48 protein-coding genes (1 of these 48 running past the window's edge) are annotated in these 57,671 nt (G+C 54.7%); 36 read left to right on the top strand and 12 right to left on the bottom strand.

What is annotated here, in order from left to right:
- The 21 genes from CA54_RS06900 to CA54_RS06800 form a co-directional block, all read left to right on the top strand.
- Positions 1-111 carry the 3' portion of an O-antigen ligase family protein gene (locus CA54_RS06900; RefSeq protein ID WP_146370074.1) on the top strand. 1,275 nt of this gene lie to the left of the window's left edge, so only the last 111 of its 1,386 coding nucleotides appear in the window; its start codon lies beyond the left edge, outside the window; its stop codon occupies positions 109-111.
- Between the two features lie 70 nt (positions 112-181).
- A complete protein-coding gene (locus CA54_RS06895; protein WP_197532259.1) occupies positions 182-2,320 on the top strand; it encodes an alginate lyase family protein in 2,139 nt (712 codons plus the stop codon).
- Positions 2,321-2,394: 74 nt separating this feature from the next.
- Positions 2,395-3,654, top strand: coding sequence for a glycosyltransferase (locus CA54_RS06890; RefSeq protein WP_197532258.1), 1,260 nt, complete (start codon positions 2,395-2,397; stop codon positions 3,652-3,654).
- Between the two features lie 55 nt (positions 3,655-3,709).
- Positions 3,710-5,602 (top strand): asparagine synthase (glutamine-hydrolyzing), encoded by a 1,893-nt coding sequence (asnB, locus tag CA54_RS06885; RefSeq protein ID WP_146370071.1) that lies wholly within the window; start codon positions 3,710-3,712, stop codon positions 5,600-5,602.
- Positions 5,602-6,783 (top strand): glycosyltransferase family 2 protein, encoded by a 1,182-nt coding sequence (locus CA54_RS06880; protein ID WP_197532257.1) that lies wholly within the window; start codon positions 5,602-5,604, stop codon positions 6,781-6,783. Before asnB ends, CA54_RS06880 begins: the two co-directional genes overlap by 1 nt.
- A gap of 31 nt (positions 6,784-6,814) precedes the next feature.
- Positions 6,815-8,029 (top strand): glycosyltransferase family 2 protein, encoded by a 1,215-nt coding sequence (locus tag CA54_RS06875; RefSeq protein ID WP_146370070.1) that lies wholly within the window; start codon positions 6,815-6,817, stop codon positions 8,027-8,029.
- Between the two features lie 171 nt (positions 8,030-8,200).
- Positions 8,201-9,256, top strand: coding sequence for a FemAB family XrtA/PEP-CTERM system-associated protein (locus CA54_RS06870; RefSeq protein WP_197532256.1), 1,056 nt, complete (start codon positions 8,201-8,203; stop codon positions 9,254-9,256).
- 48 nt (positions 9,257-9,304) lie between these two features.
- The gene (locus CA54_RS06865) at positions 9,305-10,306 is read left to right on the top strand and encodes a polysaccharide deacetylase family protein (RefSeq protein WP_146370068.1); all 1,002 of its coding nucleotides are present in this window, start codon (positions 9,305-9,307) and stop codon (positions 10,304-10,306) included.
- A 63-nt stretch (positions 10,307-10,369) separates the two neighbouring features.
- Positions 10,370-11,407 (top strand): glycosyltransferase family 2 protein, encoded by a 1,038-nt coding sequence (locus tag CA54_RS06860; RefSeq protein ID WP_146370067.1) that lies wholly within the window; start codon positions 10,370-10,372, stop codon positions 11,405-11,407.
- 42 nt (positions 11,408-11,449) lie between these two features.
- A complete protein-coding gene (locus CA54_RS06855; protein ID WP_197532255.1) occupies positions 11,450-12,445 on the top strand; it encodes a carbohydrate deacetylase in 996 nt (331 codons plus the stop codon).
- A gap of 205 nt (positions 12,446-12,650) precedes the next feature.
- On the top strand, positions 12,651-14,240 hold the full coding sequence (locus CA54_RS06850) for a hypothetical protein (RefSeq protein ID WP_146370065.1): 1,590 nt from the start codon (positions 12,651-12,653) through the stop codon (positions 14,238-14,240).
- 265 nt (positions 14,241-14,505) lie between these two features.
- Positions 14,506-15,552 carry a hypothetical protein gene (locus tag CA54_RS06845; RefSeq protein WP_146370064.1) on the top strand — a complete coding sequence of 349 codons (1,047 nt, stop codon included), beginning with the start codon at positions 14,506-14,508 and terminating at the stop codon, positions 15,550-15,552.
- A gap of 395 nt (positions 15,553-15,947) precedes the next feature.
- The gene (locus CA54_RS06840; RefSeq protein ID WP_146370063.1) at positions 15,948-16,184 is read left to right on the top strand and encodes an acyl carrier protein; all 237 of its coding nucleotides are present in this window, start codon (positions 15,948-15,950) and stop codon (positions 16,182-16,184) included.
- Positions 16,185-16,231: 47 nt separating this feature from the next.
- Complete coding sequence (locus tag CA54_RS06835) at positions 16,232-17,488, top strand: lactate racemase domain-containing protein (protein WP_197532254.1); 1,257 nt, start codon at positions 16,232-16,234, stop codon at positions 17,486-17,488.
- Entirely contained in the window at positions 17,485-19,035 is a 1,551-nt protein-coding gene (locus tag CA54_RS06830) for a class I adenylate-forming enzyme family protein (RefSeq protein WP_146370061.1), read from the top strand. The genes CA54_RS06835 and CA54_RS06830 overlap by 4 nt, the downstream gene beginning before the upstream one ends.
- Before the next feature lie 341 nt (positions 19,036-19,376).
- A complete protein-coding gene (locus CA54_RS06825) occupies positions 19,377-20,942 on the top strand; it encodes an NAD-dependent epimerase/dehydratase family protein (RefSeq protein ID WP_197532253.1) in 1,566 nt (521 codons plus the stop codon).
- A gap of 302 nt (positions 20,943-21,244) precedes the next feature.
- Positions 21,245-22,423 (top strand): DegT/DnrJ/EryC1/StrS family aminotransferase, encoded by a 1,179-nt coding sequence (locus CA54_RS06820; RefSeq protein ID WP_231962992.1) that lies wholly within the window; start codon positions 21,245-21,247, stop codon positions 22,421-22,423.
- Complete coding sequence (locus CA54_RS06815; protein WP_146370060.1) at positions 22,420-23,010, top strand: sugar transferase; 591 nt, start codon at positions 22,420-22,422, stop codon at positions 23,008-23,010. Before CA54_RS06820 ends, CA54_RS06815 begins: the two co-directional genes overlap by 4 nt.
- Before the next feature lie 188 nt (positions 23,011-23,198).
- Positions 23,199-25,046, top strand: a complete 1,848-nt coding sequence (locus CA54_RS06810; protein WP_146370059.1) for a hypothetical protein — start codon at positions 23,199-23,201, stop codon at positions 25,044-25,046.
- A 41-nt stretch (positions 25,047-25,087) separates the two neighbouring features.
- A complete protein-coding gene (locus CA54_RS06805) occupies positions 25,088-26,311 on the top strand; it encodes a glycosyltransferase family 4 protein (protein WP_146370058.1) in 1,224 nt (407 codons plus the stop codon).
- Positions 26,311-26,805 (top strand): VanZ family protein, encoded by a 495-nt coding sequence (locus CA54_RS06800; protein WP_146370057.1) that lies wholly within the window; start codon positions 26,311-26,313, stop codon positions 26,803-26,805. The genes CA54_RS06805 and CA54_RS06800 overlap by 1 nt, the downstream gene beginning before the upstream one ends.
- 123 nt (positions 26,806-26,928) lie before the next feature.
- On the opposite strand, the gene CA54_RS06795 is transcribed toward CA54_RS06800, so the two are convergent.
- From CA54_RS06795 to CA54_RS06780, 4 genes are all read right to left on the bottom strand, one after another.
- The gene (locus tag CA54_RS06795) at positions 26,929-27,951 is read right to left on the bottom strand and encodes a PIN/TRAM domain-containing protein (RefSeq protein ID WP_146370056.1); all 1,023 of its coding nucleotides are present in this window, start codon (positions 27,949-27,951) and stop codon (positions 26,929-26,931) included.
- A 731-nt stretch (positions 27,952-28,682) separates the two neighbouring features.
- Positions 28,683-29,186 (bottom strand): HIT family protein, encoded by a 504-nt coding sequence (locus CA54_RS06790; protein WP_146370055.1) that lies wholly within the window; start codon positions 29,184-29,186, stop codon positions 28,683-28,685.
- Positions 29,187-29,246: 60 nt separating this feature from the next.
- Complete coding sequence (locus CA54_RS06785; RefSeq protein ID WP_146370054.1) at positions 29,247-29,636, bottom strand: LysM peptidoglycan-binding domain-containing protein; 390 nt, start codon at positions 29,634-29,636, stop codon at positions 29,247-29,249.
- 178 nt (positions 29,637-29,814) lie between these two features.
- Complete coding sequence (locus CA54_RS06780) at positions 29,815-30,990, bottom strand: hypothetical protein (protein ID WP_146370053.1); 1,176 nt, start codon at positions 30,988-30,990, stop codon at positions 29,815-29,817.
- Between the two features lie 307 nt (positions 30,991-31,297).
- Here CA54_RS06780 and CA54_RS06775 point away from each other — a divergent pair, with 307 nt between their 5' ends.
- Complete coding sequence (locus tag CA54_RS06775) at positions 31,298-32,155, top strand: hypothetical protein (protein WP_146370052.1); 858 nt, start codon at positions 31,298-31,300, stop codon at positions 32,153-32,155.
- A 252-nt stretch (positions 32,156-32,407) separates the two neighbouring features.
- Complete coding sequence (locus tag CA54_RS06770) at positions 32,408-33,400, top strand: DMT family transporter (RefSeq protein WP_146370051.1); 993 nt, start codon at positions 32,408-32,410, stop codon at positions 33,398-33,400.
- A 17-nt stretch (positions 33,401-33,417) separates the two neighbouring features.
- Here CA54_RS06770 and CA54_RS06765 read toward each other — a convergent pair whose 3' ends face one another.
- Complete coding sequence (locus CA54_RS06765) at positions 33,418-34,056, bottom strand: hypothetical protein (RefSeq protein WP_146370050.1); 639 nt, start codon at positions 34,054-34,056, stop codon at positions 33,418-33,420.
- Positions 34,057-34,160: 104 nt separating this feature from the next.
- Between CA54_RS06765 and CA54_RS06760 the strand changes: the two genes are divergently transcribed.
- From CA54_RS06760 to CA54_RS06735, 6 genes are all read left to right on the top strand, one after another.
- A complete protein-coding gene (locus CA54_RS06760) occupies positions 34,161-34,646 on the top strand; it encodes a metallophosphoesterase family protein (protein WP_146370049.1) in 486 nt (161 codons plus the stop codon).
- A 312-nt stretch (positions 34,647-34,958) separates the two neighbouring features.
- On the top strand, positions 34,959-36,338 hold the full coding sequence (locus CA54_RS06755) for a hypothetical protein (protein WP_146370048.1): 1,380 nt from the start codon (positions 34,959-34,961) through the stop codon (positions 36,336-36,338).
- Between the two features lie 396 nt (positions 36,339-36,734).
- On the top strand, positions 36,735-37,652 hold the full coding sequence (locus tag CA54_RS06750) for an NAD-dependent epimerase/dehydratase family protein (protein WP_145373977.1): 918 nt from the start codon (positions 36,735-36,737) through the stop codon (positions 37,650-37,652).
- 197 nt (positions 37,653-37,849) lie between these two features.
- Positions 37,850-38,257: a hypothetical protein gene (locus CA54_RS06745; protein ID WP_146370047.1), complete on the top strand. Its 408-nt coding sequence runs from the start codon at positions 37,850-37,852 to the stop codon at positions 38,255-38,257.
- Positions 38,250-38,810 (top strand): methyltransferase domain-containing protein, encoded by a 561-nt coding sequence (locus tag CA54_RS06740; RefSeq protein ID WP_197532252.1) that lies wholly within the window; start codon positions 38,250-38,252, stop codon positions 38,808-38,810. Before CA54_RS06745 ends, CA54_RS06740 begins: the two co-directional genes overlap by 8 nt.
- Positions 38,807-39,979: a DegT/DnrJ/EryC1/StrS family aminotransferase gene (locus CA54_RS06735; RefSeq protein ID WP_146370045.1), complete on the top strand. Its 1,173-nt coding sequence runs from the start codon at positions 38,807-38,809 to the stop codon at positions 39,977-39,979. Before CA54_RS06740 ends, CA54_RS06735 begins: the two co-directional genes overlap by 4 nt.
- Here the strand turns inward: CA54_RS06735 and CA54_RS06730 are convergent.
- From CA54_RS06730 to dxr, 3 genes are read right to left on the bottom strand one after another with little or no spacing between them, the layout of a single operon-like run.
- Complete coding sequence (locus CA54_RS06730; RefSeq protein ID WP_146370044.1) at positions 39,958-40,368, bottom strand: hypothetical protein; 411 nt, start codon at positions 40,366-40,368, stop codon at positions 39,958-39,960. The two genes, CA54_RS06735 and CA54_RS06730, sit on opposite strands and share 22 nt — an antisense overlap.
- A 52-nt stretch (positions 40,369-40,420) precedes the next feature.
- Positions 40,421-42,481 (bottom strand): site-2 protease family protein, encoded by a 2,061-nt coding sequence (locus tag CA54_RS06725; protein WP_197532251.1) that lies wholly within the window; start codon positions 42,479-42,481, stop codon positions 40,421-40,423.
- Positions 42,469-43,635, bottom strand: a complete 1,167-nt coding sequence (gene dxr, locus CA54_RS06720) for a 1-deoxy-D-xylulose-5-phosphate reductoisomerase (RefSeq protein WP_146370042.1) — start codon at positions 43,633-43,635, stop codon at positions 42,469-42,471. The genes CA54_RS06725 and dxr overlap by 13 nt, the downstream gene beginning before the upstream one ends.
- 542 nt (positions 43,636-44,177) lie before the next feature.
- Here dxr and CA54_RS06715 point away from each other — a divergent pair.
- Positions 44,178-45,827, top strand: a complete 1,650-nt coding sequence (locus CA54_RS06715) for a pyridoxal phosphate-dependent decarboxylase family protein (protein ID WP_231962991.1) — start codon at positions 44,178-44,180, stop codon at positions 45,825-45,827.
- 280 nt (positions 45,828-46,107) lie between these two features.
- Here CA54_RS06715 and CA54_RS06710 read toward each other — a convergent pair whose 3' ends face one another.
- Positions 46,108-46,887, bottom strand: a complete 780-nt coding sequence (locus tag CA54_RS06710; RefSeq protein ID WP_146370040.1) for a hypothetical protein — start codon at positions 46,885-46,887, stop codon at positions 46,108-46,110.
- A 396-nt stretch (positions 46,888-47,283) separates the two neighbouring features.
- Between CA54_RS06710 and CA54_RS06705 the strand changes: the two genes are divergently transcribed.
- Both CA54_RS06705 and CA54_RS06700 read left to right on the top strand, forming a co-directional pair.
- Entirely contained in the window at positions 47,284-47,697 is a 414-nt protein-coding gene (locus tag CA54_RS06705; protein ID WP_146370039.1) for a hypothetical protein, read from the top strand.
- Between the two features lie 127 nt (positions 47,698-47,824).
- Entirely contained in the window at positions 47,825-49,486 is a 1,662-nt protein-coding gene (locus CA54_RS06700) for an arylsulfatase (RefSeq protein ID WP_231962990.1), read from the top strand.
- Between the two features lie 100 nt (positions 49,487-49,586).
- Here CA54_RS06700 and CA54_RS06695 read toward each other — a convergent pair whose 3' ends face one another.
- Entirely contained in the window at positions 49,587-50,420 is an 834-nt protein-coding gene (locus tag CA54_RS06695; RefSeq protein ID WP_146370038.1) for a sugar phosphate isomerase/epimerase family protein, read from the bottom strand.
- A gap of 103 nt (positions 50,421-50,523) precedes the next feature.
- A complete protein-coding gene (locus CA54_RS06690) occupies positions 50,524-52,875 on the bottom strand; it encodes an FG-GAP repeat domain-containing protein (protein WP_146370037.1) in 2,352 nt (783 codons plus the stop codon).
- Positions 52,876-53,091: 216 nt separating this feature from the next.
- Between CA54_RS06690 and CA54_RS06685 the strand changes: the two genes are divergently transcribed.
- From CA54_RS06685 to CA54_RS30170, 4 genes are all read left to right on the top strand, one after another.
- Positions 53,092-53,961 carry a formyltetrahydrofolate deformylase gene (locus CA54_RS06685; RefSeq protein WP_146370036.1) on the top strand — a complete coding sequence of 290 codons (870 nt, stop codon included), beginning with the start codon at positions 53,092-53,094 and terminating at the stop codon, positions 53,959-53,961.
- 135 nt (positions 53,962-54,096) lie between these two features.
- Positions 54,097-55,875 carry a tetratricopeptide repeat protein gene (locus CA54_RS06680; protein WP_146370035.1) on the top strand — a complete coding sequence of 593 codons (1,779 nt, stop codon included), beginning with the start codon at positions 54,097-54,099 and terminating at the stop codon, positions 55,873-55,875.
- A 72-nt stretch (positions 55,876-55,947) separates the two neighbouring features.
- Positions 55,948-56,265, top strand: a complete 318-nt coding sequence (locus tag CA54_RS06675) for a hypothetical protein (protein WP_146370034.1) — start codon at positions 55,948-55,950, stop codon at positions 56,263-56,265.
- A 161-nt stretch (positions 56,266-56,426) separates the two neighbouring features.
- Positions 56,427-56,780 carry a contact-dependent growth inhibition system immunity protein gene (locus tag CA54_RS30170; RefSeq protein ID WP_197532250.1) on the top strand — a complete coding sequence of 118 codons (354 nt, stop codon included), beginning with the start codon at positions 56,427-56,429 and terminating at the stop codon, positions 56,778-56,780.
- Here CA54_RS30170 and CA54_RS06670 read toward each other — a convergent pair.
- Positions 56,777-57,292, bottom strand: coding sequence for an REP-associated tyrosine transposase (locus CA54_RS06670; protein ID WP_146370033.1), 516 nt, complete (start codon positions 57,290-57,292; stop codon positions 56,777-56,779). The two genes, CA54_RS30170 and CA54_RS06670, sit on opposite strands and share 4 nt — an antisense overlap.
- Positions 57,293-57,671 lie beyond the last annotated feature (379 nt).

Raw genomic sequence — 57,671 nt, 5'->3', positions numbered from 1 at the left:
CCTGGATTTCAGCAGTTTGGTCGATCGCAACAGCTGCAGCAAATTCCACAAAATCAGAATGTACCGGCAATGCCCGGATTGCAGCAGCCGGTCGCATCGCCTCAGTATTAATCCCTCGATCCTGATTCCTGAATCTATAAGCACCATGAGTCGATTCCGCTGGTTCCATAAACTCCGGAAAATGCCGCCTCGCGAAATTCGTACGCGACTGGCGGAGAAGGTGCGCGTGCGGAGAGAGCGGAAATGGTATGGCCATCCCCCCGTTGTCGGCACGCAGAGCGCCGCTGATCTCATTGGCAATTGCCTCAAACTGGTCCCCGGCGCGAAACCTGACCAACTGCAACGACTCAAAACGGAGCGTCCCGAAGAGCACGCGCAACTGGTAACCGCCGCAACAATACGTGCCGAAGCGGTGCTGGCGGGCGAGTGGGAAATTTTGGGCTTCCCGGTCGATGTAAATAACACTGTCGATTGGATGGCCGACCCGCGTACCGACTTTGTGTTTCCACGGCAGTTCTACGCGGATATGTCGTTATACGAAATTGGTAACGGCGTCGATGTAAAGTATGTCTGGGAATTGGGCCGGCATCAGTTTCTGGTCGAACTGGCCCGTGGGTGGCGGTTTGGTGGACAACAACAGTGTGCGGCGCGGGCTCGTGAATTGTTGCTGGACTGGATCGACAACAATCGTCAGTACGAAGGGGTGCATTGGACCAGCGCACTGGAGTTGGCCATGCGGGGCATCTCTTGGATCTGGACGATCGCCACGCTGGCCGATTGGGACGGCTGGCAACCGGGCGACTTCGAATTGATCACGCGCAGCCTGCGCGAACAAGCGGAATATATCGAACACCATTTGTCGTATTATTCCAGCCCGTACAACCATTTGGTGGGCGAAGCGGCCGGGTTGTATTTAATCGGCTGCGCGTTGTCCGGCACACCGGGCGCGGAACGCTGGCAGCAATTAGGGCACCGCGTTTTGAACGAACAGGGGCCGCGGCAATTCTACGACGACGGATTTTGCGTCGAACAGGCGACCGGTTACCACTATTACACGCTGGGGTTCATGTCCCTAGCACTCGTCGCTGCTCGCGATCAGGGTCAGCCAATCAAGAGTTTGGAACCGGTCGTGCAGAATGCCTTTCGGGCGGGGTTGGCCTTTCGGCAACCGGGGGGGCGTTGGCCGGCTATCGGCGACGTCGATTCCGCGCGAGCGATTCCGGTGCACCATGATGATTTCTGGGAATTTGATTCCCTCTGCGTACTGGGTGCCGTCCTCTTCGAGGACCCGAAATTATTGCTGTCGGAAAACACGTTTTCTGAAGAAGCGTATTGGTTATTCGGTTGTGACGCGCAAAAGTTCACGGCGGCAGACGCAAATGAATTGCCGTTCACCGCGACTGTCTTACCCGAGTCGGGTTATACAATCGCCGCCGCGGAGCAAGACTGGATTTGTTTCGATGCCGGACCGTTGGGCGACGGTTTGCATGCCGATGCGACACCCTCGACCGCGCATGGACATGCTGATGCTTTGCAGATACTGTTCCGCCATCAAGGGCGCGATATTCTCGTTGATCCCGGCATGCCGTTTTATTTTGGTGACGACGCTTGGGTCGGGCATTTTCGCTCAGCGGGGGCTCACAATACGATTGACGTCGATGGCATTGAAATGGCCAAACGTGCCGGACGTTTGGCGTGGTCGCACGTAGCGCCGCGACCTCACCTGGATGCACGACTCGCTGACGATGTGTGGCTAATGCGCGGACGCGCTGAATGGGGGGCGGGAACGACTGTCGAACGCAACATCCTGGCAATTCCTGGGCAGGGAATGTGGGTGGCGGATCGCATCACGACCGATCAACCGCGCAGCATCACCTGGAATTGGCAAATGGGCGAAGAGCGATCATTGCCACAGGTGTGGACCAACGGACTGGATATGACAACGTCCGAACAACCGGCCGTCGAGGAGTCACCCGTGGGCTGGTTCGCACCGGGATATGGAGTTCATCAACAAGGGCGGCGGATCCAATGTCAATCACCCGCGACCGACAAGTCCCTAGTCGTCACGTTTTACGGGGACAATCCTTTACCGTTGGATGTTCGAGTCGGCGACCTCACCGTCTCCTGTCCGCTCGACGGCACAGAGGCAACCGGTTTCGCCGTGGATGAGAATGGCGACGAGGTCATTTGGCGAGTGGAAATTGACGGACAGCAGGTGACCTATACAGCGGGTGAATCGAACGCAGGTCAGACAGCCCTTGAGGGCGTCGGCGCTTGGTGCGTGACAAAAACGGTCGAGCAATTGAGTTCCGTCTCCTAGATCGGGCTGGTTAAGGCGTGCGGAGAGTGACTTCCGCCGTAATTTCAACAGTGACTATGCAAACCTCAGTGCCCATGACTGAAACCATGCAAGCAACCGCCGTCGATGCACAACCGCCATCGAAGCAGCAGCGGCGCATTCTTGTGGTGAGTGCGTCATTTCCTTCCTCGGTGATGCCCACCTTTGGCGTCTTCGTGAAGGAACGCGTGCGTGCGATTGCCAAGCTGCCTGGGTATTCCGTTCGGGTGATTGCTCCGATTCCCTATTTTCCGCCGATCAAAAAACTCTCCCGTTGGTACGATTGGTCACAAGTTCCCTTACGTGAAACGATCGACGGTTTGGAGATCGTACGGCCGCGTTACCCGATGCTGCCTAAAGTGGGGGGATATATTCAGGCGAACCTCATGTACCCCGGTGTCTTGCAGGCGGCTAAGCGGATTCGTCGTGAATTCGATTTCGACATCATTGATGCTCACTTCGCCTATCCGGCCGGTGTGGTGGGAACGAAATTGGGAAAACGATTTGGAAAGCCGGTCGTCATCACCGGACGCGGCGAGGACATTCACCGTTTTCCCGAAAGCCCCGTGGTGGGGGATCGCATTCGTTGGGCGATGCGCAATGCCGACCAATTTGTGGGAGTCAGCGAAGAGATTGCGACCAAGATGATTTCGCTGGGAGCCGATCCTGCCCAGACTCGCGTGATCGGCAATGGTGTCGATTGCCAAAAATTTCAACCGCTGCCTCGCGACGAGGCGCGCCGCAAGTTGGATTTGCCCGCCGATGCGCAAATCGTGATCAGTGTCGGCGATTGTTTCGAGAACAAAGGCTTTCACTTACTGGTCGACGCGTTAGGTCGCCTCAAGACCTCGCACCCACAACTGCACGCGGTGATTGTCGGTGGCTCGCCGCGTTACGGGAATGATTACACGAGCGTGATCAATGAGAAAATCGCCGAGCATGGTTTAGAGGACCGCGTGCATTTGCCGGGGCGGCGGCCCCATGAAGAATTGTCGACGTGGTACAGCGCAGCCGATTTGTATGCCATTCTTTCCGCTCGCGAGGGGTCGCCCAACGTGCTGATGGAAGCCCTCGCCTGTGGCCTACCGGCCATCGGCACACCGGTGGGCGGCATTCCCGAAATCCTGAATGACGACCGGTTGGGATCTGTCCTCCCAGAGCGGTCCGCAACTGCTGCGGCCGACGGATTGACCGCTGCTTTTGCACGGGATTGGGACCGGACTGAGATTCGGAAAATATTAGAGACCCACGATTGGAGTTCCACGGCACTGCAAGTCGCGGATGTTTTTGATCAGGCTACCGGCATCGTCGATTGAGCTATCGCGCGGCGGTCCCTTTGACCAACGCGGACAACTAAAGATAAGGCAACCTATGTGCGGCATTACGGGCATTTACTATCGAGACAAGGACCGTCCCGCGGAAGAAGGGGTTGTTCGCGCGATGTGCGACGCGATCGTGCATCGTGGGCCGGACGATCAAGGCCAATTTGTCGATGCTAATGTCGGCATCGGCATGCGGCGGCTGTCGATCATCGATCTGGCCGGTGGGCATCAACCGATGTTCAACGACGATCAGTCCATCGCCATTGTTTTCAACGGTGAAATCTTTAACTGTGTCGAGCTGCGTAAAGAACTGGAATCGCACGGACACCGATTTCGCTCGCATAGTGATACCGAAGTCCTGGTCCGCGGTTATGAGCAATGGGGGGACGATCTCCCCAAACGCCTCAACGGCATGTTCGCGTTTAGTATTTTGGATCGCCGGCGTCATCGGGTCCTGATTGCCCGTGACCATATTGGAATCAAGCCGTTGTATCTCTACGAAGATGGCGGGCAAATCGCCTGGGCTTCGGAGATCAAAGCGCTGCTCAAGGTGCCCGGCATCACCGCCGAGCTGGACCGGGCGGCGATGTTCGATTTTCTGCAATTCGGCTATGTCCCCGCTCCTCGGACGATGTTCGCGGGAATCAGCAAACTGGAACCGGCCACTTGTTTGGTCATTGAAAACGGCCAAACCAAGAGTTGGAAATATTGGGAGTTGGATTACACGACCGAGCAACACAGCCTCGGCGATTGGTGCGAGCAATTGCGGGAATTGCTGGAAGACGCGGTCCGATTGCAGTTGATGAGCGACGTGCCGTTGGGTGCGTTTCTGTCGGGCGGACTCGATTCCTCGTCGATCGTGGCGATGATGCACGAACTCGGTGTGGGCAATATTTCTACCTATGCGATTGGCTTTGGCGGCGAAGACGCGTTTCATAACGAGTTGAGCAAAGCGGCCATCGTGGCCAAGAAATTCGAAACGGACCATCACGAAATCGTTGTCGAGCCGAATGTGACGGAGCTGATGTATCCGTTAATTGAACATCTGGACGAACCGATCACCGACACGTCGTTTCTGGTGACGTACTTGGTGAGCAAGATGGCGCGGGAATCGGTGACGGTGATTCTGTCCGGCGTCGGTGGTGATGAAATTTTCGGCGGCTATCGCAGGTACTTGGGTCCGCGACTGCAAAACATGTATCAAATGGTACCGGGGGCAGTCCGCCGGGGGATGGTGATGCCGCTGCTCAACCGCGTGCCGGTTGATCGCGGATCAGCGGTCAAATCGATGTTGCGTTACGCTCGTGGTTTCGCCTCACAGGCGGAATTGCCGCCGCCGGATCGTTATCAAGGTTATGTCAGCGTTTATAACAACGGACAACGTCATGGGATTTTGTCTCCCGAGTTGGCGGAGATGGAGACGCATCACCGCTCACGGCAGGTCGCCGATTATTACGCGGCTGCCGGCAGCCACGACCCGCTGAATCAAATGATGTATGCGGACCTCAAGACAAGCTTGGTAGATAGTCTATTGGCTTTTACCGACAAGATGAGCATGGCGGTCTCGCTGGAAGCGCGTGTGCCGCTGTTGGATTATCGTCTCGTCGAAATGGCGGCGCGGATTCCCTCGTCGATGAAGCTGCGCGGAATGCGGGGGATGAAACACATTTTCAAGGAGTCGATGCGCGGCCGATTGCCAGACAATATCATTACCCAAAAGAAGCAAGGCTTCGGTACGCCGATCAGCCGCTGGTTCCGTTCCAGTCTGCAGCCGCTGCTGCAGGATGTCTTGTCGCGTGAGCGGATACAAAGTCGCGGTTATTTTGATGCCGACGCGGTCACGGCACTCATGGACGACCATATGCAACAGCGCGCCGATCATTCGGAGCACATCTTGGCATTGTTAACCTTTGAGATTTGGCATCAAGTGTATTTGGATTGATGATGATGACTCTTAGCTTAGAAATCCTGTTTTGGGTCAGCTTTGGCACCATCTTTCTGACCTACTTCGCCTACCCGGTGACGTTGTTGTTGCTAGCACCGTTGCGCAAATCGCATGCGATCGACGATGCGACGCCAACGGTGACGCTGATCGTCAGCGCCTACAACGAAGCTGCCGTGATTCGCGAAAAAATTGAGAACTCACTCGCTTTGGATTACCCGCGTGAATCGCTGGAAATTATGGTGATTTCCGACGAGTCGGACGATGGGACCGATGAGATCGTCGAGGAATATGCGGATCAAGGGGTGGTGCTGTATCGGCAGGTGCCGCGACGCGGCAAATCCTTCGGTCTTACGCAGTTTCTCGAGCGGGCAACCGGCGAATTGGTGGTGTTCAGCGATGCCAATTCGATTTATGAACCATCGGCGGTGCGAAAACTCGTACGGCACTTCGCCGAGGAACGGGTCGGGTTTGTCGTCGGGCATCAACGCTATATCGAAGAGGATTCAGCTGCGAGCGTTTCGGAGTCGCTGTATTGGCGGTATGAAACGTGGTTGAAAATCCAAGAAAGCAAAATCGGCTCGGTCGTGTGCGGCGATGGTGCGATTTACGCCATTCGCACGCATTTATTCGAGCCGCTTCGCGAGGATGACATCAATGACTTCACGATTCCTCTAAAGATTGTCCGTCGCGGGTATCGCGGACTGTTTGACACCGATGCGGTCTGCTATGAACGGACGGCGGCCGATTTTGGAGGCGAATTTCGTCGCAAGGCACGCATCGTGAATCGAAGCTTTCGCGCGGTGCTCAGAAATCCCGGCGTTCTCAATCCGTTCCGCGTAGGATTATTCTCCTATCAATTGGTGGTTCATAAATTGATCCGCTGGTTCGTCCCGCTGTTCATGGTCACGATGTTCGTCGCGAACGTGGCGTTGGCAGTGCAGGGGAGTCTGTTTTATTCGGTGGTCTTGGGATTGCATGTCGGTTTCTATCTGCTTGCGTTATTGCGGCTGGTGCCAGCCTTGCGGGATGTGAAGCCGATTTATATTGCGAATTATTTTTGTGTGGTCAACGCGGCTGCGGGACTGGGACTGTTGAACGTGTTGTTCGGCAAAAGCGTCTCGACCTGGAATCCGGAACGTGAGGAACCGCAAGCAACGGTCGCTACCTCCGCAAAGTAAATACTTGGATTGTCGCTCACTTCGATTTTGAATGAGTTGGATTTTGATGGATCTGTTCTGGCACATCCTGTTTTGGTTGTCCTTGGGACTGCTGGTTTATACCCAGCTGGGCTACCTGGCTATTTCGGCGATAATCGCAGCGCTCTATAAGCGTCGAGTTGCGCCCGCGATGAGTGAATGGCCCGATGTGACGTTGGTCATTCCGGCATACAACGAAGAAAGCGTATTGCAATCCAAGTTGGAAAATGCATTAGCGATGGATTATCCCGACGACCGTTTGGAAATCATCGTCGCCAGCGATGGCAGTTCGGATAGTACGGAGGAAATCGCCCGCAGCTTCGCGGATCGTGGCGTGAGGCTATTGGATTTTAGCGATCGCCGGGGCAAGGCTTCGTTGTTAAATGATGCTGCTGCGGCGGCTGAAGGGGAGCTGTTGTGCCTGTGCGACGCCAATGTCATGTTTCAAGCGGACGCGCTCAAGAGAATGGTATCGCGACTGCAGGACACGTCGGTGGGGGCGGTCAGTGGTGATGTCCGCTTGAAGAGTCGCGATTCGAATTTCGGTGAAGGTGAGGCGTTTTATTATCGCATCGAGCGGGCATTACAAACGTCGGAATCGCGAATTGGGTCGATGATGGGTGTGGATGGCGGGATGTATGTGATCCGCCGCGAATTGTTTGAGCCGCTGGCGGCTGACACGATTCTGGACGATTTTACCACCACGATGAACGTTATTCGTCAACGTCGCAGCGTGGCCTATGAACCGCAGGCTGTGGCACACGAAAACGGCACGCCCACTGCCCGTATGGAATTCAAACGCCGCGCCCGCGTGACGAGCGGCGCCATGCAAATCCTCAAACGGGGGCAATGGCCGCCGCTGGCTCGACCGGTGGAGTTATGGCAATTCGTCTCGCACAAACTTCTCCGATGGATTGAACCGGTTTTGTTGATTGCGATACTCGTATCAAGTGCGGTCTTATGGAACAGTGGAATCTTCTATCGAATCGCACTGATTGGGCAAATCATATTTTACCTGCTTGGACTAACTGGTACTCTTGCGGTAACTTTTCGCGAGACGCACCTGGGCGGAATTGTGTTTTATTTCGTGATGAGCCATGTCGCCATGACGGTTGGCATTGTCAAAGGATTATTCAACCGGCAACCAGTGACTTGGGCGCGTACGGAACGCACGCCGACAACTGAAAAGCCGGAGTCAACCAGTACAGCGGTGTCGCAACATCGCTGAATGGCAAGTGCGGTTGTTGTTGGACCCAATGGCCTAACCTAGCCGATATTGAGTGTAGAGTTTTTAGGCAAGACGCATAGCAAACCGGAGTTTGCCGGGGAACACCGACGGACCACCATCGTGTGTCTTCTGAAAACGATTCTGATTAGGGCAACATTGAGGGCAGTGGCAGTGCAAACGGTCTCAGACCACATCACGGCAGTCGAAGTCAAGGCGATCGGCTCCAGCGAGACGTCAGCTTGGGACGATTATGTTGCCCGCCACGTTTCCGATGCGCTGTTTTTTCGCGCCGATTGGGACAAGCCGTTTCAAACGTACCGCTTAACAGTGGAGCGGCTCGCTGCCTTTCGCAACGGCTCCATTGTCGGCGTCTTGCCTATGGTCCATCAACGCAGCCTGCTGTTCGGCAAGCACATGGTTTCGCTACCGTGGTTTGATACGTGCGGACTCCTGGCAGACGATGCCGAAGGCCGCGACGCATTGATGGCTGAAGCGGTCAATCGCGCCACGCAGCGAGGTGTTGACGAAGTGCAATTGCGGCAGCGCGAACCGGCGGAAATTTCGGAGTATGTGCGGACCGATAAGGTGCTCATGCAGTTGGAACTCCCAGCCACGGGTGAGGAACTGTGGGATGGGTTCTCGCCGAAGGTTCGTAATCAAATCCGCAAAGGGCAAAAGGCGGGGATGACGGTCGAAAGCGGTGGCCGCGAATTGTTGGACGATTTTTTCAATGTCTATTCCGTGAACATGCGCGATTTGGGCAGTCCGGCGCACAGCCGCCGATTTTTCCAAGCAGTGCTCGATGCCTTTCCCGAAGAAGCAACCGTGCATATCGCCCGCTTGGAAGGCGCAGCCATTGGCGGTGGATTCACCATGTCCAACGGCGCCGCGTGGGAAATTCCCTGGGCTTCGAGTTTGAGAACATACAACAAACTGTGCGTTAACCATGTGATGTATTGGCACATGTTGGAACAAGCCTGCGCTGCTGGCGCGACATCATTTCGCTTCGGACGCAGTACCCCCGACTCGGGCACCTACAAATTCAAAAAGCAATGGGGAGCTCAGCCGGTCAACCTGTATTGGTATCTGTTACCGGCCAAACCGGGGCTGGTTCCCGATATGTCACCCCCTAAAGACTCATACGGCAAGGCGGCCCAAATTTGGCAAAAACTGCCGGTCTGGCTCACACGCACCATTGGCCCACAGATCATTCGCAAAGTGGCCTAAGCCTGAGCGATTTGCCGCGTACGTAATTCTAAAACCTCGACGATCACTATGACTGCAAACCTGTTAATCACCATCGATACGGAAGAAGAGGGCCTGTGGGGCGGTCAGTACCGCACGCACGGGAACACCGTGGAAAATGTGTGCGCTGGTGTCGGTCGATTTCAAGAATTGTGCGACCGGTATCAGATTCCCCCAACTTACGTGATCGATGCGCCTGTCGTGACCAATGCCGACTGTGTGGATCTGTTGCGAAAGATCCAAGACGACGGACGCGGCGAGATTGGTACACACGTGCACCCCTGGTGCAATCCGCCACAGGATTCCTATTGGGACAAGCAGACTTCGTTTCTCTGTAACCTGCCCGAAAAATTACAACGCGAGAAAATCGTCTGGCTGACTGCCGAAATCGAGAAACAGTTCGGCCGCCGTCCCACCTCGTTCCGTGCGGGACGGTACGGACTCGATATCGTGGGAGCGCGAATTTTACGCGAACTCGGCTACACGGTCGATTCCAGCGTGATTCCCTTCAGTAACTGGTCATCCGAAGGCGGACCGAATTTCGAATACGCGCCGCACACGCCCTATTTCGTCGGCGATCGAGGCCTGTGCGAACGGTGTGAAACCGGTTCCTTGCTGGAGGTTCCCGTATCCGTCGGATTCAATCGTCCCGACTTCCAACGGGCACAAGCGATTCGGAATTTTGCCATGACGCCCTGGTTGCGGCGGATGCGCAGTGTCGGAATTCTCGATCGGTTGGGGATCGTACGCCGCATCAAATTCAGCCCCGAACAGGCGAGGGCACAGGACATGAAACAACTCATCGACGCCTATCTAGCAGGCGGGGCACCGGTGATGGTGATGTTGTTTCACAGCACTTCACTGGTGGCAGGGCAATCGCCCTATGTAAAAACGGCAGAGCGTTTGGAAGAGTTTTTCGCCGATTTGGCGGAAGTGTTCGAGTATTGTTTAGAGCAACGCGGAATGGTGCCCGCCACGTTGAGCGGGTTTGCCGAGCGGTATATACAATCGCCCAGTGTGGCGGCGACATAGTCAATATAGCTGGTTCGTTCCGAATCGGATCGAAGCAGTGACACCTGTAGAGAGGGTGATATCGTGGAGGAAGCGGAACTCATTTCCATCGTGGTTCCTATGTACAACGAGGAGGGCAACGTCCGCCCGTTGTACGAGGCGATCGTCAAAGAATTCGACGAACTGTGGTGCACGTTCGAGTTGATCTTTGTCGACGACGGCAGTCGGGACGAGTCGGTGGCAACTGTCAAAACATTGCACGACGCGGACTCGCGGGTCAAACTGGTGCGCCTTTCGCGGAACTTTGGCTGCCAGATGGCCATTTTTGCTGGCTTGGAACATGCTACAGGACACGCCGTAATCGTGATGGACGCCGATCTCCAGCACCCACCAGAAATCATCGGCCGGATGATCGAACTTTGGAAGGAAGGGTTTGAGGTCGTCTATACGATTCGCGAAGAGACTGAAGGAATCGGTTTTTTCAAACGGCTGACATCCTCGGCGTTTTCCAGATTACAACGCCGTTTGGGAGCCACGACGTTGGAGCCAAATGTCTCGGATTACCGCCTCATGGATCAACGGGTTGTCAAACTGATCGTCGCTATGCGCGAACGCAAACGGTTTTTCCGCAGCATGGTCGAATGGGTTGGTTTTCGACAAACGGGAATCCCGTTTGTGGCAGCAGAACGATTCAGCGGCAATACGAAGTACAGCTACACCAAGTTGATCGGTTTGGCTCTCGATGCGGTGACGTCGTTTTCGACGCTGCCGCTAAGATTGTGCACGTATGTCGGATTTATCGCCGCGGTCAGCGTCGTGCCGTATGCCCTGTGGGCTATTTATGTCCGTCTTTTTACTGAAGACAGCGTCCACGGGTGGTCGTCGATTATTGTTGCCGTGCTGTTTTTAGGAGGGGTGCAACTCATCTCACTGGGGATTCTCGGAGAGTATGTGGGGCGCATTTATGAAGAAGTCAAAGGCCGCCCACTGTACATCACAAGTGAAACGTGTGGTCTTTGCGATTCTACGAACAGTCCTCCGGACAATCGCAAGGCCACCACGGCAACTACACAAGAAGTCTCTAAACAGAATACAGCAAGCGAAACGCTCGCTCGAAATTGAGCGAGCCGCTTCCAGAATAATCATGACTTTGGCAGTATTATCGTGAAACAACTCATCATCAATGCCGACGATCTGGGGATCTGTGAATCAGCGAACCACGCGATTCAACGCAGTTTCACCGATGGAGTGCTGACCAGCGCGAGCTTGATGGCCATCGGACCTGCGTTTGACCATGCCGTGGCAACAGTTGTGAATCCTTTCCCGGACCTCGGCATCGGGTTGCACGTCTGTTTAACAAGCGGTCGTTGTCTCACACCGCCAAACAAGATCGGCCAATTGGCCGATGAAAACGGTCGACTACGCGTTGGGTTTGCTGGATTGTGCCGATTGGCAATGACCAACGACGGACGGATACAAATCGAACGGGAGTTGGACGCGCAATTCCAGCATATTGTAGATGCCGGATTGGTGATCGATCACGTCAACAGCCACCGTCACGTTCATATGATTCCGGGGATATTTTCAATCCTTGCCCGCCTTGCCACAAAATATGGCTGTCCGGCGATTCGAGTGTCCGATGAAAGAATTAGGCGTCGTGCAAACCTCTTTAGCCCCAGTCGGATGATCACCACCCTGAGCAATGCTCCCAAGCAAATGATCCTGGGAATGTTTGCGACGCGGGCACGGAAACATGGGCATTCCCTGCTGACTTGTGACCGGACATTTGGAATCCTGGGCAGCGGTAAAATGAATCTTGCAGCCATGTCCGCAGTAGTTACAGCGACAACGGTAGGCACCTATGAAGTCATCACCCACCCCGGAGAATTGGTCAATGCATTGAACGATGAATTATCACAGGGGGATCGCCGGTTTTGGAATTCTTCATTCCGAAATCAGGAATTACAAGCACTACTCGATCCTAGATTCAAGGCCTGGATGGAGATCAATCACGTCCAACCGGCAAGGTACGCGGACATCGCCTGCCTCGCAAGCAATCGCAAGGTTTGTCCTCTTAGCGAGCAGCAAGGCAGCGATGAGAATGCGCCGCAGGTTGACTGCGGGGCTTCCGCAAAAACCGGCAACCACAAACACAACTAGACATCGGCATTTCCCAGCATCGCACTTCACCGTCGCTTTCGACGCAGCAGATCTCTAAATACCCTTCGCCATTTGAGCAGGAATTGCACCACAAACTCGCCAGCGCGGCCAAAGTGTGACCGCATCTTAGAAATTTCATTTACCGGACGAATCACCACACACCGAGCTGACTTTTTGAATTATTGCATCACAGGAAGCTTCCTCCATGACTGAGACTTCATCTTCTTTGCAGCCCAAGGAAAAAACGTCATTCTTCCCAGGCTGGGGCCACGTTTGTCTTTTTCTGCTTGTCACCTTGACCAGCCTCGTGCCGATTTGGATCACGACGCACTTTCCGTCCCAAAACGGACCATGGTATTTGTTGATCGTGCACATGTTCAAGGAGTTTCAAAACCCCGCCTACGATTATTCGGAGTATTACCAGATCAATTGGCACCCGGTCCCCCATATGTTGCACAATCTCGTCGTGTACTGCCTCAGCAATCTATTGCCCCTGCTGACGGCAGAGAAAGTGGCGTTGAGCATCTATGTGGTGGGGTTTCCGCTGAGCATCTTCTATTTCCTATCAGCCGCGTCGCCACGGAACGTGATCCTGGGATATTACGGATTTTTGATGGTACATACGTATTCCTTCTTCCGCGGATACCATAACTTTTCGTTGGCACTTGTTCTGTTTTTCACGGCGTTCGGTTATTGGTTGCACCACCACCGCAAGTTAACTAAGAAGAATTTTGCTGTACTAGCCGTCCTGTCTGCGTTGCTGTATCTGTCACATCTATTTGTGTTTGGGTTGCTCGCCTGTTGCATCGGGTTTTATGTGCTCATCGAAACTCATAGCTTTAAAAAAGGGACTATCGCAGCCGTGTGTGCCACTTGGCCTGGTTGGCTGTTATTCGTCGACTATTTCATTCTGACGAAAACAAAATCCGAATGGATTGATCACGAAGACACAGTGTTCCTTTTGCCTCATGTATTGCTAGAATATTTCGTACGAAAATATTTTTACACAATTTCGCTTCCCGTCTACATCCTGATGGCCCTGCCGTGGATGTTGGTGCTTGGATTGGTGGTCCGCAAGATCATTCACATGTACCGCGAAAAAAATAATTCCGTGCGCGGCGTATTGAGTGACCCTCTTATAGCACTACTTGCCGTACTGCTCGTCAGCTTTTTTATAGTCCCCTACAAATTCTTGGCATGGCATTACGTTAACCTACGAATGATCCCGGTGATTTGTGGTGTTATGTTGGCCTGCGCCGGAGCATCCATCGAAATCAACCGCCGGTTGTTGGGCGGAATGGTGATGGTCGTGTGCGGTGCAGCGATCTGCGCCAACGTGCTACTCGCCAAGGAAGTGGTGAAGATGGACCAGGAATTGGCCGTCTATATGTCAGGAATCGAGCACTATGACGGCAACACGCCACTACTGCCGATTCATATTGAAAACCCTCCCCATGGCCAAGTCCGCCCACTCACCCGAGCGTATGAATATTACAATATCGCCAAAGGGGGCGCGAACGGACGCGGCGTGGCTAATGTGAATACGCTAGTTTCCATGTGGTATCACGAATATCCCGTCTCTAATATGTTTCCCAAAATCGATAAGAACAATCCGGAAAAGTCGATGCGCCGCATTCGCCAAACTTACGGCTATGTTCTCGTCTATGGCGAAGACCTGGATCTGGTCAAAAATTTAGAAGCCAATCAATTTGAATTGGTTCACCACAATCAAAAACTGCGGTTATTCAAGAATCGCGGAAGCGATCTTGAGGCCCCGAACTTCAGGAAAGACTAATGCTTTGTCAATTTTGGATTGTGGGATTACCTATCTTCGACAAGTACTTCCGTGGGCGTGCGAATCAGCGATAGCGACCTCGGATTCAAAGTCGGTCAACGCACTACTGGCGTAACCTTCTCGATTTGTCGTGCGACAATTTCCCAATCCCGGCCGAAACTCTACTAAATTCATGCTTGCCGAGAATTGTTTGCGATAACAATTTGGCAAGGTGATGTCGTCGGAATTGTCATTGCTACAGAAACTTCCCCACCAGAAACGCACGATGCCATTTGAAATCGTAGAGGAATCGTTAGACGTCGCCCGCGATGACGCCATCGCCGTATTGGACGCCACTCGGCAACATGCGGTCGATCGGTCGCGGTTTCAATGGCTGTATTGTGACAATCCCGACGGCCCCGCCGTGCTCTGGGCCATTCGCAAGACAGAAACGGGCGAAATGGCTGGGTTTACCGTCGCCCTTCCGCGGCGGATGCTTGTCGATGGCCAGTTGCATCGCGCCTGGAACGGAGCCGATTTTTCGATTTTACCTCGATTTCGCACTTTGGGACTGGCTCTCAAGCTGCGCCGCGCAGCCAAGAACGGGGTCGATGACCAGCGCGTCGATTTTCTGTATGCCCATCCCAACGAAAAAATGGCCGTCATCCACGCTAAAGTCGGACATTCTCCGATCGGCGAGATGGTCCGCTATGCCAAGGTGCTCAGAACCGCACCGTACATCCAGCGCAAAGTGGGAAACAGCGCACTGGCAGCTGTGGGGGGAGCCATGCTCGATCCACTGTTGCGAATTGCCGGAGCGGAGACCCGCCACCGTGCAAAATGCAACACTTCGCTGATGGACATCGCAAACATTGATGAGCGCTTTGACGAACTATTTAACAATGCCGCACCGCAACGCGGCGTGATCGGGGTCCGCGATTCAAGTTATTTGCGTTGGCGCTATGCCGAAAACCCGCTGGAAACAGCACAAGTCATCATCGCCGAGCAAAATGGACAACTTTGCGGTTATCTCGTGATGACCACCCAAGAGGATATGGGCGTCATCAAGGATCTGTTTCCGATGGATCGACCCGAAGTGGCGCGCGACTTGCTCGTTACAGCTATCCAACAGGGCCGCAAACAGGGACTGAACAGCCTGTCGTTTACCATGTTGTGTTCAAATCCCTTAGTTTCTTCGCTGGTGGAGTTCGGGTTTCGTCAAAGAAGCGGATTGTCACAAATGTACGGATATGCACCGGAATCCAGCGAGCTCCGAGCGACTGTGTTGGACGCCAAGGCTTGGTGGTTGACGGTCGGAGATCGCGATGTTTAACCGGTGTATCCGTCAAATCATTCTCGCGCATTGACTTCCGGCAGAGGAACAGCCCCCGTAAATTGGCCAGATTGCGGTCCATGTGTCAGTATGGAGTGATTATGCGGTGAACGTAGAAACGAGATATTTTCGCCCCGAAACTACAAAGCACTGAGTGGACTGATGTGCAGGTTAGAGGGTATTGTGCTATTCTTTTTCCGCGTTTGCCATATTCGACGGGTTGATACGCCTGATTCTAGCCGATCACGTACTTTCCCTAAGAGAAAATGACCCTAAGCGTTTTGTACAATCCACGCGAGCTAACGCGGAGTTTTCTTGTTGATGGGTTGAGGCAAATATTAGAGCGATTGATGTGTCGGTCTTTTTTATTTCTTCTCCGTGTTGATTAGCAATAGATGAAAAACGAAATTCGAACGTACTTGACGAATAATCGCGCCTCATCCGAGGCAGGCCAATTCGACGATCAGGAGTCACTGCTCGAGGCAGGAGTCATTGACTCAATGGCTATGGTCGACTTGATTGCCCACTTGGAAAAAACGTATTCGATCACGATCGACGAAGACGACATGGTGCCCGAAAACTTCGATTCGGTCGAAGCAATCGTGGCGTATGTTACCAGTAAACAAGGTTAGCAGCACTGCTTCAGTGATTTGTAGTTAATCAACCGTACGGAATGACAATGTCTGAGATTCACGTCGAACTTCCTTGGGGGGCTTGGTACCGCGACGAATTACATCGTCTGCAGTTGCCCGGTCATTGGGAAGTTGACGTCTTGGCACCTGCCGGAGGACCGGCATGCACGCCGCAGGACATTCAAGCAGCAATCACCGCACCGATTGATAGCCCACCGCTGACGGAGTTGGCCGCTGGAAAAACGTCGGCTTGCATCGTGATCGATGACATGTCCCGACCCACTCGTACAGCCATGATTCTGCCGCCGTTGCTGGAACAATTGCGGCAGGCCGGCATTGCCGATTCAGCAGTCTCCATCGTGATGGCCACTGGTTCGCATGGAAATGTTCCGGCGGAGGACATCGCCAAAAAAGTCGGTCCGGAAATCGCAGCGACCTATCGCGTCGAATGCCACGATTGCCGCGGCGACTTGGCTTCGACCGGCATTGCCTACGGCGACCGCGAACTACGCGTGAACCGCACATTTTACGAAGCGGAATTGAAGCTGGGCATCAGCTCGATCCTGCCGCACTCCTTCGCTGGTTTCAGCGGCGGCGCAAAACTCGTTCTGCCTGGATTGACCGACGTCGAGGCGACCGCCCGCAGTCACAAATTTGTGCAACTCGGTTTGCGAGGCGGAGCAGATCCCGACCGCAACAAATTCCGCAGCGAAGCCGAACAACTCGCGCGGACTCTCGGGATGGAATTCATTGTCTGTGTCGTGAGCAATCAACAACGCGATCCAAGTCATGTATTCGCCGGCAACATCGTGGCCGCGCATCGCGCCGCCTGTCATGCCGCCTCGGGGGTTTTCTCAACGGAATTGCGACGCGACTACGATTGCCTGATTCTCAATGCCTACCCGAAAGACAACGACCTGATCCAAGCTGAAAACGTTTTCATCGCCTTGAAGACCGCGAAGTCACCCACCGTTGGCGACGACGGTGTGATTGTGATAACGACTGCTGCGTCGGAAGGAGTCGGACAGCATGGTCTGTTCGAGCCGGGAGGCCTGAGCTATCGTGCTCCGCAGCCCAAGCGTTTTTTGAAAAACCGTGAGCTGTGGCTGTATGCCCCCACGGTCACCACACAAAACGCACGAGCTCTCTATTGGGAGGGCTATCCTGTCTTCCAACGGCCGGAGGAACTGACGGCCGCCTTGGATCAGCGGTTCCCGCAGCCAACGCGCTGCGGTGTCTTCCCGTGTGCTCCCATGCAACAGGTCAGCGACGCGCGCGGCGCGGTGATGGGGGTGGCGGTATGAAAACACTCTTCGCACAATTTGCAGAACGCGTGGCGGCAACACCGAACCGCGTAGCGGTCCATCACCGCAATTGCGACACGACCTATGCGGACTTAGCCCGCAGCGCCGCAGCAGTCGCCGCATGGTTACAAGCACAAGGCCTGCAACATGGCGATCGCGTTGCGGTGCTGATCCCCAATAGTGCAGCCTTCGTTGCCGCCTATTTGGGAATCCAAGCCGCCGGGGGCGTGGTTGTTGCTCTCAATCCAGATACGACTCCGCACGAACTCACCAACACGCTGGGCGATTGTGCACCGTTTGGCATTGTCACCGGCGCAGCGGCGGAAGTGCCTTTGTCGCAGATTGCTGAAAAATTGCCGAGCGTTCGCGTCGTGGTTCGTGTGGATGACAAACCGGCACCCGTTTTTCCAAAGTCCTGGCAAATCGCCGCCTGGGCCGATGCCGAGCAACACCCCGTCACACAAACACCAGCGCTGCCGCAGCTGGATGACATCGCGCAAATCATTTACACATCCGGCACGACCGGTAAGCCCAAGGGTGTCACGCTCAGCCACGGGAACGTCGCTGCCAATTGCGCTTCGATCGTCGAATATCTGAGCCTCTCGGCCGACGATAGCGTGTTGGTCAGTTTGCCATTCTTCTATTCCTACGGAAACTCGTTGCTATTCACACATTTGGCCGTCGGGGGTCGATTGGTGTTAGCATCCGACACGGTGTTTTGGAACCGCGTGTTGGATTTGATGCAACGCGAAAGGACCACCGGATTTTCCGGAGTCCCTTCGACCTATGCGATGTTGCTGCACAAATCCGATTTTCGCACACGGGAGTTTCCTGAGCTAAGATATCTCACATGTGCCGGTGGAGGACTTGCGCCGGCCGTCGTCGATCGGTTGCGAGACGTTGTGCCGAACGTCGAATTGTTCTTAATGTACGGACAAACCGAAGCAACCGCCCGGCTTTCGACTTTGATGCCAAATGAAGTCGACACAAAGCTGGGATCGATTGGCCGGGGGATTCCCGGAGTCGACCTGTCAGTGCTCGACGAGACGAATTCCCCAGTTCAACCGGGCGAAGTGGGAGAGATTATCGCGCGCGGCGAAAACCTCATGCAGGGTTACTGGAACGATCGCACGGGAACCGCGCGCGTCATTCGCGAAGAAGGTTTGCGGACGGGCGATCTCGCCAGAGTGGATGAGGACGGATATCTTTTCATCGTAGGCCGCAAGTCGGATATTATCAAAAGCGGCGCCTATCGAATCAATCCCAAGGAATTGGAAGAAGTCATATTAAAATTGCCGGGCGTCGCCGAAGTGGCCGTCGTGGGTCTGCCGGACGAAATCCAAGGCGAATCCATCGTGGCCTTTGTCGTGCATTCGGCCAATGAAGTAGAAACGACAGCGGAGGTGATTTTTGAACATTGTCGAAAACATCTGCCGCGTTACAAAATGATCCGCGACGTGCGATTTGTGGACAGCCTCCCCAAGACACCAAGCGGAAAGATCAGAAAAAATGACCTACGAAATGTAGACAACTCGGTGCCTGCTTAAGTGAGTAGAACCTGTTTCAGAATCTGGTGGCCGCATGTTCCGAAAACGTGCAAAACAGCGTCAACGGGACGCGTCAAAAGGTTTTTAAACGACGGAATGAGAAAATTGCCGTGAAATTCACAGAATTACCACAATGACATTTACATAGGTATCACAACCTAAGAAATTAGAGGCTTATCGCCGCTCGGGCAGCTAAGCCGCAAAATCGGGCCATGTAACGGAAAACAAGTTTTTTTGGGCAGTCCTAGACATGGTGCCGTTGGTTAAGAATCGCCATCGGGACGATAAAAGACCGCGCACCATCGATAGACAACCGTGGAGATCCACCAGGAGCCGGCCCCATGTTCAACATGAAAAAAATGAAAATCACAAAAGCACAAACCGTCCGTTTAGCAGCCGACGCTGCTCTGATCAATGTCGCTTTTATCGCTGCATTGGCGTTGCGATTCTTCCTGTTTGTCGCCATGCGACATCAAACTCAGGTCGACTACGAAAACGAGTTCTGGTCGCTGGTCACCGCCTATTGGCAAAACGCGATTCCACTGACGTTAGTCTCGCTGGTGGTCTATTCGCTCAGCGGATTTTATACCTACAGCCGCGTCTACCAGGGGCGTTATAAAGCTCTCGTCGTGGCACAAGCCGTCGCCCACAGCTATTTGATTTATGGCGTCGCAGTCTATTTTCTGGCCGACCGGCTCGACATGGTCGAAATTCCGCGGATTGCGTTCGTCATGGCCTGGCTGATGAACACCGGCCTCACACTGGCCTCGCGAACATGGACATCGGTTTGGGAAAAAGTCGTACGCCCTGAACGGGACGCCAAGTTGCGGGATGTCGATTCTAAAGTCCGCAGTGTCCTCGTCATCGGTGGAGCCGGTTACATCGGTTCAGCCTTGTTGCCGAAGCTGCTGGATAAAGGCTACCGCGTTCGCGTGTTGGACATGTTTCTGTTCGGCCAAGAGCCGATTGCCAAAATAGCCAATCACAAAAACCTAGAACTGGTTTCTGGCGACTTCCGTCATGTCGAAAAAGTGGTCGAAGCCATGCGTGGAATGGATGCCGTCGTGCATCTGGGAGCCATCGTGGGGGATCCGGCTTGCAATCTCGATGAACGCGTGACTGTCGCCGTCAATCTGTCGGCCACGCAAATGATCGCACAAGTGGCCAAAGCTTCAGGGATTCGCCGCTTCGTCTTCGCTAGCACCTGTTCGGTCTACGGAGCCTGTGATGAGCTTCTCGACGAACGCTCGGAAGTCGAACCGATCTCGTTGTATGGACACACGAAACTTGCCGCGGAAAATGGCCTGAAGAACATGGCGGATGCGAATTTCGCTCCCACCTTGCTCCGGTTTGCCACGATCTACGGTCTCTCGGGACGGACACGGTTTGACCTGGTGATCAACGTCCTTTCGGCCAAGGCCAAAGTCGACGGGCAAATCACTGTGCATGGTGGTGACCAATGGCGGCCGTTCGTCCATGTCGACGACGCTGCACTGGGCGTATTCACAGCCCTTGAAGCCCCGCTGTCAGTCGTCGGAAACCAAACCTTCAATGTCGGCTCGGATGAGCAAAATCACACGATTGGCGAAATCGGCCAAATGGTCAAAGACCAAGTCTTTACCGCCGAATTGATTTGCGAGGAATCAAACACCGACAACCGCAATTACCGAGTTAGCTTCCAAAAGATCCGCAACCTGCTGGGCTTTACACCGGCATGGACGATCGAATCCGGGATCAGCCAAGTTCTCGAAGCTGTTGCCAGTGGAGAAGTCCAAGACTACCGCGACGACAAATACAGCAACGTCAAATTCCTTAGCGGTTCCAGCGTGATCGAATTGGTTCGCGCCGACGACGATTGGTCGAAGCTGCTCACTGAGACGAACGACACGTCGCAAGTCCCTGTTTAGGGACGAATCGCTTCAACGCCTATCCATTGGGCCTCCTCACAATCGCGTGGAGAGGCCCATGGTTGTGCCGTCGACCGTGCATCGAAGAAAATCTGTCTCCGCGCTGCCTGCAGTGCGTCAGGCGGTCGAGAAACGATGCTCTTTGCAGCACTATCGCCGGTGCGATTCGTATGACCGTCCAAAAAATTAGTACCTGGGCGGCCCACACTGCGCCGAAGCGTGGATTGTCAGGTATATTTACCGGTCGGCGCTGCCGATTTTCTTTGATTGTCAGACTCACCTAATCCCAGAGGATTGGCAAATTGACCAAAACGACGACACTGGCCCAGCATAAAATCCCTTTTTTCCTGCCGACCATCGGTGAAGACGAAATCAATGAAGTCGTCGACACGCTCCGTTCGGGATGGTTGACCACCGGTAAAAAAGCAAAGCAATTCGAGCAAGAATTCGCAGACCGCGTGGGGGCGAAACATGCCATTGCCGTGAACTCTTGCACAGCTGCGTTGCACTTGGCGCTCGAAGCACTCGGCATTGGTCCCGGGGACGAAGTGATCGTCCCAACGTTGACGTTCGCCTCAACAGCCGAAGTGGTCGTGCACCTGGGGGCAACACCGGTCTTGGCCGATTGTCGACCCGATACGCTCAACATCGACCCCGCTTCGATCGCCGCGAAAATCACCTCAAAAACCAAAGCGATCATTCCAGTCCACTACGCCGGCCAACCGTGCGATATGGACGCGATTCACGCGATCGCCCAAGAACACAAATTACCCGTCATTGAAGATGCGGCGCACGCAATCCCGGCGCGGTATGGCGAGCGGACCGTAGGAACCATCAGCGACATCACCTGCTTTTCATTCTACGCGAACAAAACCATCACCACCGGTGAAGGGGGGATGGTCACAACCGATTCAGACGACCTGGCTGCCCGGATGCGGATCATGTCCCTGCACGGCATCAGCAAGGACGCCTGGAAACGCTTCAGCGCCGAAGGCTCGTGGTATTACGAAATCACCGCTGCCGGATTCAAACACAACATGACCGATGTGGCTGCATCGATCGGCTTGCATCAACTCCGGCGGTGCGACGAATTTTGGGAAGGCCGCACCCGCTCCGCCGAGTTTTACAATCGCGCATTCGCCGACGTTCCTGAAGTCCAAACGCTCACGGTTGACCCTCAAAATCAGACCTCTTGGCATTTGTACGTGATCCAATTGCACCTGGACAAACTCTCCATCGATCGCGGCGAATTCATCAACCGCCTGACCGCCGCCGGCGTGGGGACGAGCGTGCATTACATGCCGCTGCACATGCATCCCTATTATCATGAGACGCACGGTTACCAAGTCGATGACCTGCCGGTGGCCAAGTCTGCTTTCGAACGGATGCTATCGCTGCCGATTTATCCGCGACTCAGCAACGACGACCTGAAATACGTAGCCGATACCGTGCAGGCGATCGTGGCGGAGACGCGTTCATGATGAAACGCATGTTTGATTTGTTGGTTTCGTTTTGCGGGCTTTTGTTGTTGTGGCCGGTGCTGTTGGTTTCAGCGGTGTTGATCAAATTGACGTCGGCCGGGCCCGCCTTGTACCGGCAACAACGCATGGGGCTCAATTTCCAATCCTTCGACATCCTCAAATTCCGTACGATGGTCGTCGATGCCCACAAATTGGGGGGACAGATCACCGCCGGTCGCGACCCGCGCATTACTTCGGTCGGTCATTTTTTACGCAAGACAAAAATCGACGAACTGCCGCAATTGATCAACGTCTTCAAAGGCGAAATGAGTTTTGTTGGACCGCGTCCAGAAGTACCCCGTTATGTGGAAATGTTCCGGGACGACTATGCGGAACTGTTGAAAGTCCGTCCGGGCATTACCGATATCGCTTCGCTCAAATACCGGCACGAGTCCGAACTGCTCGGGGAATCCGAAAACCCGGAAACCACATACGTCCAAGAAATCCTTCCCGATAAAATCGTTCTCGCCAAAGAATACATCCGCCGCTCGTCGATCCTCTTCGACCTGAAATTGATTTTTAAGACTGTATTGCGCATGGCGGAGTGAATTCCCGTTTGGGGGCAACGGTAGGTGCAGGCCGGTCGGTGGCCGAGTTGCAGTTTATGGTTTTCGGTCCTCAGCGGCAGGACAACAGGATTCAACGTGCGGCTGACTGGTCGTGATAATTAGGATCTACTGGGCTCGACTTGGATTCGTGAATTAAGCGTTTTAGACGGCCGTATCTTTCAAATCCCATGAAATTACTCTTTCTCAAAAAACGCGAATCGCTGCTTGTGGGCTGGGGAGCAGTTCTGGGCTTCAATGTTGTGCCCCGTGGACGTCGTACGGGCGGTAAGCAACTGACTAGCGCTAATCGAAGTGGACTTCGAGGCTTTCCTCTGCTGAGTCGGTATCGTCGCCCAACAACTCAGCCGCGTACCTATCTCGGACTCTGCCGCGCAGCAGCCATTTTCCTGGGACTGGTCTACACATTCGGTGCGCGGTATCGCATGTACCCCGATACTGTTTCCTATCTCGACATGGGAGACGCCTACCTCCGGGGAGACTTTGCCAACGCACTCAATGCCTATTGGGGAGCCTTGTATTCCTGGTTTCTAGGGGCTGCCGTGGCCATGTTCGATCCTTCCCCCCACGGCGAAGTCCTGCTGGTTCATGCAGTGAATTTTTCGATTTTCCTGTGTTCATTGGTAGCATTTGAGTTTTGCTTGCGAAGCGTATTCGATTCGCAAGCAATATTGCGCGGCACGGGGAATCTGAAACTTGCACGGACTGGTCTCGTGGTTTTGTTGTATGCGCTCTACACCTGGTCAGCATTGGAATTGGTCACGGTTTCCATCCCTACGCCGGATCTCTGTGTCTCTACGGTGGTCTTGCTTGTGGTCGGAATCATCGCGCGGATTCGTGCAGGGAAATCATCTCTAGGCATATTCGGTGGATTAGGATTGATTTTGGGTGTCGGCTATCTTGCGAAAAGCGTAATGTTACCCTTGGGATTCGTGTTTCTAGCAACCGCTTGGATCTCCTATGGACGTCGACGTGGACTGACGAGTCGGATTCTCATATCCTCGTGCGGCTTCGTAGCCGTAGCCGCATTACTGATCGTTCCATTATCTCTGTCCCATGGACGATTCACATTTGGCGAAAGCGGCCGGATGAACTATGCCTGGCACGTCAATCGGGTGCCGCACTTTGCGCATTGGGAGGGAAATGTCGCAGCTCATGGCGTCCCGCTTCATTCAACGAGGAAACTCCCCACCAACCCGGTCGTTCACGAGTTTGCGACGCCGATTTCCGGGACCTATCCACCCTGGTATGCCCCCGCTTATTGGTATGAAGGAATTCAGCCGAAATTCAACCTCCAACAACAATGCGTTGCCAGCCTGCAAATTGTGCGCGACGCCTCCGTCGTGCTCTTCAAAGAGCAATCTTACGTGGTCGGGATGGTATGGGGACTCTTCGTATTTTCATTAATATCGGCAAAAATACAAACTCAAAAAGGCTGGCGCGCTGTTCTCAATAGCCTGAGGTCACAGTGGTATTTGTTTCTTCCAGCGGCTACTGCACTTGGCATGTACAGTCTGGTCCATATTGAAATTCGCTACCTCGGCCCGTTCATATTTTTAATTCTTATGGGACTCGTCTGGGCAAGCCATCGTCTGGTACAAACAGATGTGTCGTGGGGCCAATACGCTGTCTCTGCCGCTGTTGTCATTTGGGCTCTGTTGGCGGTTGGTGGCGTGCGGGAATTGGCACACACCACTGACGACAGCGAACATTGTCGCGTCGCTGAAGGGCTTTGGCGGATGGGAGTCGAACGTGGTGCCCCGATTGGCCATGTCGGCAACTCGTTTAAGGCCTATTGGGCGCGGTTCGGACGATTTAAAATCGTCGCGGAAATCCTCCCCGCTGATGCCGATTCATTTCTGGCCGGCAATTTGCAAACTAAACAGACGATCATCGATAAATTCCGTTCGTGCGGAGTCCGCGCGATTGTGACAAAGCGTAACGCCCAGCCGGGAGCAGGCTGGGCGCCAATTCCCGACACGCAATATTTTGCCTACTTATTCAGCGCCGAAGGATAACAACGCCCGCATTCCGCCTGCGAGCGACCGGACATGACGATATGAAAATTCTCTTCCTACAGAAGCGACCGCTGTTCCCTGCCGATATGGGGGGCAAGATCCGTACTCTCAACGTCCTACGCTATTTAGCTGCCTGGCACGAGGTTACCTACTTGTGCAACGTGCAAGCGGGGGAGGAACCGGGCGTGCAGGAAATGTGCGATATTGGCCTGCGGGTCGAGACCGTTCCCTGGGTCGAGACGCCGCGGAGTACGCTCAAATTCTATGGAGAACTTGCGGCAAACCTATTCTCCCCGAATCCGTACAACGTCGATAAGGACTACGATCCTCAGTTGCGACGACGAGCGGAGGAATTGCTGGCTGCTGACCAGTACGATATGGTCGTCTGTGATTTTGTACAGATGGCCCGCAACGCCATCGGCCTTCCGGCGGCGGCTAAGGTTCTGTTTGAACACAATGTCGAGGCACAGATCTTTGAGCGGCATGCGCAACAAGACGAAGGTTGGCTGCGCAGGAAATACATGGGGCTGCAATGGCGCAAGATGCGGCGGTTTGAAGGGGAAGCGGGGCAGCAGTTCGACGCCGTCGTCGCCGTTAGCCACCAAGACAAAGAGACCTATATCCGCGATTACAGCTGGGACCATGTGCAAGTGATCGACACGGCGGTCGATCTCGATTTCTTTCAACCCGACCCGGCTGCCGAACAACCGCAACGGATCGTATTTGTGGGATCAATGGATTGGCTCCCCAACCAGGATGGCGTCCGGCATTTCGTGGAACAAGTTTGGCCATTGATTCGTCAGCGTTGTCCCGAAGCCGAATTTCGCGTCGTCGGCCGCAACCCCACGCCGATGGTCGAGCAATTGGGCCGCACACCCGGAGTCGAGATCATGGGCACCGTTCCCGACATTCGCCCCTTCTTAGCCGAAGCAGCATTGGCCGTCGTTCCGCTGTTAGTCGGTGGTGGCACGCGATTGAAGATATTTGAGGCGATGGCCATGCAAAAAGCAGTCGTCAGCACGCCCTTGGGGGCGGAAGGATTGGAAGTCACATCCGGCGACAACGTGCAACTCGCCGACGCCGGCCCTGATTTCGCCAACGCCGTCATCGAGTTGTTGCAAGATGCAGACAAACGCCACAAGATGGCCGCTGCGGCGCGGCAACTGGTCGAAGAAAACTATTCCGCCGAAACAGTCGCTCGACAATTCGAAGCCATTTGCCGCCAAGCCGTGGAAACTCAAAAAACCGCTGCCGGCGCTGTCTGATGACGTTCCACAATCTCCAAAGCGGTTCATCCGCTGTTGCGACGAGAGCAGCCCACCTGCCTGTTTGGCTGTGGTGGGGCGCGGTTGTCGCATATTTTCTGTTGCTCAGCTATCTGTTGCTCACACCGCATCCGCTGTGGTTCATGGGGACGGCCGGTGCAGCGGCTGAGGAGACTGTGGATAGTACGCTGGCGGACTATGCGCAACACGCACTGGCTTATGCCGTGTTGGGGGGACTGATCACCTTAGCCACGGTGGGCAAGACGTTTAGGCTTCGCTGTGGCTGGCTGACGGCAGCAGCGGCACACGGAGTTCTCTGTGAAATCCTGCAACATTTCATTCCCCACCGCCATTTCGGTGCGCATGATGCGTTGGCCAATGCCGTGGGGGTGATGGGCGGTTGGGCAATCGCGATGCTTCTCTGCCGTTTGCCGGTGGTCCGTGCCGTGACCCCATCGGTTTGCATACCTGATCCGGACATCATCCGCGATTGAGCGGCGCGACTGCGAAAATAACAGCGAACTATAACGGCGGGGCGAAGTCGCTTCGCCGTTTCTCTTGCGCTGAACACGTGCTGGTGGCACGCTTTTTCAACCCTCTGCTAGGCCGCGCTAGGGTCAATGCTCGTCGTGATCCCACAGTTTCCCGAAGATCATACGCCCGGCACTGTTTTGCAGGACACTGGTGACGATAATGTCCGCATCAGTGCCGACAAGATCGCCTGCCGCTTCGCACACGACCATCGTGCCGTCATCAAGGTATCCCACGCCTTGGCCGATGCTTTCCCCTTCTTTGATGACTTTGATCTGCATCCGTTCGCCCGGCAGATAGCGGGGCTTGAGCGAGTTGGCCACGTCGTTGAGATTCACCACATCCACGCCTTGCACGCTGGCGACCTTATTCAAATTGAAGTCGTTGGTCACCACCCGTCCGCCAAGTTCCATGGCGACTTCCACCAACCGTTGATCGATCGACAAGCCTTTCGATTCCTCGCCGTTTTCAACATGGTGCATGCGGACGTCGGTTTTCTCATCGGCCTGCAATCGCGCCAAAATATCCAACCCACGGCGACCGCGATTTCGCCGCAGCTTTTCTTTGCTGTCCGCGATATTTTGAAGTTCCTTGAGCACAAACGTCGGCACGATCAATTCTGAGTCAAGCACGTTGGTGTCGACCATATCTGCGATCCGTCCATCGATGATCGCGCTGGTGTCCAAGATGAAGGGGCGTCCCCCTTTCACCTTCTTAGAAAATTCCACATAGGGAATGATAAAGCGAAAATCGTCCTTCGTGTGCAACAACCACGTCACGCACAAATAAGGGGCGACAATACTCGTTAAAATCTGGGACAGCGAACGATAGGGAGAATCGGCGACGACCGGTTCGAGCGCCTGATTAAGGAGGTTGCTCAACAACCACCCCACTAACAGTCCGAAGTAAACCGCCGAGATCACCTGCACGCTAAATCGCCGCAAACCGAAATCGGCCAGCGTTGCCATTTGCGTGATTAACATCAAGACAATAAACGACGTGGCCGGGTAGTCGCTGATCAGTTGGGGGCGTTCAGGCGCATTGACGAACATGCCCACCACGCCTGCGCAGACAATCAAATAAACCGAACGAATGATGATGAATAGCATACTACACCTAAACAGCAAATGCGGTGGTTAACGCACTTGGTATCAAACAAGTTAAATTCAAGAATAGATCATCGCCGCCCTAAGCCGCATTCTGATTCGATCAGATCCTTCGTTCCTACCGTCGGATCACAGCGATGCTAGAGAATGTTTCGAGCAACCTTGCACATGCGGTTCAGCGGTCCATACGTGGCAAGATGCCTGTTCATCTCCTGCGAATCGAATTGACAGCATCAAAATATCTAAACGGTTCCCGTTCCGCCGCGATTCGGGAGTCAAGCATTGCAGGAATTCCAGTCCTGCTGACAACTGCGCCTGTGGGAAAATCCATGCGGTGAATGGACCGCCGCACCAACCCAAATCAGCGATTCAGATGTGGCAAGAGATTTCAAAAAAAGTCCTGCAAAATCTATTGCAGCGCATGCTTCAGATCAGGACGGTAAGGCCAGTCAACAATCTTTCGGTTCGGCGACGGTTTGAATGTGAGCAACTTCACAAAATTGTCGTCTGTTTTGAGCCAAGAATCAAGCGGCCGCGCCACTTCAATCACGACTTCTTGGCAGTCCCTCTCAACAATCGCGGTCCCGGGGTTACGAAAACTAGTGTCATACCCTCGGCTATCGGCCCGAATTCCAGGGTGCGAATCGATTGATAGGTTGGATTGCAACCAACATCGCACGTACTTTCCCCTACTTTTCACGGTGCTGGTAAGATCATACCGCAACGGTGCAGCGTTATTTTGCTTCATCGCCTAGCGTCTCTTTTAATAAATCGTACAACGCACGCAATGATTGAGGGATCACCGTCGTTTCAGAAACCACGGTCATGAAATTCGTGTCGCCACTCCAGCGCGGAACGATATGCCAATGCAAATGCCCCGGCAGCCCCGCACCGGCGACGTGTCCCAGGTTCAGCCCGATATTAAATCCCTGCGGAGCCAGACTTTGCTGCATGGCCGAGACCATTTGCTGCAAGACCTGCATGCACTCCAGCATCTCGTCGTCATCCAATTGCTCAAAATCCCCCTTATGGGCCAGCGGCGCAACGAGTAAATGCCCGTTGTTGTACGGATACCGATTCAACACGGTGATTGTCCGTGGACCACGCGCCAAGACAAGATTCTCAACGTCGTTTTGCTCCGCAATGTACCGGCACAAAAAGCAATCCGGCCCGGATTCGTCCTTAGGCTCTTTGATGTATTGCAGCCGCCAGGGCGCCCAGAGGATTTCTTGCGACACGGTTTCGGGACCCTTTTGATCTGGGGTGAAGGAATTCGCGATTGCACGAATGAGGACGTCTTACCGTGCCGGTGGCAAAAAAATCGACTGGCCCGGCTGCAGTGTCGAGGTGGCGTCTAAGCCATTGCTGTCCAGTAGTCGCGACAGCGGAATTTGGTGGGCGCGGGCGATGCCGGAGAGTGTATCTCCCTGCCGAACTTCATAATAATGCTGCGTTTCACTGCGGTCGGGGATATCGACGATCTGAGACACAGGGACATGTTTGATCGGCCCGGGATTGGGCGAGAAGTCTCCGCTTTGCTGAGAAACCACCGGTCCGGGCGTCTGTTGCGTGATCGGCCCCGTGCCGGGATCAATCACTTGATGGCCGCCGCAGCCAGCCAGCATGACCAGACACAACACAGGGAATAACCGAATGACTCGTCGGCCGGCATCAGAATCGGCATACACAATCCAGGATCCTTCCAATTCAGTTCGGGCATCCGCTGCACAATACGTCCCGAATTCTAACGCGTTTGCTCCCACATGAAAATGCCGGTCCGGGGGAGGAGGCGTGAGGCTTGAGGGGACAGGCGTGAGGGAAGTCAATTGGACGTCGAGCGCATTGGGACTGTCGAATGATCGATGATTACCGCTTTACCCCCGACGACGTATTGCGGCTTCCGATACCTTCCTCAAGCCCATCAGCCCCCGCCGGGAGCGATGGATCCGCCGGGAGCATTGGGTCTGCCGGCACCGTTCCCCGGCCCAGCCAGGCAGAGACCGTCCCGTAGGCGCGTTTGATCAGGCTACCATCCAGTACGCCTTCAGTAATCGTATCCTCGTCGCTGGAAAAATTTGTCCAGACGGCATCGATGTAGGGGGCGTACGATTGGCTGACGGTCGCGTAGAAACCTTGTTCGTTCATCGTCTTCAGTGAATCCGCATAATGGCCGATGATCACATTGTTGAACAGAATGCCGGCCACGCTGATGCCGGTCATCGTGCCCGTCGCCACCGATTGCGCCTTGCCGAGGCTGTGCATTGTGACCGCCGTCGAGACATTCAATAGACTCACGTTGTCCCGTCCGGCGATTGCTCGCATCTCATTCCAATAGCTGGTGATTTCCGATTCCGGAATGATCGACGTATAGTTGGCTGCCGAAATCGCCGCTCGCGTTTCGTCCAACGACTTTTTGAGTTCGGCTACCGACAACGGAGGCGCATCAATCAACCCGGCCGCCTGCCCGGACGCATTCCGCACAGCATCCAAAATGTCGTCCACCTTCTCGATTGTCGAAGTCTCGTCGATCAATCCTTGCGTTTTCAATTCGGTCGCCAATTCCTGGGCATACACCTGCGTCCCATACGCCACGTCGCTGACAATCGCCAGCATCCACATCGGCGAGAGATGCATCATTGACAACCCCGCCAGATCGACAAAGTTGCCCACCGCCTTACGAGCCAAATAGCCGTCCATCCCCGCTTCGGCTTCAGCAACCTCAGCCGGTTTCGTCTTGCCAATATCCTCGGTAAGGAAACGCAGCGAATTTCGGACAACGACTTCATAAGTCTTGGAATTATGAAACCCGCGGGGCACCAACAATTCCGCCGCTTCGCGCGCCGCCCCGGATGCCAACGCTACTGTACTCCGGACTGTCCGCTCAGGAAGGGACAAGGTGTAGAGCAAATACTCTGTCAGATCCGGCGCAGCGACATCCAGCGGCACGTGCTTTCCGCACGAAACACATTTCAAATGTCCGGCCAACGCTTTTTCATCACTCAGCTCACCCTGACAACGGGGACAACAATGGTCGGTGGTCATGCGATTCATTCCCCAATTAACAGAAAAAATTGTGCGGCAACACGTCTCTCTCAAATGGAGGTCTTTCCTTGACCAACGGATCCTTCTACCCATTGGATCACAAGAAATAGTGTTTCGTCTCGGGTAATCCCGCACCGAGACAAAAAAATGACGATCGCCCTGGGGTTTTGTTCGCGACTTTTTCGGTTACGGGAGGGATTCCGAGGATGCCCAGGTTGGCGAAGATTCGTTTTTGTCCTGCCGATGCGAAGCGACAGCAGGCAGGCGACTTTACAATTCTCCATGTTTTTTGGGCAAGGACGCTAGTATGAAATTCCAATGGAAGGCAGCATGCGCACTGTGTGCAGCCCTAATGTTCGTCGGCTGTACGCGTGTGGTTGTCAAAAAAGACCCCGGATATGACGACAAAGGGTTTCGTTATTACCGGCCGAAACCTTATCTGTTTATAACGCCCGGAACGAGCGGTGGTGGTGGTGGCGGTGGGGCTAGTACGTTTTCCATTCAGCAAGGAAAACCGCTGGAGATCAAGACCGGCCAAACTGGCAATGCGGAGGAAATCGCACAAGCTGGCTATCAGTTGTCTGGTACAGATGGCGACGTAACCGACGAGAATACATTTCAAAAACTCCCAGCGCCGGGGGCTCCCCAAGCTCCACAAAAGATTTCCATCGATCTGGTGTACATGCCCGATTTCGCTGAGGAATACTCGGTCGAGTTGAAACCTGGCTTGGGCATCGGCGAGTTAAGTATGAAGTTGGAGGATGGTTGGAAGCTGACCAGCGTGGGCGTCAAAACCGATCAACAGGTCGATGAAATCATCAGTAGCGTTGCGGAAGTTGTAGAGGCTGGTGGCGGATTGATTCCCAAAGGAACGGATGAAACCCCTGTAGCCGACGGACAAGTTGGACCCCAGGGGATCTACGCCACTAACGTCCCCTTCGGATTCTACGAAGCGGTGATCGCCTGTGATCCGTGCGGCCGTAAACAGTTGTACGGCTGGCGCTACGTCGGCTTTATGCCGTTTCAAAGTTGCCCCACGCAGCCTTGCGGCATGCAAACCGTGGGATGTGAAACAGACGTAGGCACGATCTTTGGTTTGGTATGGGTCAACGGAATTTTGCAATTCGCGGAAATCGGCGAGATTCCCCGCGAGCCGCAACCGTAACAGAACTCGCCCATCAAGAAATTGCCCTGGAAAAGCAATCGCGGCAGTGGATTCAAAATCGGGGCGTCACCGACTTCTTTATGTTGGTGGCGCCCCCATTTCGTAGACATTCCGGCAATTCACAAAATCCGCACATGAATTCGAACGCATCTCTGCATCGTCGCCGCCCTGGGCATTTCGGCGGAAACTGGTATTCTGTGTCAAAGCAAACGCAAGAATACACCGCCGATTCCATCCGCAGATATCGCCCCCATGCCATCCAAGTCGCAACCCGCTCATCTGGTCACCCAGCAACCTTTAAGTATGACGACTGCTGGGTTGTGCGTGTTGATGTCGGCTTTGTGGGGCGCCAATGCTGTCGCAGTCAAATTCTCCACCGTCGATATTCCCGCGATCTCTACCGCTTTGATTCGCTTCGTGCTCGCAACGCTCTTCATGCTGCTTTGGTGTCGCTGGGAAGGCGTCGGACTAAAACTGAATCGGACACAGTTCCGGTCGGTACTCATCACGGGCATCTTGTTGTTTTTGCAGATCGGCGCATTTCATCTCGGGGTGGCCCGGTCGAGTTCCTCGCATGCGACGCTGTTCGTCAACACCTATGTCTTTTGGGTGGTGGCCTTGGAACATTTTGTGATGCGGGCGACGCAACTCACCTGGAATCGCGTGCTGGGACTGCTCATCGCCGGATCAGGCGTCGTGCTGATCGTGGCGGTCGATACGCAAAACACAACACCGACCAAGGGCGATCCCGCCACACTCGCAGGCGACCTACTGTTGTTGGCCAGCGGGTTTTTGTTGGGCGTCAAGATCATCTATACCAAACACGCGCTACGCAAAGTGCAACCGGGTCCCCTCACATTTCATAGCGGCCTCGTCGGTGTCGTGCTGTTTGCGATCTACACCACACTCTTCGAAGGAGTGAACCTACTCCACGTAACACCGGCTGTGATTTGGCAATTCAGCGTCGAGCACACCCCTTCGCTGTTGGGGCTATTGTATCAAGGCGTGGTGGTGGCCGGCTTCTGTTTCGCGCTCTCGGCATTGTTACTACGACGGCACGCCGCTTCACAAATCTCAGTCTTCAGTTTCGCCTCACCGCTATTTGGCCTAACGTTCAGCGTCATCTTCCGCGGCGACCAACTCTCCCCCTGGCTAGCCGTCGCCGCCGTGTGCGTCATCGTCGGCATCTGGCTGGTAACGGCGGTGAAAGGGCGTGGGGAAAATGTCGCCCCACCGACGAAATAGGCTCGATGTGTAATTCATCACGACAACAATATTCGTTCGTCTGTAACATCATCTTCGAGCGTGATACGGCAATTCGAGATTGCGAATTGTTGGTCCGTAAACCATCGCTGAAATGTGGGAATGTCGAATTGCGTTTCACCTAGGAGGGAGCGGTCTGGCAGAAAGCTGATTTGTTCCCATGTTTCAGTCGTGTCGCCAATGTCGACGAAAGGACCGGCCGGGGATCCTTGTTGATACTCTTGTCGCCAATGCCGGGCATCGATGCCGCAATCGACTTTCAGCCACTCGCTCAGCGCGTTGACAACAACGACGCCTACACGGCACAGATCTTTATGGACGGCACGTTTGGCGTCGCGGCAAGCATTGAGTTTCGTCAAGAGAGGCTGAATGGCTGGCAATCCGTCGCTGCCAATGAGTGGAAGTGGTGGTCCGTTGTCCCAAATGGCGATGCTCCCGTCTTTGCGGAGTGTTATGCGAATCTCTGTTGCACAACCTTCAAACGCGTTGTCCAGTGAAATGCACAGGCATTCCTGCAAGAGAGAATTCACTGCATGCGGCTGGCCGAATTCGGACAAATACATGGCTGGCCGATCACGAATCCCGTCTGTTGCACTGAGCGATTTAATTGGCCGTGTGTTATCACGAGAACTCGACATGACGCATTCCCCTTTGATGAGACTGTTGTATGATAACAAATCCCTCGCCCTTCAGGCTCAGGCACCACCGGGGGATTGACCAAACGCTAAGTGAAACACGCCCCATGATCGGCATCCTCGCGGACACACACAATCACGTCAAACGCACGCAAGCCGCGGTGCGGGTGTTGCAAGAGCAGGGGGCGGAGGTGTTGGTGCATTGTGGCGATTTGGCGAGCCCCGAAATCGTTGAGATCTGTGCGGTGCTGCCGCTGTACTTTGTGTTCGGCAACCACGATGCTGACAGCGCCGCCGATTTGAAACAGGCAGCGGCCCAGTATGGGGCAACCTGTCTGGAATGGGGCGGGCAGTTCGAGCATCGCGGGAAACGGATCGCCGTCGTCCACGGCCACATGACGATCGACCTGCGGCCGCTGCTGGAATCCGAACCCGATTACCTACTCACCGGCCACACCCACACCGCCCGCGACTGGCAATCTGGCCCCACCCGCCGCATCAACCCCGGCGCATTATTCCGCACCAGCGAACCATCCGTGGCGCTGCTGGACGTGGTGGCGGATGACGTGCAGTTCTTGCGGGTAGATACCTAGGGAAGTGCGGATAACCCGGTTTCTGCACGTCCCTCTGTAAAACCGGTAGGCTGTTGGGCTGAATCGTCGGCAGAATCAGCCATGGCTCCTGCCTCCTAGCTCCGTCGGGGCTGGCTATTGCACCGACCGTGTCGGTTGCGCCGAATCCCCCCCTTGCGCCGGGGGCGGGCGCTGGCGGGTATACGAAGTGCGGAGAAAATAAGCAGGATGGCTAAAGAGGGCAGGATGCGTGTGTCGAAGAAAAGAGATGAACGGGCAACGTCTGGTTGTCAGACGTACGAAATGTTGACACTTTTTGGGGAAATCGGAGAGATGAAACACGCATTTTGGATCTCCGTCGCCGCCGGGCTATTCTTGGTTGCATGCGACGGAACTACAGCCGAAGCAGGATATTGTGGAGCAGCGAACTATTCATGCTGCCCAACATCCTGTTGTGCCCCGAGCGGGGACTATTGTGCCGCGAAATCGAACTGCTGCACCTGCTACAAGCAAGTGCGGGAAGTCAAATGGGAAAAAGAACAGTACACATGCTGCAAAACAGTGTATGACACTGTCTGCGAAAAAGTGCCGGTGCAGTGCACCCGCAATGTGTACGAAACACGCTATCGCGATTGCTGCTACACCGTCTGCAAGCCGGTCTACAAGACTTGCTACCGCGACGTTTGCTGCACGGTTCGCCGGCCGGTCTACAAGACTTGCTATCGCGACGTCTGCTGCAAAGTCTGCAAGCCGGTCTACAACACCTGCTACCGTGATGTGTGCTACACGGTCTGCAAACCGGTCTACAAAACTTGCTACCGCGACTGCTGCTACACAGTCTGCAAGCCGGTTTACAAGACATGCTACCGTGACGTCTGCTGCACGACCTACAAACGCGTCTGCGAAACCAAATATCGCGATTGCTGCTACACGGTCTGCAAGCCCGTCACTGAGACCAAGACGATCGACGTTTGCTGTGGAGAATGGAAAACCGTCACGGAACACTGCCCCGGTCCTGTGGTTTGCAAATGCGTTTGCGATCCCGGTACTTGGGAAACCAACTGCTGTGGTTGCTGCATCTACAAACCGGGTTGCTGCCGCATGGTCAAACAACAGTGCCCCGGCACGACGGTTTGCCGCAAAGTCTGGTGCCCCAAGACGGTTAAAAAGACTGTTTGCTGCACCCGTTATGTCACGGAAACCAAGCATCGCCGCGTGCCTTACACCTGTGTGAAATGCATCCCGTGCACGACGACCAAAAAGGTTCCGTACACGACTTGCAGCTACGTCCGCGAATGCAAAACGCGTCGCGTGCCGTACACGACCTGCACGATGGTTCGCCAGTGCTGTCACAAGAAAGTACCGTACCGTACTTGTCGCATGGTCACCGAATGCATCACCAAAAAGGTGCCGTACACGACTTGCACCTACAAGTGCGAATGCATCACCAAGAAGGTGCCGTACACAACGTGCCACCACGTGAAGCAAACCTGCACCCGCAAGGTTCCGTACCGTGTTTGCAAGCAAGTCTGTGAGACGAAATACGTCACACGTCGCAAATGCGTGCCGCGTCAGGTTCAGGTCACCTGCACCCGTTGCGTGCCCCGCGTCACCTGCAAGATGGTGCCGGTCCAGGTCTGCTGCCCCGCCGACCCGGGATGCTGTGCCCCATCAAATTGTGCGGCTCCGCAAACCTGTTGCGAGTCCAAGTAATTGGTGTAAAGAGAGACGCTAGTCGTTTTCGTCCCAGGGCGGCGAAATGACTGGTTCGGTGGCTAAATTGAATCCTTGCCCGTTCGACAGGGGTCGGCTGTAAAGCCGACCCCTGTTTCGTTTGATGCGTCTCAATTCAGCAACGTAGTGCACCCACGAACGATCTGTGTCAGCCACCCTGTCGTCTGCGGCAGGACATTTGAGACGGAGGCGGGCCACGATGTGCTGGGGAAAAACTCAAGATTGCTCAATGAGGCGGCAAAACTGATTCAATCGTTACAGCTTGTCCGGCCGATACATCTTACGGAGCGGAGCAACCCAAATGCGCGCGGACGCGCTACGTACGGGTGTGCATCCCCGCTCGGGACCTTGTTTCGGCCAGGAGTTTCTAACGCGATGAAGATATTGGTCACCGGTGGAGCAGGCTATGTCGGCGTGCCTTTGGTCTCCGCGCTATTGGATGCCGGACATCAAGTCACGATTGTCGATAATTTCATGTTCGGCTTCGAATCCGTGCTGCATCTTGTTTCGCGGCCGAATTTGAAGATGATCAAAAACGATGTCCGCAATGAGGACCTGTCGTACCTCGATGACAGTGACGTGGTCTTTCATCTGGCCGCTATCAGCGGGTATCCCGAGTGCGAAGCCAATCCCAACTCGGCGCAGCGGATCAACCTTGATGCCTCGATCCGCATTTCCGATCATCTCTCCAAAGACCAATTATTAGTCTTTGCCTCGACGACCTCCATCTACGGGGCGTCCGGTTCGGTCAGTGATGAAGAGACCGAGGTCGCTCCGGTCAGCTTGTACGGCATGACCAAACTGCAAGCCGAACGAGTGATCATGCAACGCGAGAATTCGATCTCGTTACGCTGGGCAACCGTCTTTGGCGTGGCCCCCCGTATGCGGTCCGGGTTGATGGTCAATGACTTCGTACAAAAAGCAATACACGAAGGGACGTTGGTGCTCTATTCGGGCGACTCCAAACGGACCTTCATGCATGTCAACGACAGCGTCGCCGGGTATCTCTTCGCGCTGGAGCACGTCGACCAAATGCGAGGCGGCGTCTTTAACATGGGCAGCGAGGAGTTGAACTACTCCAAACGGGATATCGCCGAAAACATCCATCGCTACGAATCGTTCGAAATCGTCGATTCCAGTATGTGCGACAAAGACGTACGGCATTTTTATGTCTCGTACGCAAAAGCCAAGGCGCTCGGATTTGAATGCCAATATTCGCTGGACGACGGCATTGTGGAATTGATCAAGCTGTACCGCTTTTTCAATCCGCACTCATTTATCAAAGCGATTTGAAATGAGTGGCCAGTGACGGGAACAAGAATTGCCCGACGACTTGGGTGGGCCAATCCTGAAGTCTACGGCCTAAAGCCTTGTTGGGGAGACCTGCGGTCGGGGTAGTGCGGGGTCGGGAGACCCGCGTACTACGTTAGTCCATTTATTCTGGCCACTGACCACCGGACACTGGCCACTGAGCCCCTGGAGATACGTCGTTGGCTACGATTGATAAAGATGGCGTGCGATTGGCGACGCTGATTACTGTGGCGGATCGTGCAGCAGGCCTCAGTTTTTTTTCCGAGGATGACGACTTCATCCAAGTCGGCATGTGGGGTTATGACGCGGGCAAGCATTTGCAGGCGCATATTCACAATGTCGTGCCGCGGCAAATCGACCGGACCCAAGAAGTGATCTGTGTACTGACCGGGCGGGTGCAATGCACCGTGTTCGATGAATCGGAACAACGTGTCGAACAGGTTGTGCTGGAAGCGGGCGATGTTTTAATACTGCTCCGCGGCGGGCATAGTTACGACATCCTCGACGATGGCACGCAGGTTTTGGAAGTCAAAAACGGCCCCTATCCCGGGCCGGACGTTGATCGGAGGCGGTTCGACGGTGAGTGATGTCAAAGTTCATCTTGGTTGCGGCAAACGCGAGATGCCGGGTTACCTGCACATCGATCTGGCCGATTTTCCGCACATCGATCATCAGCACGACATCGCCACGCTGCCTATGCTGAGCGACGACAGCGTGCAGTTGATCTATGCCTCGCATGTGTTGGAATACTTTGACCGTATCGAAGTCGCTGCGGTACTGCGCGAATGGCGGCGCGTGCTAGCGCCGGGGGGGACATTGCGGTTGGCGGTTCCCGACTTCGCCGCCTTATCCCGCGTCTATCAAGAGCAAGGCGACTTGAATCTCGTCATCGGCCCGATCTTCGGCCGCTGGGAAGTCCCCGGGACGGACATTGTCGTTTTTCACAAAACGGTTTACGACTTCGCTGCCCTCCAACAAGTTCTCAACGACGCCGGTTTTACGAACGTGCGGCATTGGGAGTGGCGCGATGTGTTCGTCGGCGAGTTGGCCGGCTACGACGACTATTCGCAAGCGTACGTTCCGCACATGGACAAAGACAACGGCCTGTTGACCAGCCTCAATGTGGAAGCCACCAAATGAACTTCATCCATCAAATCGAACCGTATTTGACTGAACACGATATCGCCGCCGTGACGGACTATCTCCGCTCCGGCGGGTGGTTGACGGAATTTCAAAAGACGGCGGAGTTTGAGCAACGGTTGGCGGAATTTGTTTCGGCCAAGCATGCCACCGTTGTCACCAGTGGAACGGCGGCGTTGTATCTGTCACTGTTGGCGTTGGGCATCGGTCCGGGCGATTCGGTCATCGTCCCCGACTTTACGATGATTGCCACGCCAAACGTTGTGCGCTGGGCGGGGGCGGAGCCGATTCTGTGCGACGTCGATCCGCAAACACTTTGTATGGATCTCAACAAAGTCCGCTTGCGTCCCGATACGCTGGCGATGATTTATGTGCCGATCAATGGCCGTAGCGGCGACATGCAACAGGTGCGACAGTTTTGCCGCAGTCACGGACTGGTGCTGATCGAGGACGCCTGTCAAGCACTCGGTTCGCAATCAGCGGGGCAAAAACTTGGCACGTTTGGCGACGTCGGCGTGTTTTCGTTCACGCCGCACAAGATCATCACCACAGGGCAGGGGGGCGCCATCGTTACGAACGATGATGCTGTTGCTGAAAAAATTCGCAAATTAAAAGACTTCCATCGGCTACAGCCGGGCGTCGATCAGCACGATGGAGTCGGCTTCAACTTCAAGTTCACTGACCTACAAGCGGTGATTGGCATCGAACAGTTGAAGATCATCGAAGAGCGGATCGAACGTCGGCGAAATGTATGGCGGACCTATGCCGAGGAACTGGCCGACCTTGAGTGGCTGCAGTTTCTACCGTTGGGTAGCGACGACACTGTGCCGTGGTTCGCGGATGCATTGCTCACTGGTGTGCAGAAACAGCCGTTCTTGGATTACATGAAACAACAGGGAATCGGCTGCCGCACGTTCTATCCACCGTTGCACACGCAGCCCCCTTATGCGGATCAAGCGGGCGAGTTTTTGGTGTCGAGCGATATTGCAGCGCGGGGCGTGTGGTTACCGTCGTCGATTCAAATGCAGGCCGACGAATTAGGCCGGGTGGTGGAGACGATTCGAGCGTACACACCGCAAGCGATCGAGGCACAACAAACTCCGCTTCCCAAGCCGCACTGGGATTTGGCAAAGACCCGCGCCGAGAATCAGCAATCCGCATCCGATTGACGTCGACCGCCTGACGGGACCCAGGTGTTGGTCCCTTCCGAGAGTCCGCGAATGTCGTCCACTGAGGGGGGCCGATTGGGACCTTCCATCTCGGATCGCTTGACGCGTTTGACTTTGACTTTGACCTTTTCTTTTTTGGGGCCCAAGCCGATCAATGCGCCGTAACGTTCCTTCAGGGAGCGGCCATCACGATGATCGCTCACCAGCCACACCAGGAACAGGCACCCCAGGGTGACGGCTCCCATGATTCCAAACACGCGTGGCGGATCGGGGCTGAATAACAAAACGGCTACGCTGACAAACAGGATGCCTCCAGCGGCGACAAACGCCACAGCCAAATAGGCGACCGCTTTGTCACCCGATCGTCCGCGATTTCGACCAGCTACCATTGCGCCTCCCAAGACGGACTGGGGAATTTGCGGACGCCGTTGCCAGCACCGCTTACATTTTCCACCAGCCGAGCAAGTGCATGAAAATGTCGAGGGACAGAACCCACAGCATCAAACACAAGACGAAACATAACCCCACATAATTTGCGGCGATCATGACTCGTTCACTTGCCGGTTTACCACGAATTCCTTCCCAGATCAAGAAAACCATATGCCCGCCATCGAGGACGGGAATCGGCAGGAAGTTCAGCACGGCCAAACTGACGCTCAATAGGCCCAAAAACCAAAGCAGATCGCCCAGGCCTTTTTCGGAAAAATGATACGCGGTTTCAGCGATCCCCAACGGACCCCGCAGCGCCTTGGGCGAAACACGGCCCGTCGCTAGATTGCGGAGCGTGAGATAAATTTCCAGCAACGAGGACTTCGTGCGGTTGTAGGCCAAGGACAAACTTTCGCTATAGGTTGCCGCTTTGCGGCGTTCGGTGAGCATGTTGAGGGGGATTCCCCGAATCGGCAGATACCATTCGCTGCCCATTTGATCGCGCGGTTTGGGAGTGAGTTTCTTGGTCGTATATTCCTGCCCCGAGTCCTGTTCGGAGATTTGCAATACGACTTCTGCTTCCGGATGTTGTTGCATGGCCCAAAATGCGTACGCCCAATTGATCGGGTCCTCACTTTTGTTGTCAAAAGTAATCGGTTCCGCCCCTTCGCTGATCGGCGGAAAGAACTCGATGCTTTTGATAAAGCTCGGCTTGCCGCCGCGATTCACTTCTCCAAAAGCAGGGCTACCTTCTTCGACTTTGAGGACCAACGGCATGACTTGATAGCCGATACCGATCGCCGGAATAGTGAGCGGCACCGAAGGACCCATCGGGGTTTCGGTCCAACCAGGACGGTCATCGGGCGTGATCGTACACTCGATCGACTCTTCTTGGCCGGACGTGCTGCGCTTCACGCGGATTTTGATTTCCTGCCCTTGCAATGTCGCCAGGTAGTCGGGCAATTCTAAAGCGTTTAAGTCAGCGCCGACTTCGCGTTCGCCATCGGTCTCGCTGATGATGTGTGTGATCTTGTCGTCGATGGCCAACGGAGGTTTAGCGGTTGTTGCCGGCGAACGCTGTTGGATTGCCGTAATCGGCCCGATATCCATTTTTAGACCCAACGTATGGAAATAGTTGGGCGGGGTTTTGATTTCGTGCGTTGTGGGCGTCTCGTCTTTTTTACCCCGTTTGACGGTGAACGTGACTTCCTGCCCGCGGCGCCGCGCTAAGACGTTTTGCAGATCGGCATAGCCTGAAATGTCGACTTCGTCGATCTTGACGATGTCGTCTCCGCCCTCGAAGGGAGGAGTTGATTTAGCCGCCGCCGTGCCCGGTATCACCACGGTCAATTCTTCTCCCTCGGCAGCCTGTGGCAACCGCATACCCAAGCTGGGTGCTACGCCGACGGTGGGGATGATGTCGCCGGTTTTGGGGACGAGCGTGGTCGTAAAATCCTCTTCGGTCATTTGCACGCCGTCATAAATCCGTCGAATTCCCTTCACGTGGACATCGCCGGAGGAGAGTGCAATTTCCTGCCGCAGATCGATAAACCGTAGCGGCCGACCGGTGCGGCCGTTCACCTGAGTGAATTCGTCTCCCGTGCGTAGACCCGCGACCCAAGCGGGATCACCCGGCAGGGTATAGCCTACGACCGCTGGTGTGAATTCGACACCCAATTTGAAGGCGAATAGAAAGAACAGTACCGAGGTGAGCAGGTTCATGATCACGCCGGCTGAGATAATCGCCATTCGCTGCGGCACCGACTTGGCGGTGTAGGATCGTGGATCTTCGGCGAGGTCTTCGTCGGTTTCCTGGCTGGGATCCATGTCGTCCTGGCCGAGCATCTTCACGTATCCCCCAAAAGGAATCAGCGACAACGCGTACTCGGTTTCCCCCCACGTCCGGGACCAGATCACCGGTCCGAAACCGATGCTGAACCGCTCCACGTTGACGTCGCACCATTTGGCGACGGCAAAGTGGCCCAACTCGTGGATGAAAATGACAAAGCCCAGACCCAGCGCCGCCAAAAGAATGCTGGGAACTGAACTCAACGACAAGGCTAGGATCGCCACTGCTGTATCTCCTCTCGCGCCCATCCGTCCTGCCGTAATAATTCGGTCATGGTCGGATCGGGGTCGAAATTGTGAGCATCTAAAATCGCGCGACAGGCGCGAGGGATTTCGGAAAAACGAAGGTCGCCCGCTAAAAACCGAGCCACCGCTCCTTCATTGGCGGCATTCAAGACCGCGCCGCACGTACCGCCCCGCTTGGCAACTTCAAAGCCCAGTTGCAAACCGGGAAAATTTTCCCGGTCCGGCGGATCGAATTGTAGGTTCATACCAGTCGACCAGTCCAGCTTACGTGCCACTCCGCTCACGCGCCGGGGGTAGGTCAACGCATACTGAATCGGCAATTTCATGTCGGGCGGCGATAACTGGGCTATCACGGAACCGTCCACGAACTCCACAAACGAATGTATGATCGATTGCGGGTGAATGACAACTTCAATTTGGTCCACAGACAGCCCAAATAGCCATTTTGCCTCAATTATTTCCAGCGCCTTATTCATCAGCGTCGCCGAATCGATCGTGATTTTGGCACCCATATCCCAAGTGGGGTGTGCCAGCGCCATTTCGGGGGTGACGTCTGTCAACTGCTCCCGCTTCCAGCCCCGAAACGGTCCGCCGCTGGCTGTGAGCACAACCCGTTTGACCTCGCTGGATTGCCCCGATTTCATCGCCTGATAAATCGCGCTATGTTCACTGTCTACGGGAATGATCGTCGCCCCGTGTTCGGCGGCTGCCTTCATCATCAACCCACCGGCCATGACCAATGGCTCTTTATTGGCGATTCCGACCCGCTTGCCCGCCGAAATTGCGGCCGAGACGCCGCGTAAACCGGCGACTCCCACAATCCCGCAGATGACAACATCCACTTCGTCCGCTGCCGCGACATCTTCAATGGCATCCGTCCCAAAGCAGAGTTCGGTGTCGCTGCCGAATTCTGCGGTCTCTACGCGGCTGCGAATGCGCTCGTCGCTGAGAACGGACCACCGGGGGCGGAATTTACGACTTTGCTCGGCCAATTCCCGCCAACTGGTGTGCGCGGTCAACCCGAGCACTTCCATGTTGCTACCCAACCCGCTGACGACCTCTAGACAACTCGTGCCGATCGAGCCGGTCGAGCCAAGGATCACAATGCGGTTGTGCGAGGAATCATCGTTCATAAAGTTATGACTACGGCAACAGGGTTGCTAGCGGACTACTGGCGGGGGTTGTACCCGTTTGCTGTACGCGTCTATTGCCGCGACAACCGATGCTGGTATTTGAAATTTCAAGTTGGACTGGATGGTCGACAGGCTCGAATTGGGGCATTGTCGCGTTCAGACCGCTGCGCACCGACTGTCTACAGCGGAAAACCTTGATATCAAGGCTATTCAGTGACCAATCAGCGGGTGATTTTAGAAGTTGCCCACATTTCTCGCAAGTGGCATTCAGCAATGGTGTTAATGACGCTCAGGCGACCAAAGTGCGGAAGAATCGCCCGCTGCGGACTGCACCCGATCCCATTAAAGCACGATCTTCGGTTTTTACAAAAAGTCGGCTATAAACGGCAACAACAGCCCATGATTTCACGCCCCGCCCAAGATGTTTACCAGTTTGGCCCCAAACAATTCCCCACAACGACTACGAGGTCCCCTAAAATACAACAGAGCACTACACTCAATAGATTCCTACTGCCTAAAGCCCACAGCCTAGAGTTTAAATAATGTCCTACCTCGACATCGTCAGTGAACTGCAAAACGCTTTTCCGCAACCTGTCTCCGATCGATTGCATGATTCGTATTTTGTCTTTTCCTTCATGCGCGCGCTCGACCAGCTCGATGCGATGAAATCGGTCAAGCCTTTGTTGGGGCAGCCGATTGAGTTGGACTACGACAGTGCCCGGCAGCGACGCATGGAAGACGCGCCGCACTCGGTCGAGGAGGTTTCCGAAGAACTGGTCGGATATCTGTCCGGCATGTTCATTTGGGGACATCCCCGCTCGCAGATCAACGTCGTCCCTTCGCCGACGATCCCCAGCGTGATCGGCGGGTTGTTGCCTTCGATTTATAATCCCAATCTGTGCAGTGACGAATCGGCGCGGGGCGTCGTGATGGCGGAGTTGGAATCGGTGGCAATGACTGCCGATCTGCTTGGCTACGATCCGCAGCAGGCGGGCGGTTTTTTCACATTTGGCGGAACCGGCACGACGATGTACGGTGCCAAGATCGGTCTCGAAAAAGCTTGCCCCGGAACTATGACTCACGGCATTCGCGAACCGGCCCACTTACTCTGTTCCACGCAGGCGCATTACGCTTGCCAAACGGTAGCGGGTTGGATGGGATTAGGGCATCAAAACGTGGTGCACGTACCCAGCGACCCTGAAAACGCCATCCGTCCTTGCCTGCTGGAAACCCATTGCCGCGCATTATTAGACCGCGGCGAAAAGATAGCCGTGATTGTCGCCACGATGGGGACCACCGACGCGTTTGGGTTGGACGACCTGCAAACGGTTTATGACCTGCGCGAACAATTGGTCAGCGACTATGACCTGGATTATCGTCCGCACATTCACGCCGACGCCGTCATCGGTTGGGCCTGGTCGGTGTTTAATGACTACAACTTCGAAACCAATCCGCTGGCATTTCCCCCACGCACGATCCGGTCGTTGGCCGGCACGCGGCGGCGGATTAAGCATCTGCAATTGGCCGATTCGATTGGCATCGATTTCCACAAGACCGGCTTCACGCCGTATGTCTCGAGTCTGTTCTTGTGCAAGGATGCGGCTGACTTGCAGTTGATTACACGCGACGAAGAGACGACGCCGTATTTGTTCCAAAGCGGAAAATACCATCCCGGTAAATACACGTTAGAGACGACGCGCAGCGGCAGCGGCCCGATGGCAGCGCTGGCAAACTTGCGACTGTTCGGCAAGGATGGCCTGCGTTCGTTGTTGGGGCATCTGGTGTCGATGGCCGAATCGCTGCGGGAACACTTGGATAGCCATCCAGCAATTCACGTACTCAACGGCAAAAACTTCGGCCCGGTGACACTCTTCCGCGTCTACCCCGACGAGGTAGACACCTTCTCATTCCCGGACCGCGAACAAACCGACGCGCGCTTTCGGGATCAGTTATTACAACACAACGACTACAACCGCCGCATTTTTGATTTGATCCAAGACGAGGCCCTGCAAGGCCGCGGCGTCGTATTGTCGTTAACCGATTGCTATCGCGAAACAGACTACGGCGAACCGATCGTGGCACTCAAGTCCTACATCATGAGCCCATTTTCAACAGAATGGTACGCGGGCCAAGTGCTGGAATCCGTGCAGCGCGCGCGAGAGATGGTAAGAAAAGAATGTTCGCCGCAGTGATGTGGATTGGGCAATCAGAAGAAACCAAGGCCTCACGCAAAGCCGCCAAGGCCGCCAAGAAATCATCGGGAGAAACCGATTCAAACATGGCGGCCGTGTGGTGGGGATGCCGTTTCTGTACTGAATTTATATCATCGCGTTGTACGCGATCTACGCCAGCCGATACCCAGCGCTATCGTCATTGCAAATCACTTTGCAAGCTTGGCGACTTTGCGTGAGGCCTTATTTCAACCGACGGTTGATCAACTCCCCGCATTACAGGCGACGCTGCTTCGTTACCCTAACGATAAGTTCTGCCGCGCGGCGTTTGCCAAACCGTTGCCGCAGAAGGGGCGGGAACGAATTTGCTGGCGGTGGTCGCCGAGCTGCGATAACCGTCGTAACGATCGTTGGAAGCCGCTCGCCGCGGAATGCTTGTGGAGCGGCCCGATTCGTCGAATTCAGGATCCGGCACCGGCGCCAATGATGAACTCTCGTAGGAGCGACGCGGAATTGGATTCGTAGCCAACGGCCTTGAGATCGGTGCGGTGACGATCGGTGTCGACAACGGCGGCAACAGGGCCGTGTTGTATGTCGAATAGACCGGCGAGGCATAGCTGGTCGTGTAAGACGTTTGATAGCTGATGCGTTGCTCGGGAACCAACTGTGTCGTCACCCGCGGAATTCGTCGCGTGACTTGATAGGGAACGGTCCGTTGCGAGAGTTGGGTTTGATACCCTTGTTTGGCAACGGTCTTGGTGGTGAGCTTGGGTACCCAGACCTGTTGGTAGCTCCCTTCATCCACGGTCACATTTTCATACGTCGTCACCGGCACGCTTTGGTAGAAAGATTCTTGCCGGTACTCGGTTTGTGCCACGTCTTGATAAGAGATTTGTTGCTGTTGGCGATATTGCGTCGAGACGACCGGCTGCACATAGGCCTGTGTCACCGGTTGCGGAGCTGGCGCCGCGCACGTTGTACAACAATCGAAACAAGGCAGTCCCCATTGTGCACGAGCCACGTTCCCGGAGCCCGCACTGATTGCCAATAACATCACGCCGCACGAGATGACTCTCAACATGTTTCCTAATCTCCCTTCGTCGCCTGCGCGATCCTGAACAGGGATCACCGGGGACGATCTGTTTTCATCTCAATGAACAATTCGGTGGCCCGCTTGATACGATGCTCCACACAACAACCGCACGAAACAAACTCTACGGTTCACTCATCGGCAAAATCGTCAAACTCGGTTTATTTTAATTTGGCTGCAGCGAATAAAGATTGCGAACCGCTGTGGTACACGCGTCTACTCTTGGCCGTGATGCTGGGAATTTGGAGCGAATTTGTTGACCAGGGGTGCTGGCATCGACTCCGGGACTCCGCTAGAATGCGGAACTTCATTGTGAAACACATTTTAGGCGGCACGGCGGATCGAGGGATCCGTCACCGTCAGCCACAGTTTTAGCGGAATTGACCGATGTTGGATTCGATCCTCAACCTGTTGGGCGCGTTTTGGTCCGTGTTGTCTGAAATTGGAGGCGTGCTGACGCCCTGGATTCCTCTCATCGCTTGGTGTGTCTTCTGGCTGTTTGCCGTCAATTGGAGCAAGCTCCGCGTTGTCCTGCGTGGTGGCGGATGGATTGCGTTGTTGCTGATTTGCGCTGCAGCGGTCCTGGTCTGGGGTTCGGTGGCACCGGGGACACATGACTTCGGCATTCCGGGCGAAGATTACGCCGGCAACTCAAATTTCGTCGGCAAAACCGTCTACGTCACCGGCTTGTTGTGCATCATGCTGCTCTGCGGAGCGGTGCAAAACAGCGGGGCCTGCGATCGATTTTGCAATTTCTCCGATGATCTCGACGAAGAACCAGCAGACGCAGCCCACCATTAGACGCAGCAAAGCTTCAAAAAAACTTAGCCACGGATTCACACAGATAAGACACGGATAGAAAACAGAAAAGACTCGCGATTTGGTGCGGCGGTCGATAGCCCCGTAGACCAAAAGTTAGGAGAGACCGATGGGCAACGTTTCGGCGACACCTCCTAATAATCGTGGCGTCAGTTTATCCGTGATGATCCGTGTTCATCCGTGGCTAAAAATCTTTCGCCGCATCGTATGGTTGCCGCTCATTGTCGTTGCCGCTGTCTGTTTCGTGTCGCAGGCATCTGCGGCGGAGCGGCCTAATATTGTCATCATCATGGCCGATGACATGGGGTATTCCGACATTGGCTGTTATGGCGGCGAAATCGACACGCCGCATCTCAATCGTCTGGCTGAGGGAGGATTGCGGTTCACGCAATTTTATAACACCTCCCGCTGCTGTCCGACGCGAGCTTCGCTGCTCACGGGACTGTATTCGCACAGTGCCGGGATGGGAGGGATGGTCAAAAAGCGTGCAGCGGGGAAGGGGACCGATTCCCCCTATCAAGGGTATTTGAACGACAGTTGCCTCACCATTGCCGAAGCACTCAAACCGGCGGGGTACAACGTGTTGATGTCGGGGAAATGGCACGTCGGCGAGCAGCGTCCGAATTGGCCAACCGACCGCGGCTTTGATCGTTACTTTGGTCTAATCAGCGGAGCGTGTAATTATTGGAAAGTCGACGAAGGCCGCCAAATGGGCTTGGAAGACCAACCCTACACTCCGCCAGCCGAAGGCAGTTTTTATATGACCGATGCGATCAGCGACTACGCTGTAAAAATGGTCGATGAATATGGCCGCCGCGATGAACCTTTTTTTCTTTACGTGGCCTATACCGCTCCGCACTGGCCGTTGCACGCTTGGCCAGAAGACATCGAAAAGTATCGCGGTAAATATCGCGGCGGTTGGGAAGCACTCCGCAAACAACGGCACGCGCGGATGATCGAAGCGGGCATCGTCGATGCCGACTGGCCGCTCTCGCCGCTCGATGCAGAGCCTTGGGACAATCTGACGGAAAAAGAGCAAGCAGATTTTGATCTGAAGATGGCCGTCTATGCCGCCATGATCGACCGCATGGATCAAGGGGTGGGGCGAATCGTTGATCAGATCCAAGCGGTAGGGGAACTCGAAAACACGCTGATTCTGTTCCTAGCCGACAACGGTGGTTGCCACGAAAATCCCGTTCGCAGCGAAGTCCCCGGCACGCCCCCCGGTCCCCAAGACAGCTATCTGGCCTATGGAAAAAATTGGGCCAACGCCAGCAACACGCCGTTTCGTCGTTACAAACATTGGGTGCACGAGGGCGGAATCTCCTCGCCGCTGATCGCGCATTGGCCCGCTGTTGTAAAGTCCGGGAAACTCACCAAGCAGGTTGGCCATGTCGTCGACTTAATGGCGACTTGTTTGGATGTCGCCGATGCGGATTATCCGGAAACGGTCGACGGCAAAACCATCCACCCGCTCGACGGCAAAAGTCTGTTGCCGGTTTTAGAAGGCAAACAACGGACCGGGCATGAGATGCTATTTTGGGAGCACTTTGGCAGCGCCGCCGTCCGACAGGGAGATTGGAAACTCGTCTCCGCCGAAGGAGGGCCGTGGGAGCTGTATGATCTCAGCAAAGATCGTACAGAGCTCAATGACTTAGCGAAGGCAGATCCCGAAAAACGAGACGAACTCCTGGTTGCGTATCGCGCCTGGGCCAAAAAAACTGGCGTCCGCCCACCCAAAAAATCCCGAAAGAACCGCAAACAAAAATAACCGCCGGTTTCTGCGCTCCACCACCCAAGGCATCCTGGTTCCCAATTTCCCGAAGCTCGGCTTTGAGTACCCACTGCGCAATCCCCCTCCCCACAAACAACTAAGTCGCCGCCCCCACAAAACTCATCCCGGTTTTCTCAGCCGCAGCCGTCATCGTACGGAAACCGACGCGAGCTGCTTCTGTAAGTTCCATGTTCGTGAAACATTCCACCGTCATCGCGCCGGAATATTTGTGTTTCGCAGCTACGGCAACCAACGGCGTATAATCCATGCTCCCTTGTCCCGGGATATGATGCGTCCATTTCGGATACTTACCGATGTGGTCTTTCAAATGCGTATGCCGAATCCGTTTGGCAAAACGGTCAAAAAACTTCACGGGGTCAACATCGATCAATTCCAAATAACAAGGATCGAAGTTCACACCAAAATCGTCGGAGCCAACGTCGTCGAATAGCCGTTGCAGAGCATCGGGCGAATCGTCGATCCAGGTTGGCCAAATGCCATCGACCGCCAGAGAGACATGTTTTGAAGATCCGTAATCGGCGGCAGCGCGAATTGCTTTCGCCGTTTTTTTCCACAAGGCCTCCGGGGCAATCCCCTCTTGCGGACCACCCATGTGAAACGTGACGACCGGCGCGCCGAGATCGACGGCCAAATCAACGCTCCCTTTCAAATCGAGCGGCTTGCCGGCGGCGATGGTCCCCGTCAATTCCGCATGCGTAATCACCGCCGCCACGCGAAGGCCAAACCGCTCCGCTGTCTCACGCGTTAATTTCCGCCGCGCGGCATCAAACGATCCGGGATCATTGGATTTGCCATGCGTGCCCGACACATCAACCCGCGTGTATCCCACGCCGGCGGCAAAGGCCAACGTCTCGGGGATCGGCTGGTCGAGGACATCGGTGTAGCTGTAGGTGTAAAATGAGAGGTGCATGGTTCTTCTCAGTCCGCTGGGGGAAAGTCACAGTGAGCGCTGTCGACCTAGCATTGTGATGTTGCGGCGACCCGATTCGCAACAGTCGATTCACCCATTCCCATTAACGACGGTCAATCGGAACAATTTCCAGTTGGGGACGCTCGGGCATTTCGATCGCGGCATGACTGAAAAAGGGATATACACTCCATTCCACACACGTCAGCACGTCCGGCTTACCGTCGCCATCCATATCGGCAACCCAAGGATGCGGGCCGTGCGCGGTGACTTTGATCGGCTTGCCGAAACAACTGAGAGTCCGCGGTGCATCGAAGAGCGGATCGGTGGCGGTGCCCACATTTTTTAGCAAATAGATGCTGCCTTGCTCGGGTCGCGTCCCGGCGCAACTGTAGATCAAATCTTGCAGCCGGTCTCCATTCCAATCCGTCGCGCGAAACGATTCCGTCCAATGCGAGGTCCGTCCCACGATCGCATCATCGATCAACCGTCCATCAGCCAGTTTCAGTGGTGCCTGCTTGCGCAGCCTCAAGTTGCCCGATTCGTCGCGATATTGCGCGAACAACGTCGCCTTGCGCGTGAAGCCATCATGCGTAATAAAGTCCGACAATCCGTCACCGTTAAAATCCGCGACGGCAATGCCGGTCCGCCAAAAGAAGGGACGCTGCTTCTCAAAGGGATACGGCTGGTTCGGCACGGACTTGTCCCCCGCCAATCGCGCCGACTCGGCAATCATCGCCGGGGTATCGGGAAACCCATCGCAAAGAATTTGTCGCTGCGCCGAGAATTGCGGTTGGCTGCGCGTACCGATATTTTTGTACCAGAAAATCCGATTGGTTTCGTTGGGCAGAATCAAATCGGGCAGGTCATCCCCGTCCCAATCCGCGTAGACGGGAAAGGGGTAACCCATGTTGTGCCAATGTTTGCTATCCAGGATGTCGTCGCGCAACAACCGAATCGGCTGACCATCCGCTAAAATTTGCTTGGCTTCCGCATAAGCCGGCTGAGCGTTCGTTCCCTCGTTGATCACGATCCGCGGCCATCCATATCCGCCGCCCACCAACAAATCTTGATCCCCATCACCATCCCAATCACAAACACACGGCCAAGCTTGATCACTCAAAGCTAAAACCGCCGACTTCGATTTGGCATCGTCGAAAAGTTGAAACCGCGCGGTGTCATTTTCGCTCGGCTGATGTTCGTAAAATGAAACGCGCTGATAGACGTCATGTTGTACCAACAGGCCACGGCGCGGACCGTCGGGGACAGCCGCCAACTCGCTGCACCAATTCACAGCAATGTCACTTAATCGTTCCGCTGCGGCAAATGTTGGAGGATCACCCCCCAGATTCTTTCGCCAAGCCACACGCCGCGCGCGGGGGTCTTCGTCCGAGCCGTCAATCAAGCAAATTGCATCCAACTGCCCATCTTCGTCGACATCCAAGAAACACGCAGACTGTCCGGCATCAATTTTTGTAGCGGTCGCTAACTGCATCGGCCAACCCTCGGGGTTAGTGTTCTTCAGATAAGTGTCGCCCACCACAAAGTCGACGGCATCATCGCCGTTGAGATCCACCGCACGGCATGTGCCCCATTTGGCCCCCTGGCGCGACACGCTTCCCGCAGCGACCAACTTCGGCCATCCGCCCGCATCGTTGTGGCCACTGTTGAGATAGAGGTGCAACTCATCCCCCCGCCGCGGCGAATAGACGACATCAATGAGTCCGTCACGATTAAAATCCGCGAAATCGGCGCGCATATAAATCGAGCTGAAATGCTTAGGCTCCGTAGCGTCAGCGGATTCCAGATAGCGCAAGCGGGTCAGCTCTCCGAACCCCAATTCATCTTTCCCGCCTACGCGCGGAAACGCAATGATCCCATCCCAAGGGTCACCGGCACGGTAGGCATAATTCCAGCAACCAAGCAAATCGCGCCGGCCGTCGCCGTTGATGTCGATCAACCGACTCAGATAACTGGGGCTGATCGGTCGCCCGACCCCAGCATTGTAACGCAACAGATCGCCGGTACCGATTTGTGGCGTGAATTTCTGCACCTGCACCTGAGGCCGCTGCGCGACGCTACTAAAGCGAATTTCATATGTCGTATGCGCGGGATCACGTACCACCCATTCCACACGTCCCCGATCACCAAGCGCAAAGTCTTCACGCAATGCATGCGGAACTGTTTGACCTGTTGCAACGTTGTGGACGGAAATCGAATCAGGATCCAGTACCCCGGTCGCACCCAGTTCAGTGATTGCCGTCGCGAAGTCAATCTCCGGATCAAGCGGTACCTGGGCGAACGGCAACTTGGACGTGACCGTCACACGAATCGCCAGCATCCTCTCGGGCGGATCCGCCGCACGCACATCGGCCAGTAACCCAGCACTCAAGGTCACACACAAAACAAGAATTGCGTTCCACCGCATCGTATGTTCCAATTCCATCACAAAGGTCATACAGCTAATCCAAGCCCCGCTATCATAAACAGCCTGTAGTCTAAGGGGCCAGGCATGAGGCGTGAGGGGACAGGCTTGAGGAAAGAGGCTTTAGGCTTTAGACCTTAGGCTATAGGAATGGCGCAACTAAGCCCCAAGACTATCCTGGCGCAACCTCTGGCCACTGGCCACTAACCACTTTTTTCTGTCTACTGTCTACTGCCTACTGGAAATGCCATGCAAGTCATCATCACCGCCGTCGGACCGGATAATCGTGGGTTGGCCGATCCGATTGTGCATCATGTTTCTACATCGGGAGCCAACATCAGTGAAATCCAGATGTACGATCATGATGCGGAGCGGATCTTTGCCATGTTGCTTCGCATCGAATGGCCGAGCGATTCGCCATCGGTGGATGAATTACGGGAGAAGATGAATGAGATTGGCCAGCAGACCGGATTGTCGATTCGTACTTGGTCACGGCCGCAGCCATCCAGAAAGCCGCGGCTGGCGATCTGTACAACCTATCGCCCCGAACCGGCACTGGCGGTCTTGCGCGCGATTCGTGATGGCCGTATTAAGGCCGATCCGGTGGTGATGCTTGGCAACCGCAGTGCAGTGCAGGGGGTGGCGGAGCAGTTTGGCGTCGATTGGCAAATGGTGGGGGACGGAAAAGGAAATCCCGACAACGATCGTATGGTGGAGGTTTTCGACGAATACGACGTCGATTACATCGTGCTGGCGCGCTACATGCGGATTTTGCCGGCAAGCACCTGTTGGAGATTCGCAGGAGGACGGATTATCAACCTGCATCACGGCTTACTGCCACCGTTCCCCGGCTTCCGCCCCTACCAAGACGCCTTCGAACACCGCATGCTGACCTACGGAGCGACAATCCACTTCATCGTCCCCGAACTCGACGCCGGCAATCAAACGATCCACCAAGCCACCTTCACCGTCACCCCCGGCACGCCGCTCCAAGAAATCATCCGCATCGGCGAATCAGACCACGAACCAACCTGCTTGGTCGAAGGTTTGCGGCGGGTGGTGGATCGCGAAGTGGAGTTGCACTTCCACCGCGTGGTGGCGACGGGTGCGGGCGGGTGAGTTTTTAGCCACGGATGAACACGGATGAAAGGGTGGCAGAATAGATCGTGCTGCCCATTGATGAAAATGGATAACCCAAGATGCGAGTGAGAATGCAGGAATTCGTTGCAAGAACTGGGCTATGAGGCACACAACATGCCGCAACCACAGAAATACTTATACTCGTGCCTGTTTGCTGCACTTGTAATCACGGGGTTGATTTACAGTGTTGGCGTTCAGTCCCGAAGCAAAGAGGGGGCTATTGCCTCCTCTAAGACGGCGGATATGGTAATGAACGAGGTTTCGCTGCTTCAACAAAGGCGTTTGAAGGCGGACGAGGTTCCTACGTCCGCGACGGTTGATGACGTCCGTCACTTGGTACGACATGCTTTCGAGGAATTAGAGCGCTGTCGCAATTCAAGGTTAACCTTTCGGGAGTATAATAGCCTCCTTGCTCAGTATGACTTAGGTCTATCTTCCAGCGTTGATGTGGTGCGATTTGAGGAGCCGTTTGTCCAATTGGCTGTCCGCGCCGGTCTTTTCGACGAAGCACAAGAAATCGTTACGTGGTGTACGAACGCGGACAAGAACTTCGGACACTTGGCTAATTTGGCGGAGGCACTGATTGATAACGGACATTTTGATAGAGCTACTCATCTGATTGCGACCATCGACAGGCCCATTCTGCAGGCGTCGCTTTACTTGCGCATGGCAAAACAAGAGCGACAGTTGGGTGACTTTACAAGTTGTCGTTCACATCTAAGGGACGCAGCAAAAACTTTGTCAGCCATTAAAGATGGAAGTGACGATGGTCGGCAATCTTGCGAAGTCGCAGAAGAAGCATTTCAATGCGACTACACAGAGGATGTGACAAAGTATTACGAACAAGCGATTGCGACGGCCGATAAAATACAAGATCGACTCAATAAAGATATGGCTTACGATGCAATTGTGGAATCGTTGTGCAGAGTAGGGAGAGTTCGCAAAGCAGAAATAGTCCGAGCCCAAATTGAGCGTGAGTCGCTTTACCATGGCAGTTCTGAACAAATAGCGGCAGCGCTGGCGAATAAAGGTGAGCTTGGCTCAGCGATACGGGTCGTTGAAGAAATACCCATTATCGCGCAAAAAGCACAAGGGTACGTTACGCTGGCGAAGATTCGTCAACGGGCCGGCGACGCAAAAAGTTCGCGGCAAGTCTTGCGGAAGGCCTATGAAACCGTTTTGGAGATTGAATCCATAACCGCAGCCAATGCGAGTCTCAGAGACATTATGACACTATGGTATGCTTTGTCGCTCGGCGATGATATGACGTTCCTATTCGATACATACCACACAAATACGAAAAAAGAGATTCGCTTTGCTCATCGCCAATACCAATACCGTGCGCTTGCTGAATTGCAAGCCAGCGTTTTGGGAATGAAAGACTTGGCCTTGGGCAATTTCCGCAACGCACTCGGTGGCGAAGCGGACGGGGGTGCCTGGAATGACGCGGCAAAAAATGTAGTGTCGAGCTCGATGGCGCAACACGGATTCCCGCAAGAGGCCGAATCAATTGCAAACACTATTTCACTCAAGTCGCAAAAACGCATGGCGTTGTCGAGAACTGCACAGGGGTACGCAAAAGAGGGCAATATCAATGCGGCACTTCGCATATGGGAGACTGCGGATGCTGCTGACACAATGACCAAAGACGTTTATGCATTGAATATAGTGGTTGGGTGTTTATCAGGCGGACGAGGTAATGAAGCTCACGCGGTATGCAACGTTATCAACGATGAATATTTACACGCAGTGGCCTTATTTTGCGTTTGCCGCGACGACGAAACGCCGAAGAACTGGCAGACGACGTTGAAATGGGTGGAGGGTCACGAATCCACAATGGTAAGGGCATACGGGATATTGGGACTGTCGGCGCACTTGAGCGCAGCACAGTGACGCAGGGCAAACTCCCGCCTACCGACTCCATTTTGTCAGCCGAAACCCTATTAGGCGACGTAGGCTAAACCAATGATGGAATGGGCACTCTCGCAACTTGTTTCCTATTCGCTGCTCGCGTGGTCGCTTTATCTTTCGATCACGGTTCTCGCTGCCTACTTCGCACGTGGTTGGGGTATTATTGCTGGGCACATAGCGATTGCGTTCGTCGTTATCTGGTATGATCTCCAGTGGATTCAAACAGCGATGCATGCGCCTGGATGGAACGGCACTCCCGATATGGACGTTGTCTTTCATTTCGGCGTGTGGATGCGGGTCCTGTTGATTAACACAGTCTTGCTCCCGCTCGCGTTTCTGACGCGATGGTTGTCAATACGGCGAATTAAGTAACGTCGGGGTGGCCCCGAAAGATTCTTTCGGGGCGGCGCAGCCGCAGGAGGGATTGCGCGGAGCCTGGGGAAAACAACGGATCCCTTGCCGACTTCGTCGGCCAAGAAAGAACCTTTTTGGGACACACTGCGGTTATCGCATATTTCAGGATACTCGGAACCATGAACGAAATTAGGCATTCTCCATTGCGTTACCTTTGTGGAGCGTATTTTCACCAAGATTGGGATGCCGAACATGATTCCTGGGAGTCAGTAGTTGAAGCCTTCGTGTGTTCCGAGTCGAAAGACATGGTGAAATCTGTCTGTGACGACATAAGTGCCATTATTTCCGAATATCTGGACGACTCAGCCCTTGAACGTTACATGGTGTCAGAACTGTATTGTGGCTATTATCCTCCCGGAGACAGCATGACGTTTACCGAGTGGCTCAAGGCAATAAGGCGTCACATGGACGCAGGGGTGGCCCCGAAAGATTCTTTCGGGGCCGACGAAGTCGGCAGGAGAGGTTCAATTTAGGCGACCCAACTAATCGGCACGCCTACGGTTCTCTTCTCCAAATACCAGCGTGCGGAACTCCATTTCCAAACAGCACATTTCTGCACCAAACCGGCGCGCACAGGATTCCGGTGCATGTACTCCAGTTTTCCTGAGAGCTTTGCCTCGGAATAAATCTCAAACGAGTAATACTTCGGCGTCCAGATGCGGTCGGGTACCTCACTGTTTTGGAAATAGGCTGAGTTTCCCTCGCGGTACCATTTTCGGATTGCGTGGCTCGAAAGACGTTTCCAGTGTTGGATGAAGCGGCTCAATTGGCCGGTCTCCGAGAATCGGATCACGGCGTGCATATGGTCGGGCATCACCACGAAACCCACACACGTCGCGGAGCGGTCTTGCAATTGCGAGTTTAACTGTCCGAGCAGAATTTTCTTCGGTTGATCTTCATCGAGTAGCCTGCGGCGTCCATGGCACGAGAACGTCACAAAGTGGCAGTAGAGTTGGTTGTCGTATTGGCGGCGCTTGTCGGACATGCTTTGATCATGTGCGAATGAATGCGCCGGATCAAGAAAATTCAGGTTGCTTCAGGTGAAATCATTCTACGTTAACTCAAAACGTAACAAGCTCCTGCGGCTGCGCCGCCCCGAAAGAGAATCTTTCGAGGCCACCCTTGGGTATTTTTCCTGGCTCAATATCTCAAATCCTAGCCCCCTCAAGCTGGGCTTGCCCGATCGGTCGCTTCGCGATATTCTCCCCGCCACAAATCCTCTCGCGGGAGATGGTGTTGCCGTTGTGACTCGTTCATTCGCGTCGGTAGATGGCAACCCGCCCCTCAAGACTCGTCTCTCAATTCTCTCGCATTCACTTCCCAGCATTTATTACGGAGCTCGGCCATCATGAGTATGGTCTCCC

Origin of the sequence: Symmachiella macrocystis (genome assembly GCF_007860075.1) — a bacterium.
Classification (GTDB): Bacteria; Planctomycetota; Planctomycetia; order Planctomycetales; family Planctomycetaceae; genus Symmachiella; species Symmachiella macrocystis.
The sequence above is the reverse complement of the archived record's forward strand: the minus strand, read 5'-3'. Positions and strand labels throughout refer to the sequence as shown.

Bases quoted from the DNA above. Each gene is read 5' to 3' on its own strand.
- CA54_RS06895 (WP_197532259.1), top strand. From the start codon at position 182: ATGCCGCCTCGCGAAATTCGTACGCGACTGGCGGAGAAGGTGCGCGTG.
- CA54_RS06890 (WP_197532258.1), top strand. From the start codon at position 2,395: ATGACTGAAACCATGCAAGCAACCGCCGTCGATGCACAACCGCCATCG.
- asnB (WP_146370071.1), top strand. From the start codon at position 3,710: ATGTGCGGCATTACGGGCATTTACTATCGAGACAAGGACCGTCCCGCG.
- CA54_RS06880 (WP_197532257.1), top strand. From the start codon at position 5,602: ATGATGATGACTCTTAGCTTAGAAATCCTGTTTTGGGTCAGCTTTGGC.
- CA54_RS06875 (WP_146370070.1), top strand. From the start codon at position 6,815: ATGAGTTGGATTTTGATGGATCTGTTCTGGCACATCCTGTTTTGGTTG.
- CA54_RS06865 (WP_146370068.1), top strand. From the start codon at position 9,305: ATGACTGCAAACCTGTTAATCACCATCGATACGGAAGAAGAGGGCCTG.
- CA54_RS06850 (WP_146370065.1), top strand. From the start codon at position 12,651: ATGACTGAGACTTCATCTTCTTTGCAGCCCAAGGAAAAAACGTCATTC.
- CA54_RS06845 (WP_146370064.1), top strand. From the start codon at position 14,506: ATGCCATTTGAAATCGTAGAGGAATCGTTAGACGTCGCCCGCGATGAC.
- CA54_RS06840 (WP_146370063.1), top strand. From the start codon at position 15,948: ATGAAAAACGAAATTCGAACGTACTTGACGAATAATCGCGCCTCATCC.
- CA54_RS06835 (WP_197532254.1), top strand. From the start codon at position 16,232: ATGTCTGAGATTCACGTCGAACTTCCTTGGGGGGCTTGGTACCGCGAC.
- CA54_RS06830 (WP_146370061.1), top strand. From the start codon at position 17,485: ATGAAAACACTCTTCGCACAATTTGCAGAACGCGTGGCGGCAACACCG.
- CA54_RS06825 (WP_197532253.1), top strand. From the start codon at position 19,377: ATGTTCAACATGAAAAAAATGAAAATCACAAAAGCACAAACCGTCCGT.
- CA54_RS06815 (WP_146370060.1), top strand. From the start codon at position 22,420: ATGATGAAACGCATGTTTGATTTGTTGGTTTCGTTTTGCGGGCTTTTG.
- CA54_RS06810 (WP_146370059.1), top strand. From the start codon at position 23,199: ATGAAATTACTCTTTCTCAAAAAACGCGAATCGCTGCTTGTGGGCTGG.
- CA54_RS06805 (WP_146370058.1), top strand. From the start codon at position 25,088: ATGAAAATTCTCTTCCTACAGAAGCGACCGCTGTTCCCTGCCGATATG.
- CA54_RS06800 (WP_146370057.1), top strand. From the start codon at position 26,311: ATGACGTTCCACAATCTCCAAAGCGGTTCATCCGCTGTTGCGACGAGA.
- CA54_RS06795 (WP_146370056.1), bottom strand. From the start codon at position 27,951: ATGCTATTCATCATCATTCGTTCGGTTTATTTGATTGTCTGCGCAGGC.
- CA54_RS06780 (WP_146370053.1), bottom strand. From the start codon at position 30,990: ATGACCACCGACCATTGTTGTCCCCGTTGTCAGGGTGAGCTGAGTGAT.
- CA54_RS06775 (WP_146370052.1), top strand. From the start codon at position 31,298: ATGAAATTCCAATGGAAGGCAGCATGCGCACTGTGTGCAGCCCTAATG.
- CA54_RS06770 (WP_146370051.1), top strand. From the start codon at position 32,408: ATGCCATCCAAGTCGCAACCCGCTCATCTGGTCACCCAGCAACCTTTA.
- CA54_RS06765 (WP_146370050.1), bottom strand. From the start codon at position 34,056: ATGTCGAGTTCTCGTGATAACACACGGCCAATTAAATCGCTCAGTGCA.
- CA54_RS06760 (WP_146370049.1), top strand. From the start codon at position 34,161: ATGATCGGCATCCTCGCGGACACACACAATCACGTCAAACGCACGCAA.
- CA54_RS06755 (WP_146370048.1), top strand. From the start codon at position 34,959: ATGAAACACGCATTTTGGATCTCCGTCGCCGCCGGGCTATTCTTGGTT.
- CA54_RS06750 (WP_145373977.1), top strand. From the start codon at position 36,735: ATGAAGATATTGGTCACCGGTGGAGCAGGCTATGTCGGCGTGCCTTTG.
- CA54_RS06735 (WP_146370045.1), top strand. From the start codon at position 38,807: ATGAACTTCATCCATCAAATCGAACCGTATTTGACTGAACACGATATC.
- CA54_RS06730 (WP_146370044.1), bottom strand. From the start codon at position 40,368: ATGGTAGCTGGTCGAAATCGCGGACGATCGGGTGACAAAGCGGTCGCC.
- dxr (WP_146370042.1), bottom strand. From the start codon at position 43,635: ATGAACGATGATTCCTCGCACAACCGCATTGTGATCCTTGGCTCGACC.
- CA54_RS06715 (WP_231962991.1), top strand. From the start codon at position 44,178: ATGTCCTACCTCGACATCGTCAGTGAACTGCAAAACGCTTTTCCGCAA.
- CA54_RS06710 (WP_146370040.1), bottom strand. From the start codon at position 46,887: ATGTTGAGAGTCATCTCGTGCGGCGTGATGTTATTGGCAATCAGTGCG.
- CA54_RS06705 (WP_146370039.1), top strand. From the start codon at position 47,284: ATGTTGGATTCGATCCTCAACCTGTTGGGCGCGTTTTGGTCCGTGTTG.
- CA54_RS06700 (WP_231962990.1), top strand. From the start codon at position 47,825: ATGGGCAACGTTTCGGCGACACCTCCTAATAATCGTGGCGTCAGTTTA.
- CA54_RS06695 (WP_146370038.1), bottom strand. From the start codon at position 50,420: ATGCACCTCTCATTTTACACCTACAGCTACACCGATGTCCTCGACCAG.
- CA54_RS06690 (WP_146370037.1), bottom strand. From the start codon at position 52,875: ATGACCTTTGTGATGGAATTGGAACATACGATGCGGTGGAACGCAATT.
- CA54_RS06685 (WP_146370036.1), top strand. From the start codon at position 53,092: ATGCAAGTCATCATCACCGCCGTCGGACCGGATAATCGTGGGTTGGCC.
- CA54_RS06680 (WP_146370035.1), top strand. From the start codon at position 54,097: ATGCCGCAACCACAGAAATACTTATACTCGTGCCTGTTTGCTGCACTT.
- CA54_RS06675 (WP_146370034.1), top strand. From the start codon at position 55,948: ATGATGGAATGGGCACTCTCGCAACTTGTTTCCTATTCGCTGCTCGCG.
- CA54_RS30170 (WP_197532250.1), top strand. From the start codon at position 56,427: ATGAACGAAATTAGGCATTCTCCATTGCGTTACCTTTGTGGAGCGTAT.
- CA54_RS06670 (WP_146370033.1), bottom strand. From the start codon at position 57,292: ATGTCCGACAAGCGCCGCCAATACGACAACCAACTCTACTGCCACTTT.